The following is a 54,846-nucleotide window of genomic DNA, read 5'->3' as shown; positions in this document are numbered from 1 at the left end:
CATCAGCACCGGGTTGTGACGGCCGCCGCCGGTGACCAGAACCCGCGACGGCGGCACCGGGCAATGCTCGACCCCCTGCACAACACCGGCCGCACACATGCCGGTCAGCGTTGCCACTGCATCGGCATCGCTCAATTCCTGCACCAGATCGATCATCTCGGAAAAATCGTTCCGGTCTAGAGATTTGGGCGGCATCTTTGCAAAGTATGGCTCGGCTAAAAACAACTCCAGCGCGCCGGTTTCCACGGCGCCCTTGCGCGCCAGAGCGCCATCGCGGTCCATTGACAGACCCAGCCGGGCCTGCACCAGATCATCTATCGGCGCGTTGGCCGGACCGGTATCAAAGGCCAGCAGCGCGCCCGGGTCCTCGGGGCGGTCGAAGCCGGGATCGACATATGTCAGGTTGCCAACCCCACCCAGATTGAGAAAACAGAGTGGTTCGCTCAGCCCGGCCCATTTGGCGCAGGCGAAATGGAAAAATGGCGCCAGCGGCGCGCCCTCACCGCCCAATCGCACATCGTCCGAGCGGAAGTCCCAGACCACCGGCGTTTCCAGCGCATGTGCCAGTGCCGCGCCATCACCCACCTGCAAAGTGCCGCGCCCGCGTGGCTCGTGACTCAGCGTCTGGCCGTGGAAACCGATCAGGTCGATCCCTTCATACCCGGCGAGCGCCGCGCGATGCGCTTCGGTCACCAGATCCCCTGCCGCCTCGACCTCTGCCCCGTGCCACTGGCCCAACCCGGCCCGCAACACGGCGCGGTCAGCGTCGGAATAGGCTCGATACCCGGTCTCGCCAAAGCCCGAGATCGTCAGACCGTCGGTTTCGATCACGGCGGTGTCCACCCCGTCCAGCGAGGTTCCCGACATCGCTCCCAGCGCCTTTACCGTGCCTGCCTGCGCAATGGCCCTATTCATGGCCTTTTCCTTCTCATTCCTGCCGCCTATAACCTGCCTCGCAATTCAACCCCGAGGCAAGACATGACCTACCACCCCAAATCGGATTTCATCGCAGTGATGATGGAGCGTGGCTTTCTCGCCGACTGCACCGATTATCAGGGCCTTGATGAGGCCCTGAGCAAAGGGTGCCAGCCCGGCTATATCGGGTTTGACGCAACCGCCAAGTCGCTGCATGTGGGATCGCTGATCCAGATCATGATGCTGCGCTGGCTGCAAAAGACCGGGCACCGACCGATCACGCTGATGGGCGGCGGTACCACCAAGGTGGGCGATCCGTCTTTCCGCGCTGATGAACGTCCGCTGCTCGGTCCCGAACAGATCGACGCCAATATCGCCGGGATCCGAAAGGTCTTCTCGGCCTATATCGACTATGACAGCGGCGCGGAAAACGCGGCGATGATGCTGAACAATGCCGAATGGCTGGACGATTTGAACTATCTCGACTTCCTGCGCGATATCGGGCGGCATTTCTCGGTCAACCGAATGCTCAGTTTCGAGTCGGTGAAATCGCGGCTGGACCGCGAGCAATCGCTCAGCTTCCTCGAATTCAACTACATGATCCTGCAGGCCTATGACTTTCTGGAACTGAACCGCCGCTATGGCTGCGTGTTGCAGATGGGTGGCAGCGATCAGTGGGGCAATATCGTCAACGGTATCGACCTGACCCGCCGGGTGATCGAGGGCGAGGTGTTTGGCCTGACCTCACCGCTGCTGACCACCAGCGACGGCAAGAAGATGGGCAAGTCGCAATCGGGTGCGATCTGGCTGAATGGCGATATGCTGTCGCCTTACGAGTTCTGGCAGTTCTGGCGCAACACCACCGATGCCGATGTGGGGCGGTTCCTGAAGCTCTATACCGAATTGCCGATTGACGAATGCGACCGTCTGGGCGCGTTGGCGGGCTCCGAGATCAATGAGGCCAAGATCCGGCTGGCCAATGAGGTGACTACGCTGCTGCATGGGTCTGAGGCCGCCGCCAAGGCCGAAGCCACTGCCCGCGAGGTGTTCGAAAAGGGCGGCGTGGGTGGCGACCTGCCCACCTTGACGCTGAGTGCGGCTGATCTGGGCGACGGCATGTCCATCGTGCAGTTGATCGTGAAATCGGGTCTGGCCAAATCCGGCAAAGAGGCCAAGCGCCTGATTTCCGAAAACGGCGCCAGGCTGGACGACGCGCCGCTGACCGATGCAGGGCTGATGATCGACGCGGGCGCACTGGCCGCGCCGATCAAGCTGAGCGCGGGCAAGAAACGCCACGCGCTGGTCAAGCTAGACGGCTGAGGCAGGGCAGAATCCATTTCTGTTGATCCATGTCATGGGGCTGGCGGCCTGCCTGCCCCATCATCGTGACATAGATGCAATCGGAGGGAGCCCATGTTTGAGAAAATCGTCGTCGGCCTCGACGGATCGGAACCATCGGATCGCGCCATGCGCGTGGCCTGTGAACTTGCCGGGAAATTCGGCTCAAAGATCATTCTTGTCCACACCCCGCAGCCACAGACCGTTGCCTTCGCCCTCGGGGCGACAATGGCCTATCACGCGGTGACAACCATGCCGACCGAGGTCGAGGTCAAGCAAGCCGCCGACAAAATCGTTAACGCGGGCAAGGCGATTGCCGCAGATAAAGGCATCGAGGTCGCTGAAACCCACATTGATCGCGGTGATCCGGCCGAGCAGATCGTGAAATGCGCCGAAAGCGCGGGCGCGGACCTGATTATCACCGGTCGGCGCGGTCTGGGGAACTTGCAGGCGCTGGTTCAAGGCAGCACCACGCAACGGATCGGAAAGCTGTCCAACTGTTCCTGCCTGTCTGTCGTCTAACGCAGACCTCATCCAGCACTGGACAGGACACCGGCTTCCCGGCTATTTGAACGTATGTTCAAATAATGGGGTTTTGCCATGCAAATGTCCAATACAGCCGCAATCGTGACCGGGGGTGCCTCGGGACTGGGAGAAGCCACCGCGCGCCACTTCGCCAAGCACGGCGCGCAGGTCACTCTGCTGGACCGGGATGCCGAGCGCGGCCCGCGCGTCGCCGAAGAGATCGGCGGGCATTTCGTGCAGACGGATGTGACCGATGAGGGATCGGTTACGGAGGCAATTGCTGTTGCCCTCGACCGAATGGGAAGAATCACCGCTTGCGTAAACTGTGCGGGTATAGCGGTCGGGATGAAAACCGTGGGCAAGGACGGCCCGCATGGTCTGGCGCCGTTCCAGCGGACCATCGACATCAACCTTGTTGGGTCGTTCAATGTCTCGCGCCTTGCCGCCGCTGAAATGGCCCGAAACGACCCCGAGCCCGATGGCGCACGCGGTGTGATCATCAACACCGCCTCGATTGCGGCCTTTGACGGGCAGAAGGGGCAAGCCGCCTATGCGGCGTCAAAAGGCGGGATTGTGGGGATGACCCTGCCGATGGCGCGCGATCTGGCCTCCACGGGTATCCGGGTGATGGCCATCGCGCCCGGTATCTTCATGACGCCAATGCTGGCGAGCCTGCCGGAAGAGGTGCAGCATCAACTTGCGGCGGATGTTCCCAATCCGGCGCGGTTAGGTGATCCGGCGGAGTTCGGACGGATGGCGGGATTCATCGTCGAGATGGGCTATCTCAATGGCGAGGTCATCCGCCTCGACGGCGCATTGCGGATGCGGTAACGCTGAGCCATGTCCCAGAAAGACAAGATGCTGGTAGGCGCGTGGTATAGCTGCCTCGATGATGAGTTGGAGGCGATGCGCCAGCGTGCCCGCAACGCCGTGCATAAACACAACACCATGCCACCCGATGCCAGAGGTGCCATGGCGCCGCAACTGGCGGAGCTATTTGGTCATGTCGGTCGGGATTGCCTGATCGAGGCCCCGTTTCACTGTTCTTACGGCATCAACCTGATGCTGGGCGATCTGTCTTATCTGAACGCGGGCTGCGTCATCCTCGATTCAGCACCCGTGCGCATCGGGTCGGGCACGATGCTGGGGCCTGCCGTGCAGATCTATTGCGCGCAGCATGCCAAGGACCCGGTGGAGCGCGCCAAAGGCATGGAGATCGCCCTGCCCGTCACGCTGGGGGACAATGTCTGGATCGGCGGCGGCGCGATCCTTATGCCCGGCGTGACCATCGGGGAAAACGCCATTGTCGGCGCGGGCAGCGTGGTGACCCGGGATGTCGCGCCCGGCCATACCGTTGTGGGGAATCCGGCACGGACGCGCTAGTTTGAACCATTGTGCACCTTTGGCTCAAAACGGGCGACTATCTTAAACCTGCCCTATCAGGATTATCAGCAAGTCTTGCAACAAACGCATTACATTTCTGGCCCGATGGCGGCTCGGCTGACAAAGTGAGCTTTCGCTGCGGCTACTCCAATGGCAGCTTTAGAAAAGTGGCTCTACAAACGGTTGTCGATTTCGGGCGCTGTACTCGCGCCCTAAATCAAGATTGTGAAACAGTTAGTTTCTTGGTCATCGGCTTGTAGATGAAATCCATACTCACCAAGTCTACTTGACTGAAGTCGTGAAATCGAAGGACTAAAAAAGGGAAAAGGTCAAGGTAACGGTGGTGGCTGGCCAAGTCAGACAGGAAACCCATCTGGAGGCGGTCGCTCAAACGGACCGTCCAGCGGGGGCAAAGGTAAGTAATTCCCTCACGCGTATCCAATGGTTGGTTAGCCGTTATATCTCAAATCGAGAGGCCTATTTGTTCAGAAAACGGGTGGCAGGAGATGACGATGTCGAAGAAAAGCAGCTTTACAGACAAAGAACGTGCAGCATGGCATGACAATCGCCGTCACAAAATTCAGGGCGACGCAGACATCGAAGTTTATTCCATAAGTGGCAATACCTGCATCCATTGCGGCACTCCCCTTAGTCAGGATATTCCTGACGGATACGAAGCCGCGCTATGTGATGCCTGCGATTAAGTTGCGCTCGCCAGGAATCCCTTAGTTTAAGTTCTCCAAAAACCCTCATTTGTGGAACAGTAGCAGAGTCACCGTCACTAGTGCTGCCGCAAACGCCGCTAAGAACTTAACCTATTGACGATGGTTTTTGGCTTTCCGGCGTTAGCGGTCATTTGATTACTGTGCAGCGTCTGTCAAAAAAAGCTCAAAGCGGACCTTCACGACAGGCCCATTGTACTCTTGCCGGGTCAGTTTTGACGTATTGTACCAACGCCTTTGACTTTCCAAAGCTAGCCCTCGGCCTTTTCTTCCAGAAGCAGCCATTGCTCTTCTGCGATAGAGAGCTTCTCCTGACGTTCTACAAGGGCTTGCGTGGCTTTCTGAAACTTGACCGGCTCGCGTGTGTAAAGCTCGGAATCGGCCAACAACCCCTCCAGCTTGCCGATCTCGGCCTCCAACCGCTCGATCTCGGCGGGCAGGTTCTCCAGACGGTGTTTTTCCGCAAAGGACAGGCCCGTTTTGGGTTTCGGTGTCGCTTTGGGCTTGGGTTTCGCGCTTTTGGGTGCGTCACCAGCGCCGGGAGCGTCGGGTGTGCGCTGGGCCTGATAATCGCTCCACCCGCCCGCATAAGCGGTGGCGCGGCCGTCGCCCTCCATCGCGATGGTGGTGGTGGCGACCCGGTCCAGAAAGTCGCGATCATGGCTGACCAGCAGTACGGTGCCGTCATAATCGTCCAAGAGTTCCTGCAGCAGATCCAGCGTTTCCACATCCAGATCGTTGGTCGGTTCATCCAGCACCAGCACATTCGAGCTTTGCGCCATCAGCTTGGCCAGCAACAGCCGCGCCTTTTCGCCGCCCGACAACGAGCGCACCGGTGCGCGGGCCTGGCGGTCGTCAAAGAGAAACTCTTTCAGGTAGCCCACCACGTGTTTCGGGGTGCCGCGCACCATGACCTGATCGGCCTTGCCCGATACGCGCATCGAGGGGTCGCCGGTCAGGCTGTCCCAGAGCGTCATGTCGGGGTCGAGCTGCGCGCGGGCCTGATCGAACACGGCGACCTCCAGATTGGTGCCCAGCTTGACCTGCCCGTCATCGGGTGCGACCTGCCCCAGCAGCATGTTCAGCAAGGTGGTCTTGCCCACACCATTGGGGCCGACAAAAGCCACCCGGTCGCCGCGCTGCACCAGCAGATCGAAATTGCGCAGGATGGTCTGCCCGTCGAAAGCTTTTGAAATGGCCCGCGCCTCGATCACCTTTCGGCCCGATTTCGGCCCCGCCTCCAGCGCCATCGCCGCCGCGCCCTGACGGTTGATCTGCGCGGAACGCTCAGCCCGCAGCGCCTGTAATGCCCGCACCCGGCCCTGATTGCGTGTCCGCCGGGCGCTGATGCCCTCGACTGCCCAGCGGGCCTCGGATTTGATCAACCGGTCCATCTTGTGGCGCGCGCTGTCCTCTTCTTGCCAGACCTTGTCGCGCCAGGTCTCGAACGCCTCGAACCCCTTTTCCTGTCGCCGCACCATTCCCCTGTCAATCCAGAGGGTTGCGCGGGTCAGTGCACGTAGAAACGCGCGGTCATGCGAGATCAGGACAAAGCCCGCACGGGTAGAGGACAGTTCCCGCTCCAGCCAGCCAATGGCCTGAATGTCGAGATGGTTGGTCGGCTCGTCCAGCAGCATAAGATCGGGGGCCTCGGCCATCAGTTTGGCGAGTGCTGCACGACGTCGCTCGCCGCCCGAGGCGGTGTCGACGGGGCGGTCGGGGTCAAACTTCAGCCCCTCACCCGCGCGTTCGACCTTATAAAGCTCGCCCGGTTCCAGACCGCTCGACGCATAATCGCCCAGCGTCGCAAATCCGGCCATGTCGGGGTCCTGCTCCATGTATCCGACGGATTTTCCCGGCGGGATGGTGATCTCGCCCGCATCCGCCTCGACCAGCCCGGCCATCACCTTCATCAGGGTGGATTTGCCAGAGCCGTTGCGCCCGACCAGCGCCACGCGGTCGCCCGGTTGCACCATAAGATCGAGGCCTGAAAACACCGGATCGCCCCCGAAGGTCAGCGAGATACCGGACATCTGCAAAAGAGGAATACGTGCCATGACCTGCCAGCTACCTCTGCGTGCCCTTGGCGTCAACGGCCTGCTGGTTTTGGCGCCGCATAGGTGGTTTCAGCCAACCAGTGCCCGCAGCAACTTCTTTCGCGCGGGCGGGATTGACCGAATTTCGAGCCCGGTGAAGACGTGCAGCGTGTTCATCTGCCGATCCACCACCGCATGGTCGCTAACCCAACCGCCCATCGCCAGATAGGTGCGCAACAAGGGGGGCATCCGCAGCATCGCCTTTTTCGAATCGGGCTTGCGGCGCAGCCGGGCCGCAAAGTGGAATACATCGGGCGCCTTGACCCGTGGCAGCCAGCGTTTGGGGGCCAGATGACGATGCTTCAGCATCGCGAAGGCATCCAGATAGGCCTCGGCCTCGGTCCCTGCAAAAGAGGAGCAGCCGACCAGCATCTCGACCCCGTTTTCATCCACATAGGCCGTCATCGCACCCCAGGCGGTGCGCAGGATATCGGGGTCGCCATAATCCGGATCGATGCAGAAGCGGCCGATCTCGACCATGCGCCCCTCGAACGCGGCCAGCGCGGACAATTCGTAGAACTGCGCCGAATAGCTGCGCCCGATCTCACCCCCGCCCTGCATGTCGAAGAGCCGGAAACAGCAGACCAGATGATTTCCGTTGCGCCGGTCCTCGACCAGCACATGCTGGCAAAACCCGTCAAAGGAATCGCCATCGGTGGTTTCGGTGGAAAAAGCCCGTGAGCGCAACACGCGGGCGGCGGCGATATCCGCCGCGCCACTCGCCAGCCGCGCCCGGTAGCGCCCATTGTTCAGCATTACCGTGTTCGGCAGCTCTTGTTTCAGCATCACCTGCGCCATGATCGCGCCCTCCGCAGTGCTGCACGATATCCTGTTCGGTGGCTCACTAGCATACAGAGTATGACGGCAGTTTGACGGGTGCCAGTTTATTCCCCTGTCGGAAGCACTGTACCCGGATCGAAATTGCCCAGATTGCCCAAGAGCTGACGCAGGAAGGTCTTGTCCTGGAGGCTGGATTCAGTCACCCGGCGCTGCAAGGTAATGACCTGGCCCTTCTCAAGGCCAAAGCGCTCGATGTTGCGCACCACGCCCGAGCGGTCGAAACTGATCGCCACCAGTTCGCGCGAGACGATCTGGGGCGCGCGCGCGCCGTAATGGCGGAATCGGGTCTGCACGTAATAATAGCCGCTGTCTTCCAGCACGCCCGAAGCGGTGGGTGCGCCGATCGCCTCGATCACGCTGTCGCGCGTGTCAACGCCAACAGTCACTTTCGACAGATCTTCGGCGGGCGGGACATAGCCATGATTGCGATAGATCTCGGCACAGGCCGACACGCACAGAACAACAACCCCCATCATAGCGATGCGGGACATCATCTGTCCTGGCAGCTTTGCGGCTTCAATCATCCCGGCCCCCTTGCCTTGGCTGTGCACGCCTTCTATCCCGATTACATAAACCGGCCAAGTGGTTCAACCAACGAAAGTCCTGACATGCCGAATGAGGATGTATTGCGGGTCGCAGACCTGCCTCAAAACAGCCCGACCCGTTTCAAGCTGCGCCCCGCCGCGCCAGTCCTGTCCCAGATCGCCATGGAACTGGACCTGCTGGACCTGCGCAAACTGGAGTTTTCCGGCCAGCTTGCCGCCCAGGGCCGCAAGGACTGGCGCCTCACGGCCAAGCTGGGTGCAACGGTGGTGCAGCCCTGTATTGTCACGCTGGAACCGGTGACCACCCGCATCGACATCCCCGTAAACCGGTTGTTCCTAGCCGACTGGCACGAACCCGAGGCCTCGGAAGTGGAGATGCCCGAAGATGACGAAACCGAGCCATTGCCAACTGAACTGGATATGCAGCGGATCATGCGCGAGGCGCTAGCGCTGGCGCTGCCGCTTTACCCGCGCAGCCAGAGTGCCGAAACCGGCGAAATGGTCTTTACCGAACCCGGCAAGGCGGCGCTGACTGACGAGGATGTCAAACCCTTTGCCGGGCTGGCCGAATTACGCGACGCGCTGAAAAAAGACCAATGACAATGCAGCTTTGACATGTCATAGGAGGCGACCAGAAAAACCGCTTGAACATGACGAGATTCGCAGTATTTTCGCGCGCTCATCGGATTTATGGTTGGACAACGCGGGGGCAACGCCCTAAACGCGCGTCACGCCACGAGACACGTAGACTATAACCGGCCCTCCGGCATTGACCGCGGCCCTTAGCGAGACAAAGGTTGAGACAATGGCTGTCCAACAGAACAAAGTATCCAAATCGCGCCGCAACAATCGCCGCGCGCATGATGCGCTGGTTGCTGCAAACCCGAACGAATGTGGCAATTGCGGTGAATTGCGCCGTCCGCATCACGTGTGCCCGTCCTGCGGCCACTATGACGACCGCGAGGTTGTCGCTCAGACCGACGAGATCGATCTGGACGAAGACGCGGCCTGAATGGTCGCAGACTAAGGCATGGCGGCACAGCCCGATCAAACCGGATCAACCCCTGGATCAGCAACGGGGCGGATCGTCATATCGGTTGATGCGATGGGCGGTGATGCCGGTCCTTCGGTCGTCGTGGCCGGAATCGCCAAGTCGGCAGAAAAGAACCCCGATATCGGGTTCATCCTGCACGGTCCGGAAGACGCTTTGCGCAAGCTAGTTGCGAAACGGCGCGGCCTTGAAGGTCGCGTCGAATTTCGTGATGCCAGCGACGTTGTCACCATGGACGACAAGCCCAGCCAGGTTGTCCGCAGCGGTAAGCAGACCTCGATGTGGTCGGCGCTGGAATCGGTGCGCAACGGCGAGGCTGCCGGGGCGGTGTCCTGCGGCAATACCGGCGCGCTGATGGCGCTCAGCATGATGCGGCTGCGCAAGTTGCCGGGCGTGAACCGGCCTGCCATCGCGATCCTGTTTCCCTCACGCAACCCGCAGCGTTTCAACGTTATGCTGGATGTGGGTGCCGATATACGCGCCGAAGCACGCGATCTGCTGCAATACGCGCTGATGGGTGCCTCTTATGCCCGCAACGGCATGGAACTGCCCCGCCCGCGCATCGGATTGCTGAATGTGGGCACCGAAGAACATAAAGGCCGCGCCGAGTTGAAAGAGGCGCATGCGCTGATTTCCGACTTTGCCGAGCGGTCCAATTTCGATTTTGCGGGCTTTGTCGAAGGCAGCGATATCACTGGCAATGCCGCAGATGTGATCGTGACCGACGGGTTCACCGGCAATGTAGCGATCAAGACCGGCGAAGGCACCGCCAGCATGGTGGGCGGGCTGTTGCGCGAGGCGTTCAAATACTCGATGCTGTCCCGGCTGGCCTCGGTTCTGGCGATCACGTCGCTCAACCGCCTGAAAAAACGCATCGATCCGCGCCGCGTGAATGGCGGCGTGTTCCTCGGACTGAACGGTACGGTCATCAAGTCGCATGGCTCGGCCGATGACACTGGTGTTTCGGCGGCGATCAAACTGGCATTCACGCTTGCGCAGTCCGGGTTTACGGAAAAACTGGCGGCACGGGTTGCATCCACCGGCGAGCTTACCCAAGATGCCGCTCACGCCAACGAGGCGGCAGACCCATAACAAATTGACAGGTGACCCATGACAGGCCGTGCAGTCGTCAAAGGCATCGGACACTATTTGCCCGAACGCATCGTGCCGAATGCCGAATTCGAGGCGACGCTGGAAACCTCAGATGAGTGGATTCGCACACGATCCGGTATCGAGCGGCGGCATTTCGCCGCCGAAGGCGAAACCACTTCGGATCTGGCGGCCAATGCGGCACGCGCAGCGCTGGCGGATGCCGGGCTGGAGGCCGATGACATCGACGCGATCATTGTCGCGACCTCGACGCCGGACCTGACCTTTCCATCGGCGGCCACGATGGTGCAGTCCAAAATCGGAATGACCCGCGGCTTTGCCTTTGACGTGCAGGCGGTCTGCGCCGGGTTTGTCTATGCCTTGTGCAATGCCAACGCTCTGATTCTGGCCGGTCAGGCCAAACGTGTGCTGATCATCGGGGCCGAGACGTTTTCCCGGATCATGGACTGGTCCGACCGCTCGACCTGCGTGTTGTTCGGGGACGGCGCTGGCGCGCTTGTGCTGGAGTATCAGGAGCAATCGGACGACGACGACCGGGGCATTCTGGCGGTGGACCTGAACTCGGACGGTCGTTTCAAGGACCTGCTCTATGTGGATGGCGGGGTGTCGACCCACACCACCGGGCACCTGCGCATGCAGGGCAATCAGGTCTTCCGGCACGCGGTTGAAAAACTGACCCAAGCCGCCGAAACGGCGCTCGAGAAGGCCGGTTTGGAGAACAAGGATGTGGACTGGATCGTGCCGCATCAGGCCAATATCCGCATCATCCAGGGCACAGCCAAGAAGATGGGCCTGCCGATGGAGAACGTGGTCGTCACCGTGCAGGATCACGGCAACACCTCTGCCGCGTCGATTCCGCTGGCCATGTCGGTGGGCAAGGCGCGCGGCCAGATCAAACAGGGCGACTTGATCGTGACCGAAGCCATCGGTGGCGGTCTGGCTTGGGGTGCTGTTGTCCTGCGCTGGTGATCCGGCGCAAACCAGCCAAGCCAAACGATTGAAATTCATTGATATTGACAGGGAAAAACCCTGCGCCCTATGCTCGCGCAATAACAAGGGGATCAGCATGGGCGACAAGACTTTAACCAGAATGGATTTGAGCGAAGCCGTTTTCCGCGAAGTTGGATTATCGCGCAACGAAAGCGCGCAACTGGTGGAAAGCCTTCTCAATCACATGTCGGACGCTCTGGTGCGCGGCGAACAGGTCAAGATCTCGTCCTTCGGCACGTTCAGCGTTCGCGATAAATCAGCCCGGATCGGCCGCAACCCGAAAACCGGCGAAGAGGTTCCTATCCAGCCGCGCCGCGTGCTGACCTTCCGCCCCTCGCATCTGATGAAAGACCGGGTCGCCGACGGCAACCGAAAAACCTAGGACCTTCCCCTCATGGCAAAGTCTCGTGACGCGTTTCGCACCATCAGTGAAGTTGCGGACTGGTTGGGCGTGCAGGCCCATGTGCTGCGATTCTGGGAAAGCAAGTTCACCCATGTCAAACCGGTCAAGCGGGCCGGTGGGCGGCGCTATTACCGGCCCGCCGACATGCTGCTGCTAGGCGGGATCAAGCATCTGCTGCATGACGATGGAATGACCATCAAGGGCGTTCAGAAATTGCTGCGCGAACAAGGCGTTGCGCATGTTCAGGGCTTTTCGCAAGGCCTCGACGAGGCCGCGGCGGATGACGTGAGTGACGGCGCGAATGTGATCCGGTTCCAGAAACCTGCGCCCGAGGAAAAAACCTCGACCCAGATCGACATGGACTTGCCGCCCGCGCCGGAGATGGAACCTGAGGCGCCCCCATCAGAGAGCCGCGAATCTCATCCCGTTGACGCCAACCCTGCCCTCTCGCCACGGACGATCGACCGCCCCGACCCACCCCATGAGGGCGCGCTTTCCTGTGCGCCGGGACCACTGTCGCGCCTTGCGCGCGTTGCCCGGATCGACCCTGATCACCTGCCCGCCGCAACGGCGATTGCGCGGGATTTGCGGGACTGGATTGACCGGCAGGCGTCGCGCTGAGACGGATAAGAAAAAGGCAATGATTTCCTCTTGCCCCTGCCCGCAAAACCTTTATGAACACCTCAAAGTCGGGCTATGGCGCAGCCTGGTAGCGCGTCCGTCTGGGGGACGGAAGGTCGCAGGTTCGAGTCCTGCTAGCCCGACCAATTCATACCCTCGCTGCAAGACTGCACTCCGGCCCCAAAGGGAATGGAGCAGTTTTGCATGACCGGTGTTTGCCCGAACCAACAGATCGAAGCCATGATCGCCGCAGGCGAGATCATCGCACCCGCCCCGATGCCCGAGGGGCAGATCCAACCCGCAAGCCTTGATCTACGTTTGGGAACAGTGGCTTACCGCGTCCGCGCCTCGTTTCTGGCGGGCGAGAGCCGCACTGTGGCCGAGCGTCTGGATGAGTTCGAGATGCACAGGATCGACCTGAGCCAGGGCGCAGTTCTGGAAAAGGGCTGCGTCTATCTGGTGCCGTTGATGGAATCGCTGGCCCTGCCAACCGATATCAGCGCCGTGGCCAATGCCAAAAGCTCGACCGGACGGCTCGACCTGCTGACCCGCACGATCACTGATGGCGGGACCGAGTTCGACCGCGTGCCCGCAGGCTATACCGGCCCGCTTTATGCCGAGATCTGCCCACGTTCTTTTTCGGTACTGGTGCGGCCCGGCATGCGGCTCAATCAGATTCGCTTTCGCACCGGTCAGGCGGTTCTGAGCGATGTGGCACTCCGGGACCTGCACGCCGCCACCCCTTTGGTCGATGGTGATGCGGTGATCCAGGACGGGCTGGGTTTTTCGGTCGATCTGCGCCTGCCCGACACCGATCTGGTGGGTTATCGCGCGAAACCACATACCGGCGTGATCGACCTCGACCGGATCGGCGCTTATGACGCCAGCGAATACTGGGAGGAAGTACGCAGCAGCGATGGCCGCATCATCCTCGATCCCGGGGCGTTCTACATACTGGTGAGTCGCGAGGCGGTGCATATCCCGCCCGACTACGCCGCTGAAATGGCCCCGTATCTGGCCATGGTGGGCGAGTTCCGGGTGCATTATGCCGGGTTCTTCGATCCCGGTTTCGGCCATGCTGCCGCAGGCGGATCAGGCTCGCGCGGGGTGCTTGAGGTGCGCTGTCACGAGGCGCCCTTCGTACTGGAGCACGGGCAGGTCGTCGGTCGACTGGTTTATGAGCGCATGGCTGAGACGCCCTCGCAGCTTTACGGCGCGGGCATCAGCTCGAACTATCAGGGTCAAGGTCTGAAACTGTCGAAACACTTCAAACCAACCTCCTAACTCATTAATAAATCACAATTTTGTGATGCGCGATGCCATGCGCGCCGCGCGCTGTGCCTTGCGGGCGGTTTGTTTTTGCTGCCGCGTGGCTTGTGCGTGGGGCGGCCCGTCCTCCTGCGCGGCGGGGCCATTGCCCTTTTTCGTCACCGCATCGATCCCCGCATCCACGCCCCGGAAAACCACCCGCTGCATCACCCTACGGATGATCATGTTCAGCAATCTCTCAGCATTCATCGTCACTGCCTCCTCGCTTTGCCTTACCCGGATACATAGCCCGGAATTGCGCCGTTTTGAGGACCCGTGCCATCACTCTTCCTCGAACAGCTCGGTTTGATCCTCGTCGGTCTCACTCTCGTCAGTCGCGTCGCCAACCGGCATGGCACCCGGCGGCGGACGGTTCTCCAGCAGGCCGGCGGCGCGCAGTTCTTTCAGACCCGGCAGATCGCGGGCGCTTTCCAGCCCGAAATGATCGAGAAATTCGGGCGTGACCACAAAGGTCACTGGACGGCCCGGTGTCATGCGACGTCGACCCAGACGGATCCACTCCATCTCCAGCAACTGGTCGATGGTCCCGCGCGAGACCGAAACGCCCCGGATTTCCTCGATCTCGGCCCGCGTGCAGGGCTGGTGATAGGCGATGATCGCCAATGTCTCGATCGCGGCGCGGCTCAGCTTGCGGGTTTCGACGGTTTCCTTTTGCATCAGAAAACCCAGATCGGGCGCAGTGCGAATGGCCCAGGCCTCGCCCACCTGCACCACCCGTACGCCGCGCCCTTCATAGCGTTTGCGCAGCAGTTCCAACGCCTGACCCGCGTCGCTGCCATGGGGCATGCGGGTCTCCAGATCGCGCACGCTGACCGGATCGGCACTGGCGAAAAGCACCGCCTCGACCATGCGTTCCTGTTCCGCCATGGGCGGCGCATCGAACAGGCTTTCAGCGGGGGCGTCCCGGGGGTCTTCAGTCACGTGTCTCTGTCCTCTTGCGCAGATGGATCGGCGCGAATGTGTCGGTCTGGCGGATTTCCAGATGGCCTTCCTTCACCAATTCCAGCGAGGCGGCAAAGGTCGATGCAGTGGCCGAGCGGCGCCGCATCGGGTCCATTTCCCAGCCCTCGGGCAAATAGCTGGCCATTTCGGTCCAGCTGCCGGCAAAGCCGATCAGCCCGCGCATCCGGTCCAGCGCCTGTTCCATGGTAAAGACCGACTCGCGGTCCATCACGAAGGGGCGGAATTCGTCGCGGGTGCGGATGCGGGCATAACCCTGCATCAGATCCAGCAGCGTTGCGGAATAGGTCACCGTCCTGAGCCGCGTCACATCCTCGCCCTGCCCGCGGGGAAAGAAATCGCGCCCCAACTGATCGCGCGCCATCAGCCGCGCGGCCACGTCCCGCATGGCCTGCAGACGTTCCAGTTGGAAAGCCAGATGCGCGGCCAGTTCTTCGCCCGATGGCCCCTCATCCTCGGGATCGGGCGGCAGCAGCAGGCGGGATTTAAGAAAGGCCAGCCAGGCGGCCATCACCAGATAATCGGCGGCCAGTTCGATGCGCAATTCCTTGGCGTGCTCGACAAAAGCCAGATATTGATGCGCCAGTTCTAGCACCGAGATTTTCCGCAGGTCGACCTTTTGAGTGCGCGACAGGGTCAGCAGCACATCGAGCGGGCCCTCGAACCCGTCGACATCAACGATCAGCGCCTCGGCAGCCAGCCGTTCGGCAACTGAAATCGGATCTTCGGAACTGAGATTATCTACCATAGCCCTGCCCGCCAATGAGGCGGGAGTGTTCCGCCTCGGCGGCCTCAATGTCAAGCGGCTGCGGGTCGCGGCGCTGCGCAATCGCCCGCTCAGCGCGGGTTTGAGCGGCTGTACTCATTTCACCGGCGGCTTCGGCCACGGCGGCGCGGTCATGAAACGATCCGTTGCAATGCAGAACCACATCACATCCGGCGGCGATGGCGCGGGTGGCCTTGTCACCCACGCTGCCACTGAGCGCCTTCATCGAGATGTCATCGGTCATCAACAGACCGTCAAATCCGATCTGCGAACGGATCAGCGTCACCAAAGGTGCAGAAACGGTGGCCGGGTCCGGCCCGACCCGGTCAAAAACCAGATGTGCGGTCATCCCCATCGGCAGGTCGTTCAGCGCCCGGAACGGCGCAAAATCGCTGCTGTTCAACAGATCGGTTCCAACCGTCACCGTCGGCAGTTCGTGATGGGTGTCAAGCGTGGCGCGGCCATGCCCCGGCATATGCTTCATGACCGGCAATACGCCGCCATCCAGCAAGCCGTCCGCCACCGCACGCCCGATCCGCGCCACCTGCGCCGGGTCGCCATCATAGAGACGGTTGCGCAGAAAGGGATGGGTGTCCGAAAAAGCCAGGTCCAGCGTCGGCGCGCAGTTGCTGTCGATGCCAAGCGCGCGCAATTCCCGTGCAATCAGGCGATAGCGCAGATACATCGCGCGCGCGGCCTGTTCACCAGCCTGCGCCACCTCGTCGAGCGGCGGCAGCCAGTCGCGGGCCAGCGGTGGGCGCAGCCGCTGCACGCGGCCGCCCTCCTGATCGATAGTTATGAGGCAATCGCGCCCCACCGCCTCGCGGAAATCGGCGCAGAGCGCGCGGACCTGATCGGCGCTGTCGATGTTGCGCCCGAACAGGATGAACCCGAACGGGTTCACATCCCGGAACAGCGCCTTTTCCTCCGCCATCAGCCGCAGCCCCTCGGCATCCTGGATGGTGGCGCCAAACCTCACCTGACGGTGACCGGGATGCAATCGACCCGTTCCGCGCCCAGCGTGGCACAGAACCGGCGCGCATCACTCATGTCGCTGAATCCCATGGCGCGCAGACGGTAGAAGGTGCGCCCGTTGCTGGTCGCCTTCTGCACCACCCGCTGCTTGTCCGACATATAGTCCGAGAATTGACCCGACAACCGATCCCATTCCGACCGCGCGATTTCAGCGGTTTCAAAGGCCCCCAACTGCGCCAGCCGCGTTCCGGCGGGAATATCGGCAGGATCAACCTCCAGCCCCGCAGCGCTTTCCACCGCAGCATTGATCGCATCGTTAAGGCTGGCCTTGATCACTTTCCCCGCGGGCACTGCGCGCGCGGGTCGCATGATGGGCCGTGGCGAACGCCGCACGCCCGGCGCCTCAAGCAGGTCCGGATCAGGCAGTTGCGCCACCAGATCGGCGGGGTCTATGGCAGGCAGCGGATCGGGCTGCGTGATAGCCGACAGTTGTTCATCGGGCGCATCGCCGGTCAGAACCGCATTATGCACCATCGGCTGCACATCCTTGGTCAACTCGGCCACCAACGCATCGACGCTGCCATGCTTGAAGGCGGCAACAGCGCCGTCGGTCACCGGCTTGGCTGTCTCGACCTCTTCCTGGCTCGGATTGATTTCGCCCATCGGCCCGTCTTCTTCGGCCAGATCAACCGGGCGCGGCGCCAGCACCAGACGATCGGGCGGCGGCGCGGCCGTGCCAAGCGCAGCCACGTTGTTCACCGCCAGACCCTGATGATCGGCAGGTTGTCCGCCAGGCTTCTCTGGCTGAATGCGCATCGGCCCTTCGAGCGCACGCACCACCGGCACGCCGCTCACGTCGCGCACCACCAGCTTCATGCCCCAGACGCCGATCCCCACGACCAACGCCAGCGAGCCAACCGCCCCCAACATGTTGGCCATCCGGCTTAGCCTGCCGCCCAGCGACGGCCCAGATGCACCCATCTCGGCCTCGGGATAGTCGTCATAGTGGATTTCCTGACCATATTGGTCATACCGGGGGCCTTGCGGGTCATACTGCCCGCCACCATCGTAACTCGCCATTTCCGCCTCACTGCCCGTCACGCAAAGCCTTTTGCGCTCAAGGTTTTCTTGTTTCTGCCTCGGACCGGCGGTTCGGGCGGCTTGAGTTACCGCATCTCCTGCACCGGTGTGACGCCAAGAATACCAAGACCCGCTGAAATCACAACGGAAACAGCGCGGGCCAGCGCGATTTTGGACTGGCTTGTGGCAACATCGCCATCCTGAATGAAACGCAACTCGTGCAGCTCGTTACCACGGTTCCAGAGCGCGTGGAAATCTCCAGCCAATTCATAGAGATAGAAGGCGATCCTGTGTGGTTCATTGGTGCGCGCGGCGATCTCGACCAGGCGTGGCCATTCGGCCAGTTTCTTGGCAACCGTCAGCTCAACCTCATGCGAGATTTTGCTCAGGTCGGCCCCAGACAGAGTTGCATCATCCACAGCCACGCCCGCCTCGGCGGCGCGGCGCAGCACGCTCATCACCCGCGCATGGGCATATTGAACATAAAAGACCGGATTCTCGCGGCTCTGCTCCAGCACCTTGTCGAAATCGAAATCCAGCGGTGCGTCGTTTTTGCGGGTCAGCATGACGAACCGGGTTACATCCGGCCCGACCTGTTCGACCACATCGCGTAGAGTGACAAAATTCCCCGCCCGCTTGGACATCTTGAACGGCTCGCCATTCTTCCACAGCTTCACCAGCTGGCACAGCTTGATATCGAGCGACACCTGCCCCTCGCTCAACGCCGATACTGCGGCCTTCATCCGTTTGACATAGCCGCCATGGTCGGCCCCGAACACGTCGATCAACGCGTCATAGCCGCGGGTCACCTTGTCATAGTGATAAGCGATATCGGGCGCGAAATAGGTCCAGCTGCCATCGGATTTCTTGACTGGCCGGTCCACGTCGTCGCCATGCTCGGTCGATTTGAACAGCGTCTGTTCGCGAGGCTCCCAATCCTCGGGCTTCTTGCCCTTGGGTGGTTCCAGCACACCTTCGTAAATCAAACCCTTGGCGTCGAGACTGGCCAGCGCCTCTTCGATCCGGCCCGTGCCGTACAGAGATTTTTCCGAGAAAAATCTGTCCATTACGACACCAAGCTGCGCCAGATCTTCGCGGATCAGATCCATCATCGCTTCGGTGGCGTATTCGCGGATGTTCGCCAGCCAGAATTGCTCGCCCTTGCCGACATAGGCGTCCCCAACCTTGTCCTTGAGCGCCTGACCCACCTCGACAAGATACTCGCCCGGATAGGTGCCATCGGGGAACTCGACCGCTTCGCCATGGGCTTCGAGGTAGCGCAGGTAGACCGACCGCGCCAGCACATCGACCTGCGCGCCGCCATCGTTGATGTAATATTCCCGGGTGACGTCATAGCCTGCGTAGTCCAGCAAGCCCGCCAGCGCATCCCCGAACACCGCGCCGCGCGTATGACCCACATGCAACGGTCCGGTCGGGTTGGCCGAGACATACTCGACATTGACCTTCTTGCCCTGCCCCATGGCGGATTTGCCATAGTCGACACCGCCCTGCAGCACCTCCGCCAGCACCGTTTGCCAGACGGCGGGTGCAAGGCGCATGTTCAAAAAGCCCGGCCCGGCCACTTCAGCGCTGGTGATCCGGTGGTCCTCCGCCAGTTTCGCAGCCAGTGCCTCGGCAATGTCGCGCGGTTTCATCTTGGCCGGTTTCGCCAGAACCATCGCCGCGTTGGTCGCCATATCGCCATGGGCCGCGTCGCGCGGCGGCTCGACAGCCACGTTGTCAAAGCTCAGATCGCCGGGCAGCACGCCCTCGGCCTGCAATTGCGCCAGCGCCTCCAGCACAAGGCTGCGGATCTCGGAAAATAGGTTCATGACGGGCGTCCTCTTGGTTGCGGGCGGTTTATCACGCAAGCCGCCAAGGTCAATGCGGGCGATCCGCGCTTGGATTCGCACCCCAACCCTGTAGCCTGCCGAAAACAACAGGGAGTTTGCGATGAAACGCATGATCATACTGGCTCTGGCACTTTGCCTGCCCTTGATGGCAAAGGCGCAGGGACCGGTTCTGGTGACGCTGGGCGGCGATCTGGCCACATCCAACCTGCCCTCGCGCGGGGAAAAGGATGGCGGCCTCTTTGGCTATCTTGAGATCACCTACGCCAATGGCATGGGCTTTGACGCCGCCACCCTAGGCGCGTTGCAGCAAAAAGAGCTGACCGTGCCGTTCGGACCGCCCGGTCAAGAAGTCGACCGCGCCATGACCGGCCCGCGTTTGGCCGATGTGATGGCACAGGCCGGAGCATCTGGAAAAACTGCCATCCCCATAGCGCTGGACGGCTACCGCGCTGAAATTTCCTGGGACCAGATCGAAAGGTTCGAGCCGATCCTGGCCACTCATGCGGACCAGAAACCGCTTGCCCTGGGTGGATACGGCCCATCCGTGGTGATCTTTCCCGCCGTCGAAGACCCGGCCTTGGCCGAGGAATTGGGCAACCTGCAGGTCTGGGCCGTGTCCTATATCGGGATCGAGTAAGCCAGCTTTGAGCACGCAATTTCTGCCGAAAGCCGTTTCACGCCTTTCGGATCGCGCTTCAGAGCCGCGCCGGATCAGCCCCGGTCAGACGCGCATGATCCTGCACCGCAAACCGGTCCGTCATGCCCGAAACATAATCCGACACGATCCGCGCCAGCGCGGTTTCGTCCGGGGCGGTGTCGATCTCGGGGTGCCAACCCTTGGGCATCTGATGCGGATCATTCAGGTAGATCGGGAATAGTTCTTCCACGATTTCCGAGACTTCCGCTCGCTTCTTCATAACACTGGGTGCGCGATACATCCGCGTGAAAAGAAAAGCCCTTATCTCTTTCAGATCGCGCCAGAGCGCATCTGAAAAGGCAATCACGGGATGATCCAGCGCGCGAATTTCCTCCACCGAAGCTGCGCCGCTTGCCGCGAGCCGCGCCCGCGACGTCTCGATCACATCCGACACCATCACGCCAAAGACCCGCCGTAGCGCCTCATATCTGCGGCGCTCGGGATCCAGTCCCGGCCAATGCTGGTCCACCTCAGCGTAACAGGTGCCGATGATGGGCAGCGGCGCGATGTCTGCATCGGTGAACAGCCCGGCGCGCAGCCCGTCATGCAGATCGTGGTTGTTGTAAGCGATGTCATCTGAAAGCGCCGCCACCTGCGCCTCTGCGCTGGCATGGGTGTGCAATTCCAGATCGAAGCCCGCATTACATTCGGCCAGCGCCCAGGGCAAATCGCCCAGCACCGGGCCGTTATGTTTGGCAATAGCTTCAAGGGTTTCCCAGGTCAGGTTCAACCCGTCAAATGCCGCATAGTGCCGTTCCAGCCGGGTCACGATCCGGATCGCCTGCGCGTTGTGATCGAACCCGCCATAGGGCGCCATCAGCGCGTGCAGCGCATCCTCGCCGGTATGTCCGAACGGCGTGTGCCCCAGATCATGGGCCAGCGCCACCGCCTCGGTCAGTTCAGGATTCAGCCGCAACGCGCCCGCGATCGTGCGGGCCACCTGCGCCACCTCAATCGAATGGGTCAGCCTTGTGCGGTAATTGTCACCCTCATGTTCGACAAAGACCTGCGTCTTGTGCTTCAACCGCCGAAAGGCGCTTGCATGGATGATCCGGTCGCGATCACGCTGAAAACACGACCGAAAACTGCTTTCCTCTTCTGCAACCAGCCTGCCCCGCGCCTTTGCCGGGTCCGAGGCGAAACCTGCCCGTTCCATACGTCCTGTCCTTGTCGCCTGCGTCAAGGCTTTCTATATTGGTGATCGCCCAAGAAGAAAACCGCTGGAGTTGGCCCGATGAACCTGCCGCCCAAAGTCACTGACCGCGCCTTCGCGCGCCTCGCCGAGATCGGTGCCGCCGATCAGGGCCAAGCGCTGCGCGTCGCGGTTGAAGGCGGCGGATGTTCTGGGTTTCAATACGACATCGCCCTGGACGCGCCAGCAGATGACGATCTGGTTCTGGAAGGACAGGGCGAGAAAGTTGTGGTGGATTCCGTTTCACTGCCGTTTCTGGAAAACGCCGTGATCGATTTCAGCGAAGAACTGATCGGCGCGCGCTTCGTGATCGACAACCCCAATGCCACCGCCTCCTGCGGCTGCGGCACAAGTTTTTCGATGTAACGGATCGCGGCGCTGCCCCGGTCTCCAATTCCCGCAGGTCTTCATCTTGCTCCACCCGGCTATCTGGGCGATAGATCGACACAGGCAGCCGGAGATCCGCCCATGAAAATCGCCACATTCAACATCAATGGCATCAAGGCCCGGGCCGAGGCCCTGCCCCGATGGCTGGATGACGCCCAGCCTGATGTCGTGCTGTTGCAGGAGATCAAGTCGGTCGACGAAAACTTCCCACGCGAGTTATTCGAAGAGCGTGGCTACAATGTCGAAACCCACGGACAGAAAAGCTTCAACGGCGTGGCGATCCTGTCGAAACTGCCGCTTGAGGATGTCAGCCGGGGCCTGCCGGGGGACGACAGTGACGAACAGGCGCGCTGGATCGAGGCGACCGTAGTGGGCAAGCAGGCACTGCGCATCTGTGGGCTCTACCTGCCCAATGGCAACCCGGTGCCGGGACCGAAATACGACTACAAACTGGCCTGGATGGAACGGCTTCATGGACGCGCGCAGGCGTTGCTGGCCGAGGAAATCCCGGCGCTGATGGCGGGCGATTACAACATCATTCCGCAGGCCGAGGATGCCAAGCGCCCAGTCGCCTGGCGTGAGGACGCGCTGTTTCGCCCCGAAAGCCGGGCGGCGTATCGGCGCATCCTGAATCTGGGCTTTACCGAAGCATTCCGTACCCGCACGCGTGGGCCCGAGCATTATTCCTTCTGGGATTATCAGGCCGGGGCCTGGAACCGTAATGATGGTATTCGGATCGACCACTTCCTGCTCAGCCCGCAAGCGGCGGACCTGATGACCGATTGTCAGATTGACGCGGCGGTCCGGGGCCACGAAAAGCCCTCGGATCATGTGCCGGTCTGGGTGACGCTCGACAATTGAGGCCAGTCAGGCGGCGGGCTCTTGCGTTACGTCGTGGCGATAGAGCCAGTCGAACTGCCCCACCATGCGCGCCGGCGCAACGCGACCCGCCAAGCGCAGCGCCAGATGCGCAGCCCCTCGTAGGGGCGGAAAGCGCAGGTGATATTTCCACGCATTGCCACTGGCTGCCGCGATCACCCGCACTGCCCGCGCATGCCGCCGTGCCTGATAGTGCGCTAACCCGCTTTCGAGATTGTCCGCGCCCGCCAGTTCATCCCCCAGAACCCAGGCATCTTCGAGCGCCATGTTGGCACCTTGCGCCAGAAACGGCAGGGTCGGATGCGCCGCGTCGCCTAGAATGGCGGCGTTAGGACCGTGCCAGTGCTCCGCAACCTTGTGACGGAACAGCCCCCAGAGATTAACCTCGGACACCTGTTCGAGCAGCGCGCCGGCCGTACCCCGGAAATCCGCGAAAGCGGCCCTGAGGTTTTCCGGTCGGTCCTGATGGTGCCAGCCTTCGGCGGTCCAGTTCTTGCGCTCCTGCACTGCGACGATGTTGACGAGGCGACCACCGCGCAGGGGATAGCAGACCAGATGCCGCCCCGGGCCCATGTAAAGCTGCGCCTCAGCCGGCAGATCGATGCTGTTGGGAACCGTGGCGCGCCAGGCCACCTGGCCGGTAAAGAACGGCTGATCGAAACGGTTGAGTTGGCTGCGCAGCCGCGAGTGCAGCCCGTCCGCCCCGACCACCAGATCGGCTCGCATGCGGGATCCGTTGCTCATATGCAGGGTCGCGCACCCGTTCAGATCCGCAGAATCGACCTGCTGTAGCAACCGGATGGGCACGCCGCAGGCCCGCACCGCATCGGCCAGCAGCGTGACCAGATCCGCACGGTGCAGGAAACAGTAACTCAGATCAGGCGCATATGCATCGAGGTCCAGCCGCAAAACCTCACCCGGTTTGCGATAATCCCGGAGAGACACCGCGCGCGCCCTGACGGCTGCCGCGTTCAGGGCGTCGGCCAGACCGAGCGCGTTCAGAACCGCTACACCATTGGGTGAGATTTGCAGGCCCGCGCCCACTTCAGAGATTGCGGCAGCCTGTTCCAGCACAGTCACATCACCGCCCCGCTGCCGCAGCGCCAACGCGGCAGCAAGCCCGCCAATCCCAGCGCCCACAACGACGATTTTCTTATCACGAATACTCATGCCGACCGTTTAACGCAAAAACGCCGGGGCAACAGGCCCCGGCGCTTGAATCGTGGTCGTGTCAGGCGCGGTTAGTCGTCGCGGTGCACTTTTTCGCGCCGCTCGTGACGCTCCTGCGCCTCGAGGCTCATCGTGGCGATCGGGCGCGCGTCCAGACGGCGCAGCGAGATCGGATCGCCGGTGACTTCGCAATAACCGTATTCCCCCTCGTCGATTCGGCGCAGCGCCGAATCGATCTTGGCGACCAGCTTGCGCTGCCTGTCACGGGTGCGCAGCTCCAGCGCGCGGTCGGTTTCTTCGCTTGCCCTGTCTGCGACATCGGGGATGTTGCGGGTATTGTCCTGCAGTCCCTCGATAGTGTCGCGGCTGCCCGCCAGCAGTTCACTTTTCCAGTTGTTCAGCTTACGGCGGAAGTACTCGAGCTGACGCTCGTTCATAAATGGTTCATCCTCCGCCGGTCGGTAATCCTCCGGCAGAAACACTTCCTGTTTCATCTTGGCTCCCTCGGTATGGCCAACTATGTCCGTCATATCATTCGATCCAAGACCATTGGCTCCCCTTCTGACGCAGCATTTATCTGACACGCAGAAGATTGTCACTAGTCAAAGCTGCATCAACACCCCCCAAAAATCCGGAACGTGATGCAATTGACAAACTACACTACAAAGCGTTGTTTTTCTGTGAAATTAGTCACAAATCAGCGCAGATGACGTAGGGTCAACGCCAATCTTCGCTACGCGCAGGGGTGACGAGCCAGGGACCGTTCTGTTCAGACCCGATCCTGCGAAAAGAGCGTATGGTAAACAGCGTCGCATTCTTGCTGCCCGGCTTGCAAATCGCGCTGTGCCTCGCTAGTCCCAGTGGGCGTTTTTCTGCGCATGCCCGTTTACCTTTTCTTCCCGGTTTGGAGACCACAGCGATGACCACACGTTTCGAGGGGACAGCCGAGTATGTCGCAACCGACGATCTGACCATTGCGGTGAATGCCGCCGTGACCCTGGAGCGCCCGCTGCTGGTCAAGGGCGAGCCGGGCACCGGCAAGACCGAACTGGCCCGACAGGTGGCGGGTGCGCTAGGGCTCGACATGATCGAGTGGAACGTCAAATCCACCACACGCGCGCAGCAGGGGTTGTACGAATATGACGCGGTCAGCCGGTTGCGCGACAGCCAGCTGGGCGACGAGCGCGTGCATGACGTGGGCAATTACATCAGGAAGGGCAAGCTTTGGCAGGCCTTTGAGTCGGAACAGAAAACCGTTCTGCTGATCGACGAAATCGACAAGGCGGATATCGAGTTTCCAAACGACCTGCTGCAGGAGCTCGACAAGATGGAGTTCCACGTCTACGAGACCGGCGAAACCATCCGCGCGCGTCAGCGCCCGATCGTCATCATCACTTCGAACAATGAAAAGGAACTGCCCGACGCCTTTCTGCGGCGCTGCTTTTTCCATTATATCCGCTTCCCCGACGAAACCACGATGCGCAAGATCGTCGAGGTCCATCATCCCGGCATCAAAGAGGCGCTGCTGACAACTGCCCTAACCCAGTTCTACGAGATCCGCGACACCTCCGGGCTGAAGAAGAAACCGTCCACTTCCGAGGTGCTCGACTGGCTCAAGCTCCTGCTCGCCGAAGATCTGACGCCCGAGGACCTCAAACGCGACGGCGCCAATGCCCTGCCCAAGCTGCACGGGGCACTGCTCAAGAACGAGCAGGATGTGCATCTGTTCGAGCGACTGGCCTTCATGGCCCGCGGGCAGCGATAAATCCTGCGCCAGCGCCCCTATCAGGAAACGAATGCCCGGCGTTTAGGCAATTGTTTCTCAAATTGTCGACAATACTCCCGTCAGGCGCGAATCCCCCCTCGCGGCCATTGACCTGTCCAAAGAATGGGGCTCAACTGGTTCAATCGTTAACTTCTGAGTGGGGGCAGAAGTAACATGGCGTTAAAAACGACGATCCGCGCTTTGCGGTCCGGCGACAGGCCGGAATGGGCTGAACTATGGACAGCCTATCTTGAGTTCTACGAGAGCTCAGTTTCGGCTGAGGTCTATGACGTCACGTTCGCACGTCTGCTGGGTGATGACCCGGTCGATTTTTCCTGCCTTGTTGCCGTGCAGGACGGTCGGCTGGTCGGGCTGACCCATTACCTGTTTCACCGCCATGCCTGGAAGATCGAGGAAGTCTGTTATCTGCAAGATCTCTATGCCCGCCCCGAGACCCGTGGGACCGGGATCGGACGCGCCCTGATCGAGGCGGTTTATGCTTCTGCGGATGCACGCGGCTGCCCGTCGGTCTACTGGCTCACACAAGACTTTAATGAAACCGCAAGAAAGTTGTATGATCGGATTGGCAGCGTTACGCCATTTATCAAGTACCAAAGGTAATTATGTTCAATCGTTTTATGTTTCCTGTTGTTATGGTCTTGGCCGGATGCACCGCATCTTCGGTCCGGGACATGCCGACGCGGGCGCAGCTATCGCAGAGCCCGCTGCCGCCAATGAAATCCTTCGCTGCGACCAGCGCCCGCGCGCCGGTCCGCTCCAACGCCAATATCGCAGGTGATTTTCTTGCGCTGCATTTCGAACTGGAAAGCGGGCGCGAATTGCCCGCCTTCACCCGCTTCGAACAGCCGATCACCCTGCGCGTAACCGGCGCCCCGCCCGAAAGCCTGCAGAGCGACTTGTCGCAGCTGCTGGGGCGGTTGCGCCGCGAGGCCGGGATCAACATCCGCCAGGTCACCGACAGCAGCGCGAATATCACCATCGAGGCGGTCAGCCGCTCCGAGATTCGCCGCGCCCTGCCCCATGCGGCATGTTTCGTGGTGCCCAATGTCTCCAGCCTGGCTGAATTCCGCCGCAAGCGCCGCAAGTCTGAAACCAACTGGGCGTTGCTGAGCGAGCGCCGGGAGCTGGGCATCTTCATCCCCAATGACGTCAGCCCGCAAGAAGTACGCGACTGCCTGCATGAGGAACTGGCGCAGGCCATCGGCCCGCTGAATGACCTCTACCGGCTGCCCGACTCGGTCTTCAACGACGACAATGTGCATACGGTGCTGACCGGGTTCGACATGCTTATCCTGCGCACCAGCTACGATCCGGCACTGCGCAACGGCATGACCCGGGACGAAGTTGCCAATGCCCTGCCCGGCATCCTGGCGCGGCAGAACCCGCGTGGCGTGCGCGTGGCCGCGCGCCCGGTCTCGAAGACGCCGCGCAGCTGGATCAACGCGACTCAGACCGCGCTTGGGCCGGGTGCCACGCAATCGCAACGCCTCAGAGCCGCGAATGAGGCGACCCGCATCGCGCAGCAACAGGGCTGGACCGACCACCGCCGTGCCTTCAGCCATTATATTCTGGGACGCATGTTGCAGGCCGGAGATCCCGAAACCGCCCAGCAACAGTATCGCAGCGCGCTCTTTTACTTGTCGCAAACGCCGGGGACAGACCTGCAAGCTGCCTATGTGGTGACCCAGACGGCGGCCTATGCGCTGGCCAACGGGCAACCGCAGGACGCCCGCCAGCAGATCCGCCCACAATTGGAGGTGGCCCGGCGGGCCGAGAATGCGGCGCTGCTGTCGACCCTGATGTTGCTCGACGCCGAGGCGCTTGACCTGCAGGGCGAGCGTGACAAGGCCGCCGATGTCAGGCTGGACAGTCTGGGTTGGGCGCGCTACGGGTTCGGCTCGGATTGGGCGGTGCGCGCCAGAATGCAAGAGGTTGCGGCGCTGAACCCCCAGCAGGAACTGGGCGGATAAAACGGCATGATCGTAATCGCGATGGCCCTGATCGGGGCTGTTCTGGGCGGCAGGACCGCCAGAAAACGCAACGGCTCAAAAGCTGACGTCGCGCAATACGCCGCGGGCTACGGAATCGCCTTTGCTCTCCTTGGGCTGATCCTTACCATAGTGATCGACCGTACCCTGATCTGAGCCGACATGTTCCTGCCCTTCTTCGAAAACCTGCGCAGCGCTGGCATCCCTGTCTCCTTGCGGGAATATCTGACCTTTCTTGAAGGCATGAAGGTCGGCCTCGCCACCTATGATGTCGAGGCGTTCTATTATCTCGCCCGGGTCTCGATGGTGAAGGACGAGCGCAATATCGACAAGTTCGACCGCGCTTTTGCCGCCAGCTTCGAAGGGCTGGAACAGATCAGCATATCGCAAGTCATGGAGGCCGTGGACATCCCCGGCGACTGGCTTGAGAAGATGGCCGAAAAGCATCTGAGCGCCGAGGAAAAGGCCGAGATCGAGGCGCTGGGTGGTTTCGACAAGCTGATGGAGACGCTGAAAGAGCGCCTCAAGGAACAGGAAGGCCGCCATCAGGGCGGCAACAAGTGGATCGGCACCGCCGGGACGTCTCCGTTCGGCGCTTATGGCTACAACCCCGAAGGCGTGCGCATCGGCCAGAAGGAAAGCCGCCACCAGCGCGCGGTCAAGGTCTGGGACAAGCGCGAGTTCAAGAACCTCGACGACACGGTCGAACTGGGCACCCGCAACATCAAGGTGGCACTCAAACGCCTGCGCCGCTGGGCCCGCGAGGGTGCGGCGGATGAACTCGATCTGGACGGCACCATCCGCGCCACGGCTGAACAAGGCTATCTGGACGTCAAAACCCGCCCCGAACGGCATAACGCGGTCAAGGTGGTGCTGTTTCTGGATGTGGGTGGCTCGATGGACCCGCATGTGCAGGTGGTCGAAGAGCTGTTCTCCGCCGCCCGCACCGAGTTCAAGCATCTGGAATATTACTATTTCCACAACTGCCTTTACGAAGGCGTCTGGCGCGACAATTCCCGCCGCTGGACGGATCAAATCCCCACCCATGAAGTGCTGCGCACCTACGGGTCGGATTACAAATGCATCTTCGTGGGCGATGCCAGCATGTCACCTTATGAGATCGCCTATCCCGGCGGTGCCAATGAGCACTGGAACCAAGAGGCCGGTCAGACCTGGCTCGGGCGCGCCCGCGACCAATGGCCGTCCAACCTCTGGATCAACCCGGTTCCCGAGAAATACTGGGGCTACACGCACTCCATCACCATGGTTCAGGAAATCTTCGAGAACCGCATGGTGCCGATGACGCTGGCCGGACTGGAACAGGGAATGCGCGAGTTGACGCGGTAACGCAGGGCAATGCCCTCCGTTTTAGCCGTTATGCTGCACTCACCTGGCAAGGCGGTGCGCTTGGCAAAAACGGGTGAACCACGACATCATTGCCGTCACTTTCGATCGCTGTATTGGCCGGAATCTCAGTCCAGCTGTCCTGGTTCGCATCAAGCGGTTCAGACGACACTATGATCCCGAATTCGCTGTTTCGGTAGTGAAGACTTGGGGCATAGGAATCCGATGCATAACGCGCAGCAAACAGGCGTTTGCCATCTGACCAGCACGCTGCAAATCGCATGTAGGGAAGCGCCCTCTGCGTTCTGGAGAGCGCCTCAACACGTTCGACGGCCCGCAGCATCGCCCCGATCGGGTCAACCTCCAGCCCCTCGCCATGTGCGATCAGGAAAATGGCTTCACTCTCCGTGGCCCCAAACCGATGCTGATAAAGATGCGGAGGGATCATGCTATCAAGTTTCTGTCGAATGCGTTCATGTCCCCCTGCTTGGCCATTATGCATAAAGCTCCATCGGCCATATCCAAACGGATGGCAGTTGTTGCGCGATGTCGCGGTGCCCGTGGAGGCGCGTACATGCGCCAGAAAAAGCCCGGACTGTGTGTGATGGGCGAGTTGCCTCAAATTGGCGTCTGACCATGCAGGGTTAGTATCTTTATAGAAACAAGGCTCCACCCGGTTTGAGTACCAAGCCAACCCGAAGCCGTCGGCGTTTATTGAGGTCTTCCCAATCAGGGCATTTCGGCTCTGCTCCACCAACGACTGTTCCTGGTTCATCACCAGTTCATCCAGATAACGCTCTGCCCCAACCCATGCCAAAAACCGGCACATAGCATGTCTCCATTTCTTAGATTGTATTTACCAAGAATAACACCGCGAAACGGATTAATGTTTTCGTTCTTCCTCCATCTGCAGAGATATTTTAATCAAATGACAACACAGATCAGATTTTTCAGTTCAAACCAAACTTGAACTTGAGAAACGTCTGGACGGGGTACAGGCTAACGCTGCCAAACGCAAAAAACCTTTCCCTTGTCTCAAAACCAACACGACCACATATCTACCCCATGCTGAAGTTCACCCCGATCCTTCTGGCGATTGCCTATGCGCTGGTAATGTACCGTGTCTCGGTCTGGCGCACGCATCGGGAGTTGGATCAGAAATCCACCGAACTGGCCGATCCCGCGCTCAAGCGGATCACCGACCGCCTAGCGGCAGCGCTGGATTTGCAGCGTATCCCGGTCTTCATCTACGAGATCGACCCGGTGAACGGGCTGGCCGCCCCCGATGGGCGCATCTTCATCACGCGGGGGTTTTACCGCAAGTTCCGCAATGGCGAAGTCAGCGCCGAGGAGATGGCCAGTGTCATCGCCCATGAGCTGGGCCATGTAGCACTGGGCCATGCCAAACGACGCATGATCGATTTTTCGGGGCAGAACGCCCTGCGCACCGCTCTGATCATGGTGCTGAACCGCTTCATCCCCTTCGTGGGCGCGATGATTGCCAATATGCTGACCAGCCTGCTGGCCTCGCACCTGTCGCGTTCGGATGAATATGAGGCCGACGAATATGCCGCCGCGCTGCTGACCAAAGCCGGGATCGGCGTCGCGCCGCAAAAGTCGCTGTTCACCAAGCTCGAGGATCTCACCCAGAAGCGCGCGGGCGTGGCACCGGCCTGGCTGATGAGCCATCCAAAGACCGCCGACCGCATCGCCGCGCTGGAAAAGCTGGAGGCGCGCTGGGGGGCGGACGCCTGAGCCGCGTCAGGTGATGCCCGCAAGCGCTTTGGCCAGCCGTGGCAGGCGCGCCTTTTTCAAGAGCGGCCGCATCTGCCACTCCCCGTCCGACAGCGCCCGCGCCTTATCCAGAACCGCGCGGCCCACGGCCTCGATCCCGTGCGGGTCCGCTAGCCAGAACTGATAAAGCAACCCGTCGGGGTCGATACGGGTCAGCCCTTCTTCGGCCAGAATGTTGCGGGGAAAATCCTTGGCATTGAGCGTGATGATCGTATCCGCCGACCCTGCGATGGCGGTGGCCAGCACATGGATATCTGCCGGATCGGGCAGCCAGAGCCGTGCCTCGGTCCCCGGCGCGGGCGCCACCCGTGCCTTGGACCATGCGGCACTCATCAGGGCGGCCTCGGCGCGGGCCTGCGCCTCGCCCTCCGGCCCCAAACGCATCGCTGCACGGGCCCATTCCTCCAGAATGCGATCCGACCATTGCGGCTGGAAATGCCCCTGTTCCGCCGCGCCCAGCAGCATCTCGCGCATGATCGTGGGAAAGATCACGCAAGTATCGAGAACCGCCCTCACAGCCGGAAAAACAGCGCCTTGAGGTAGCCGCTTTCGGCCAGTTGCGGCATCAGGGGATGGTCCGGCCCGGCAAACCCGGTATGGATCAGCTGCGCCTGCCGCCCGGCCCGACCGATGCCGCGCGCCGAGGCAGTGCGAAAGCGCGACAGGTCCGCTGCATGCGAACAGGAACACAGGCCCAGATAGCCACCGGGTTTGACCAGAGATGCCGCCAGCCGCGCCACCCGTTCATAGGCGCGCAGACCGGCCTCCAGCGCCTGCTTGTTCGGCGCAAAGGCGGGCGGGTCGCAGATCACCACGTCAAAGCGGCCAGTTTCCTCACCCAATGCGGCCAGCACCTCGAACGCATCGCCCTGACGGGTGGTTAGGCGATCGGCAAAGCCCGAAGCCTCGGCCCCCTGCCCGGCCAGCGCCAGTGCCGCAGCGGATCCGTCAACTGCCAGCGCCTCCTCTGCGCCGCCCGCCAGCATGGCATGGGCAAAACCGCCCACATGGGAAAACACGTCCAGCACCTGTGCGCCGGGCTGGACCAGCCGGGCGGCAAAGGCGTGATTGGGGCGCTGATCGTAGAACAGGCCGGTTTTCTGCCCGCCGGTCAGATCCGCCAGATAGGTTGCGCCGTTCATCGGCACCGGCACGGGCGCATCCGGCGCAACGCCGCGCAGCACCGAATTGGCATCATCCAGCCCCTCAAGCGCGCGGGTCCGGCCCGAACCGTTCTTGAGCACTGTCTGCACACCGGTCACGACAACCAGCACCTCGGTCAGCAGCTCAAGATGCGCCTCAGCCCAGGCGGCGTTGGGCTGGATCACACAGATATCGCCGAACCGGTCGATGATCACACCAGGGAACCCGTCCGCCTCGGCATGCACCAGCCGGTAGAAGGGTGCGTCGAAGAGGCGCTCGCGCAGGGCCAGCGCAGAGGTGAGGCGCGTTTCGAACCAGTTCCGATCCAGCGCGGCCTCGGGCGAGGCATCCAACATGCGGCAGATGATCTTGGACGCGGGGTTCACCGAAACCAGCCCCAGCGGCGTACGGCCCTCATCCTCGAGCACCGCCAAGGTGCCGGGTGCGAGTTTCTTGGTGCGGCGGTCGGTCACCAGTTCATTGGCGTAAACCCAGGGAAAGCCATGCCGGATGGCGCGGGCATTGGCCTTGGGTTTCAGGCGGACGCGGGGGCGGTCGGAAAGCAAAGAGGGCGCGGTCATGGCGCCCTCTTACTTGGATCGCTGCGCGAGCGAAAGCCTCAGAGTTTGTTCAGCAGTTGGAAGAATCCCAGTTTCGCATTCTGGTAGCCCTCGGGGCTGGTCAGTTCCTCCCGGATCACCTCGGTCAGATGATCGGAAATCCGCTCCTTCTGCGTAAGGCCAAGCGCCTCGGCATTGATCGCCTGTTGGCCGCCATAGGCCTCCAGATCGGCCCGGATGCGGCGCTGGGGCACCACCATCGCGCCAGTTTCGGGATCCCTGAGCGTCAGATCAAAGGTGATCGCATGCACGCCGCCAGTCGTATAGCGGGCCTTTTCGGTGATCGCATGAAAGCGCACCAGTTCGACCTCAACATCGACTTTTCCTGGACCCTCCAGCGGGGTGACGCCGCGGATCAGGGCTTCCTGCATGATCTTCTGCACTTGCGCATGCCGGTCGCCGATCGGGTCTTCACGCCAGACGATATCGCCAAAAGGTAGATAGCGGTTGCGTTCGGACACTTTCAGCGACCGTGGCACCCGCACCTTCACCGCGTGAACTGTTACCGGAGAGGCGATGGGAACCACCGGTTCGACCTGTTCTTCGGCAGGAGGGAGTTCGACCAATTGTCGGGCCTCCACGGCCTCTGGGGTCGAGATGACGGTGGCCTCGCCTGCGTCAACCTGTGGCAGCACCGAGGTTTCGACCAAAGGCAATTCGTCAATGCCGGTGTGCCGGCTGGGGATGTCGGACGTGCTGCAGGCGGTCACACCTGCGCCCAACCCGATCAACACCACTGCTCGCATGGAATTCATTGTTCCTGCTCCTTATGCGTATTGGGGCCTCTTCACGAAACCCGGGTCACGAGGAGAGTCTTGTCGGCAAATTGGGGCAACTGTGGGACGATTTGCAACCAGAGCGGAAATTGTTGTCCAGGTGTGGCCAATCAGCCGCGCTCGCGCGTGCGCCACCCGCCGCGGCGTTTGGGGGTCTGCGCGGTGTTTAATCCCTGCACCAGCACCTCGGTCATCGGGTGATCTGGATGGGCGGCCCCGACCCTGTCATGCAATGATCGGAGCGCCGTTTTCTGATCGATCTCGGCGGGCAGGCTCAGCGCCCAGTCCAGAAAGATGCTGCGGCATTCCGGCGGGGTTATACCGTCGATGCGATAGGCTTCCCGTATCAGCCCCTTGGGGTCCAGAGGATCATTGCCGCGTGCCATTTGCGCCTTCCGTCACCGCCGCCGAGATGATCCCGGCATTTCGTTCATAGGCCGCCGCAAGCGCGGCCTGCAATGCATCGAGCCGGTCGATCCCGCTGCTGCGACACAGGAATGCCACGCCCCCTTCGCCGATCGTGTCGCTTTCGATCGCCTCGTCGGACAAGAGCAGCCGTGCCGCCGATTGCACCGACAGAAATAGCGCGTAGCTGTCCAGCAATTGCCGCACCTCAGCGACATTCAACCAGCCGGCAGCGACCGCGCCGTCCAGTCCGGCCTCCACATCGCGCTCAGGGCTGCTGGACAGAAGTGCACCGGTCTGCGCCACCAGTTCGATATCCAGCATCCGGCCCGGTCCGGTCTTGGCATCCCAAAGCCCCGACGGCGTCTTGGCCGCGGCCAGCCGCTCGCGCATCTCCGACACTTCGGCAACGACCTTTTGCCGGTCCTGAGGCTGTTGCAGCAGCGCGCGGCGGAAATCCTCAATATCGTCGCCCAACCCCTCATTGCCCGCCACAACCCGCGCCCGGGTCAGCGCAAGATGCTCCCAGACCCAGGCCTCGTTACGCTGGTAGTTGGTGAAGCTGGCCCAGCTTGTGGCGACAGGCCCCTGATTGCCCGAGGGGCGCAGGCGCATATCGACCTCATAAAGCCGCCCCTGCGCCATCGGCGCGCTGAGCGCAGTGATAAGCGCCTGAGTCAGCCGCGCAAAATAAGTCCGCGCGGCCAGAGGCTTCGGCCCATCCGAGAACTCGACCTCCTCCGGATCATAGATCAGAATCATGTCGAGGTCCGAGGCCGCGTTGAGTTGCCCGGCCCCCAACGATCCCATTCCCAGAACCGCCACCCCCCGTCCCGGTGCCGGGCCGTGCTTGATGGCAAAATTCTCCATCACCACAGGCAGTACGGACAGAATCACCGCATCGGCCAGATCGGCATATTGCGCTCCGGCAGTGGCGCCGTCGATCAGCCCACGAAGGTGATGCACGCCGACCCGGAAATGCCATTCCTTCTTCCAGCGCCGGGCCAGATCCAGTTGCCGTTCATAATCGCCCTCGCCTGCGAGTTGCGCCGACAGGTCCGCCTGCAACGCTGCGCGACCGGGCCAGGCATCAAAGAAACTGCCGCCGATCACCGCGTCGAACACGGCGGAATTGCGCGACAGGTAACCTGCCAGTTCCGGCGCGGTGCCGACGATATCGATCAGCAGATCGATCAGGTGCGGATTGGCGTCGAACAGCGAGAACAACTGCACCCCGGCAGGCAGCCCGGCCAGAAACCCGTCAAGCGCCACCAGCGCCTCTTCGGGTTTGGTGGTGCGGGCCAGACGGCTCAGAAGTTCGGGCCGGAGCCGGTCAAAAATTCGTCGCGCCCGCTGCGAGCGCAAGGCTGGATAGGTGGTCCAGCGCGCCAGCACCGAGGCGTCAAAGGCGATCTCGGGGGGCGGCGCGGCGGCAGGGCTGGCATCGGGGGCAAAGAAATCCTCGGTCAACTCATGCACGGCGGCGAGGCGCTGGGCCAGATCGGCGCAGAGAGCCTCTGGCGTGATGCCCATCAGGCAGGCGACACGGGCGATTCCGTCTTCGGTTTTGGGGATTTTGTGGGTCTGGTTGTCATGCACCATCTGGATGCGATGCTCGACCTCGCGATGGGCCCGGTAATGGGTGGTCAAATGATCCGTTACGTCCTGCGGAACCCAGCCCTTGGCGGCGAGCGCCTGCAATCCGTCAACCGTGCCGCGCTGGCGCAGGTCGGGATCACGCCCGCCTGCGATCAACTGCCGGGTCTGGGTGAAGAATTCGATCTCGCGGATGCCGCCGCGCCCCAGTTTCATGTCGTGGCCCGGCACCTGCAGCGCGCCACCGGTGCCCTTGTTCTCGCGGATGCGCAGGCGCATGTCATGGGCGTCCTGGATGGCGGCGAAATCTAGATGCCGACGCCAGACAAACGGCGTGAGCGTTTTCAGGAACCGCTGCCCCGCCTGCAGATCACCGGCACAGGGTCGCGCCTTGATATAGGCCCCCCGCTCCCATGTTCGGCCAAGGCTTTCATAATAGCGCTCCGCCGCCTCCATCGCCATGCAGACCGGCGTGACCGCCGGGTCGGGGCGCAGGCGCAAATCGGTGCGGAACACATAGCCCTCGGCGGTCTTGTCACTGAGTGTGGCGCAAAGGTTGCGCGTGGCTTTCACCATACTCTGCCGCGCCTCAAAAAAATCGTCCGGGTCATAGCGGGTTTCGTCAAACAGCACGATCAGGTCGATATCAGAACTGTAATTCAGCTCATGCGCGCCCATTTTGCCCATGGCCAGAACCACAATCCCGGCGGCCTCGGCGATATCGTCCTCGCTCTGGCCGGGCAGCTTGCCGCGCCGGATCAGCGCGCCGATCTCGGCCCTTGCTGCCAGTCCCACCGCAAGATCAGCGAAATCCGTCAGCACGGCGGTGACCTGTTCCAGAGGCCAGGCCCCGCTCAGATCCCCCAGCGCGGTCAAAAGCGCGATGCGCCGTTTGGCCTGTCGCAATCCGGGTTTGATCTGATCGGGCGACAGAGCATTGCTATCCTGCATTATCGCCCGTATCGCGGCATCGGGCTCGGCCAGCGCTTGTGGCAGCCATGAGGCCTCCTGCGCGATCAACCCGTTCAGATAGGGGCTGCTGCCCCCGGCCCCGGCGATCAGATCCGCATGTTCAGCGCTTAACCCGGGCAGCAGATCACGCGCTTCCTGTCCCAGTTCGGGGTCAAAGGCGCGCGGCAGGCGGGTGATCTTGAGTGCGGGTGCCATGATGCACGTTGCACAGCGATTTGGGTGTTCGTCAACGCGTAATAGCAGGAGAAAACAGGTGAAATCCACCGTTATGTAAAAAACATTCACATCGCCCCTTGCAATCACCCGTACCGTTCCCATCTGGTAGTATGTGAAAGCGATTTACATCCCCTTGATCTGGAGAAACCCAAAAATGACTACGATGACCGAACCCGCCGTTTCCCCCTCGACCCAGGGGTGGTTTCAACGAACCGAAAGCTGGCTGGACCACAAGGGCAAAGGCGCATGGATCGCGCTCATGGTCCTTGGTTTCATCTTCTTCTGGCCTGTCGGCCTCGCCCTTCTTGCATATATGATCTGGAGCAAACGCATGTTCAGCAAATCCTGCCGCCGTAGCAGCGCCTGGCCCCGTCACGGAATGCGCGCGATGACGCCCACCGGCAACAGCGCGTTCGATTCCTATAAGGCCGACACCCTGGCCCGTCTGGAACAGGAACAGCACGATTTCGAAACCTTCCTGGAACGCCTGCGCGAGGCCAAGGACAAATCCGAGTTCGACCAGTTCATGGATGAGCGGACCCGCGCAAATCGCGACAGTGCAGATCGCGACAATGGCGACGACGACAACGCTGCCTGAACCCGGTAAACTCACCACGACACAGCCCCGCCCCTGCGGCGGGGCCCCTTCACGAGCACAGATCAAAGCGCCATGACTCACCTGCCCAACCCGCATTATCAACCGGAATTCTATGCCTCGGTCCCCGCAAAGCGGTTCTTTGCATGGGTGTTCGACAGCCTGCTGATCGTCCTGATCAGCCTGATCGCCATACCCTTTACCGCCTTTATCGGGTTGTTCTTTTTCCCGCTGCTCTACCTGGTGATCGGGTTCGTCTACCGAACCGCTACCATCGCATCGGGCTCAGCAACCTGGGGCATGCGCTTCGTCGGTGTCGAATTACGCGACGATGACGGCACCCGGCTCGACCCCGGCCAGGCGCTGGCCCATACGGCGGGCTACACCATCTCGATGGCGTTTCCGGTCCTGCAGGTGATCTCGATCATCATGATGCTGACCGGCGAACGCGGACGAGGGCTGAGCGACACCATTCTTGGCACGGTCGCCATCAACCGCCGCGCCATCGCCTGAGGGCGCAATCCGTTCTTGGCGGGTCCAGAATCGGTTGCTATCATCCCTGCAAGCCATTGATTAGGGATCATTCATGCGCCACACGCTGCCAATAGCGCCTCAATTCTACGTGACTGCCCCACAACCCTGCCCGTATCTCGACGGGCGGATGGAGCGAAAGCTGTTCACGGCGCTGCAGGGTGAAGGGGCAGACAGTCTGAACAACGCATTGTCGCAGCAGGGATTTCGGCGCTCGCAGAATGTGCTCTACCGACCGTCCTGTTCCGATTGCGCCGCCTGTCTTTCGGCCCGGATCGATGTGCGCGCCTTCGAGGCCAACAAAGGGCAGAATCGCACCATGCGGCGCAACCGGGCACTGGAGCGGCGGGCAACTTCACCCTGGGCCACCGACGACCAGTACGAACTGTTCCGCGCATATCTCGACACCCGCCACGCCGATGGCGGCATGGCCGACATGGATGTGTTCGAATTTGCCGCGATGATCGAGGAAACCCCGATCCGCAGCCGGGTGATCGAATATGTCGATAAGACCAGCGGCACTTTGACAGCGGTCAGCCTGACCGACGTGCTGGAGGACGGGCTGAGCATGGTCTACTCCTTCTATGACCCGAACCAGCCACAAAACTCGTTGGGCACCTACATGATCCTCGACCATATCAAGATCGCTCAAGAGGCAGGTCTGCCTTATGTCTATCTCGGCTATTGGGTGCCCGGCAGCCCCAAGATGGGCTACAAGGCGCGGTTTTCCGGGCTTGAGGTCTTTCATCGCGGCACCTGGCAAAAGATGAAAGATCCCAAGATCTACGAGGCCGACACACATCCGCTTTCGACCGACCCGATCGCCGAACAGGTCGCCAATATCAGTCTGCCCGACCGCTGGCCGACCAGTAAGTGATGAGATGACCCAACAGCTATTTGCGACCACCCTGGTGGTGCCCGACTATGATGCGGCGATTGCATTTTATGTGGGCAGGCTCGGCTTTATTCTTGATCAGGATGTGGACCTGGGCGGCGGCAAGCGCTGGGTGCGGGTCACCCCGCCGGGGGGCAGCGCCGGCTCGCTGCTGCTGGCCAGAGCGGTCGGTCCCGAACAGGAGGCCGCCATCGGCAACCAGACTGGTGGGCGAGTGGGCTTTTTCCTGAGGACTGATGATTTCGCCCGTGACCATGCCGCGATGACCGGCGCTGGCGTGCAGTTCGAGGAGGAACCGCGCCATGAGCCCTATGGGATCGTCGCGGTCTGGCGTGATCCGTTCGGCAACCGTTGGGATTTGATTCAGTTCAAATAGCGCTGGCAGTCCATTGTAAAAAAACGTTATTCTTCACCACCGGCATCTGACGCGTGGTGTCATCGCGCCCATTAACGGAATTTAATGACAAAACGCCGGTTGCCATAAATCCAGGCACTTGAAAGGTGACCTTGCGTCACCAGATAGATCAGGCTTTTGCGACGCCTATCACACATCTGAAGCTTTCTCGCCAGACCCGTCGGACGGGCACTGGCCCTGTCGCCCCGACGCCATACGCTCGCCGGGGTCGCTACGGTTCTTGGAGGGTAAGACCATGGTACACGCTACGCACCGGCTGTTGTCGGCCACATTGACGACGCAGATCCTGATCGCTTTGGCCCTGGGGACGGGCCTTGGGCTGGTTCTGAACTATCTCGACATCCCTGCCCTGCAGGACGGCTTGGTCAACGGGCTTTTTGCCATGATCGGCCAGATGTTCCTCAACGCGTTGCAGATGCTGGTGGTGCCGCTGGTGGTGTTCTCGCTGCTCTGCGGGGTCGTGGGCATCGGCGACATCAAGATACTGGGCCGGGTCGGCGGGCTGACCTTCGTCACCTATCTGGCAACCACAGCGCTGGCCGTGACCACGGCGCTGATCTTCGCCAATCTCATCGGTCCCGGCACGGGCTTCGACAGCATGCATCTGGCCGAAGGCAGCGTTGCCGTGGCGAGCCAGCACAGCACTTGGGACATCCTCGCCAATATCATCCCCAAGAATCCGATCCACGCACTGGCCAATGGCGAGATGCTTCAGATCATCTTCTATGTGATGGTGGTGGGCATTGCGGTTCTGATGCTGGGCACCAGGGCGCAGAAATTCGTCGAGGGCTGCGAGTTCATGAACGAGCTGGCGATGAAAATCGTTGAGATCGTGATGGCCTTTGCCCCGATCGGCGTCTTCTGCCTGATTGCCAAGACTTTCGCACTGGAAGGGTTCAGCCTGTTCGCACCGGTGATCGGCTATCTGACCACGATCGGCCTGACGCTGATCTTCCATCTCTGCGTCACGCTGATGGTACTGCTTTATATGTTCACCGGGCTCAGCCCGCTGACCTTCCTGAAGAAGATGCGCTCGGCGCAGGTCTTTGCCTTTTCGACGTCCAGCTCAAACGCCACCATCCCGGCCAGCATGCAATGCGTCACCCAGCGCATCGGCGTCGACCGCTCGGTAGCCTCGTTCGGCATCCCGCTGGGGGCGACGATCAACATGGACGGCACCGCGATCATGCACGGGGTGGCGACCGTCTTCCTGGCCAATGCCTATGGCATCGATCTGGGGCTGGGCGGCTATCTGACGGTAATCTCGATCTCGGTTCTGGCCTCGATCGGTACGGCGGGCGTGCCCGGTGTGGGCATCGTGATGCTGGCCATGGTGCTGAACCAGCTTGGCATGCCGCTGGAAGGAATAGCCATCATCCTCGCCGTGGACCGGATCGTCGACATGATGCGGACGGTTGTGAACATCACCGGCGATGCGGTTGTGACAACGATCGTCGGGCAGCGAGTCGGCAAACTGGACCACGCGGTGTTCGATGACGCGCAGGCTGGGGTCATCGACCCGTCCCGGCTGGAGATCGACCATGCAGCAGAACGCGCCTTCGAGAGCATCACGCATAAGCACGGCACGGCCTGAGCACAAAAAAAGGAGGCCAATTGCGGCCTCCTTTCACTTTCCTCCGACGCGGATCAGTTCGGGATCAGGTCCGGCACGATCGTCACGATGGATGGGAAGAACCAAAGGATCGCGATCCCCACCACCTGGATGATCACGAAGGGGATGATCCCGCGATAGATATGGCCTGTCGTCACTTCTTTCGGGGCCACCCCGCGCAGATAGAACAGCGCAAACCCGAATGGTGGCGTCAGGAACGAGGTCTGCAGGTTCACCGCGACCATGATCGTCACCCATTTCGGGTCAAAGGATCCGCCATAGATCACCGGCCCCACGATCGGGATCACGATGTAGATGATCTCGAGAAAATCCAGCACGAAGCCCAGCACGAACAGCACCAGCATCACGATCAGGAAGACGGTGAATTCGTTGTCGAAGCTCTTCAGGAATTGCTGGATATAATGTTCGCCCCCGAACGAGATCACCACCAGGTTCAGCAGTTGCGATCCGATCAGAATGGTGAACACCATCGAGGTCACCTTCGCCGTCTCGCGCACCACCGGGGTCAGAACGCCTCCCCGGAACAGGACCCAGCAGCCGAACAACAAACCGAACAGCGCATAGAGATACGCTGCGTAAGCGAAGAAGAACGCGATCCAGCTTTCCAACGTCACCCCACCCTGGTTGATCCGCAGATCGAAATTCACACCTATCAACACGCAGATGATGATCGCGAAAGTGGACCAGATGATCACCTGCCCCGACCGCCCCTCATCCTTGAGCTTGCGATAGGCGGCCAGCATGATCGCACCACCTGCCCCCAGCGCCGCAGCGGGCGTGGGGTTGGTGATGCCACCCAGGATCGAGCCAAGCACCGCAACAATCAGCACCAGCGGCGGGAAGACCACCCGGATCAGATCATTTTCAGCACAGCGCGCGGCCGCGATCCTGCAACCGAATAACGCCAGCAGCAAGGGCAGTAAGATGATCAGAACCGTCGCTCCGGGGGACGTGGTTGGCAGGATCAGCATCGCATCGGCCATCAGCAACAGGATCAGGCCAATCGCCCCTAGTATCAGCGGTTTGGTGTCCCGCGACGGCGAGATGCCCCGCCCCAGAACCAGCGTCAGGCCCAGCAGAACCACGATCACCGTAATCCCGGTACCGATTGGCGGAGCAGCGGCGATCTTGGCGATCCTGGCGGCCTCGATCTCTTCGGGGGTCAGGCGTTGGGCCTGCTGCGCGCCTCCCGCTTCGTCCAGCGTCTCCTGCTCGGCCACGGCCTGATCCCAGGCCGTCTGCCCGTGCAACTCGATCATCGAGGCCTGACAATCGGCTGAGACATTGGTGCGCAGGCTTGCGGTTGCGCCCGCATCGGAAAAGCTTGAGACGTTGACATTCTGGCTGCCGATCAACCCGACGCTGCCCAGCAGGATCGCCCCGCCGATCAGCCCCAGCGGCGCCGCCAGAAACCAGGTCAGCCCCTCGGCGCGGGTGATCGGCTCACCCCCGCCCCCGGACATCGGCACGGCAGGCGCCTTGTCGGGGTTCAGCAGAGCATAGCCGAACGCGTAGAGCGCATAGAGCAGCGCCAGCAATATGCCGGGCAACAGCGCGGCCTGAAACAGCGTTCCGACCGAAACCACGGCCGGTTCTCCAAGATAGGTCAGCGCGTCGGAGCAGCCTGCGTCCTGTGCGCGGGTTTCTTGTGCGGTGGAATAGAGATCGCCCGCCAGTGTTCCCAGCAACACGATCACGATCGAGGGCGGAATGATCTGCCCCAGTGTGCCAGAAGCCGCGATAACACCGGTGGCCAGTTCCGGCGAATAGTTGTTGCGTAGCATGGTGGGCAGCGCCAGCAACCCCATGGTCACCACGGTCGCGCCAACAATACCTGTTGAGGCCGCCAGAAACGCGCCCACAACCACGATGGACACCGCTAGGCCACCGGGCAGCGGGCCAAAGACACGCGCCATGGTGGTCAGCAGATCATTGGCAATCTTCGAGCGTTCCAGCGTGATCCCCATCAGCACGAACATCAGCACGGCCAAGAGCGTCTCGATGGATTGGCCGGCCAGCACCCGCTCGTTGATGCGGTTGACGATAAAGGACACGTTGCGGTCCAGCGCGGTTTCCCAGCCGCTGACAAAGACCGGCTCGGCGATCCGCGGTAAATCTGGGTATCGGAAGACCGATATCACGTCCGGTTTTATCCCCGAGTTAACCAGATCGCGATAGGCCTGCGAGGAACTGTCGATGGCCTGGTGAATCAGCAGCCCGGCACTGTCCAGTGCCGCGATGATTGCAAAGGAAATGATCCCGGCACCGCCGATGGCAAAAGCCACCGGAAAGCCGCTGAGGATACCCCCGAACAGGCAGAAAAAAACGATAATCAGGCCGATTTCGACGCCATCAAGACCGAATAGCATTGTGTTTTGTCCTGTCCCTAATGTGCGCCTTCATAGGCTTCTTCACCTTCGCCAAGGCTGTCCTTGTCGAGGTATTTTCCGGCACTTCCTTCGCCTTCCACAAACTCCAGATAGGAGCGATAGAAGAACGCTACAGCGTGCAAAAAGACCATGCCCGCAAACATCACCAACAGGATCTTGAACAGGAAATAGCCGTTGAATCCGTTCGGGCTGAACCCGATGGTTTCGACATTCCATCGCACCGCGCGCGCCTTCAGGATCAGCTTGTCCAGAGTGTCGCTTGCGGACGGTTTCGGCACGATCAGGTGCCGCCACATGAAGAACCAGCCATACATCCAGACCAGAACGGCGGCGGGCATCATGAAGATCATCGACCCGAACATGTCGATCACCCGCTTGGTGCGGTGGCTGACCCCGGAATAGATCAGATCGACCCGAACATGCCCGCCCTGCACGAATGTATAGGTACAGCAGAGACAGACGACCATCGCGTTATAGAGTTTAAGTTCTTCGGCGAACCAACTGATATCCATCTGCAAAGGGATGCCCAGACCGAGGCTCATATCCGGTCTGGCAAAGACGCGCTGCATGAAGACGATGACGATCTGCTGGATCACCATCAGCAGCCCCGCCCATGCAAAGAAGCGCCCGGTGGTGTTGGCGAAACCTTCCAGCCCCCGCACCATGCCCCACATGAACTGGCGGTAATAGAGCCCAAACCCGGTCAGGATGAGGAAGAGCGTGAACACCACGAAAAAGAACTCGACCGACCCGCCGTAATAGACGAAGCGCATGATCGCTTCCTTGTCCGACCAGTTCAGCCAGAGCTGCGGATGCGTGATCGCGTATCCAAAATTCAAGAAGGCTTCGGCAATGTTCTGAACGAACCAGATCAGCCCGTTCCACAGGGCGCCGAAGAAGGAGATACCGTTATCGTCCTGCATATTGTCCCCGGTTCCTCGGTTGCGGCGCTGTATCGGTGGGGTCGAACGACCCCCGCGCCTGCAACGATGAAAGCCCCCCGCTTGATGCGGGGGACTCGGTTTTCTCTAGTATAGCAGATCAGCCGCGAACGCGGTTGCGCTGAGTAGTGTAGACACCCGACGACAGGTCCAGCCATCCCGCTGACGACGCCGAAGACGTCATTGCGCTGTCGTGGATCTTCTTGAACAGCTCATCGCCCATGTTCTCGTCCAGAACTTCCTGGCTGGCCTGACCGAAGGCATCCCAAACGCTGTCAGGGAATTCCATGACCTTGACGCCACCAGACTGCAGACGCTGCAGTGCCGCGCCGTTGTTAGCCAAGAATTGCGCCAGATTCCACTGGTGCGCCTCGGCGGCTGCGATCTCGATGATCTTTTGCTGACCCGGTGTCAGGCTATCGAACACGTCGCGGTTGGTTGCCAGCGACAGACCCGCATTCGGCTCATGGAAACCAGCGGTATAGTAGACTTTGGTGATTTCCTGGAAACCAGCCTTTTCGTCCGCCCACGGACCAATCCACTCGGTCCCGTCAATCGCGCCTGACGACAGCGCCTGATACACTTCCGAACCCGGAATGTTCTGCACCGATGCGCCCAGTTTACCCAGAGCTTTGCCGCCCAGACCCGGCATACGGAACTTAAGACCGTTGAAATCTTCGGGGCTGTTGATCTCTTTCGAGTACCAGCCACCGGCCTGAGCACCTGTGTTACCGGCCAGGAAGGACTTCAGGCCAAAAATCTGGCCCAACTCGTCATGCAGCTCCATGCCGCCATCCTGATAGTACCAGTTTACCATTTCCTGCGCGGTCATGCCAAAGGGCACAGCGGTGAAGAAGGCGTAACCCGGGTGCTGACCCACGAAGTAGTAGTCGGCGGCGTGATACATGTCGGCCTGACCGGACGACACGGCATCGAACACCTCGAACGCGCCCACCAGCTCGCCGGCGGCCTTGATTTCGACATTCAGGCTGCCATCCGACATCGTGTTGATGCTGTCGGCGCAGCGCTGCGCGCTGTCGAAAACACCTGCCAGACCGCGCCCCCAGGACGTCACCATGGTCAGGGTGCGGTTGCCCTGAGCATATGCCGGTGCGGCCAGAGCGGTTGCCGCGGCAGCCGAGCCACCCAGTGCGGAATTTTTCAGAAATGAACGGCGATCCATAAGGTTCAATCCTCCCCTAAATTTCATGTCCGGGTCTTTTGCCCGGACGGACCGTTTCGAGTGGCGCCAGCCTAATGATCCTCGACCTGATGTGAATACCTATTACTGCGTAGAAAACCCGCAATTCGGAGAGAAAATCCATCACGCACGCACTCAGAAAGTGCGCAACAGGCCCGCACACTGTCAAATTGAGACAAACGCCCCGCCCTGGCAAACCCTTTGCGTCCCACCGCATCATTGCGTAACGATCCCCCCATGCGACAATCTGGTTTTCCCTTTCGGCTCAGCTATGCGCAGAAACTGTCGCTCATTGCGGCGATCCCGCTGGTCATCGCGGTGGCCGCCATCGCCGCGCTGGTAGCCTATGAGGCGCGCGCCGCGACCGAGCGTGAGATCAAGACGCTCGAGGAACAGCTGTTGCAGGCCAAGATGGCCGAGCTGCGCAACTACGTCACCCAGGCGCGCAACGGTTTTGCCCATATCTACGGCCGCGCCGCACCTGACGATGCACAGGCCAAGGACCAGGTCAGCCAGGTTCTGAGTGCGATGATCTACGGGCAGGACGGGTTCTTTTTCGTCTACGACTATGACGGCAACAATCTGGTCAGCCCGCGCCAGACCGAATTCATCAACCGCAACTGGGAAGGCCTGACCGACATCAACGGCACGCCCGTGGTGGACGAGTTCATCCGCCTCGCCCGGCAAGGCGCGGGCTGGCACAGCTTCATGTGGGAAAAGCCCTCGACCGGAGAAGAGGCGATGATGGTCGCCTATGTGGTGGGCCTGCAGGACTGGCAATGGGCGGTCGGAACCGGAATCTTCATCGACGACGTGCTGGCAACCGTCGCCTCTGCCCGCGCCGAGGTCGAGGCGCGCACGCGCCGGGCGTTTCTCTATATCGGGGCGATCGTGCTGATGGCGCTTTTGATGGTCTTCGTCTCGGGCATGGTGCTGAACATCCGCGAGCGCAGGCTGGCGGATGCAAAACTCAAGGGACTCACTCAACGGGTCTTTGACGCGCAAGAGGAAGAGCGCGGGCGCGTGGCGCGCGAGTTGCATGACGGGATCAGCCAGATCCTTGTGGGTGTGCGCTATGCGCTGGACAATGCAAGGCGGCGGCTGATGCGCGGCGATGGCGACGCGGCTGCGGCTCCGCTCGAAAAGGGCCTCGACAATCTGAGCAGCGCCATCACCGAGGTGCGCCGGATCAGCCGCGACCTGCGCCCCGGCGTACTGGATGATCTGGGCCTTGGCCCCGCGCTCAAGACACTGACCGATGATTTCAGCGAACGCACCGGAATCGAGACCGGGTTCTCCACCGTTGTCTTCCGCAACCGGCTGGATCAGGACAGCAAGATCGCGCTCTACCGGATTGCGCAAGAGGCGCTGACCAATATCGAACGCCATTCCGGCGCCACCAGCGTCAGCATAGATCTGCGCGGCCACAAGAAAGGTGCCACCATGCGGATCGCCGACAATGGCCGGGGCCTGCCGCAGGACAAGCGTGGCGCGGGTCTGGGCCTGCGCAACATGCAGGAACGGATCGAACAGCTTGACGGCTCCCTGCGCATCCTGTCTTCACGCGGGCCGCGCAGCGGCACCGTGATCGAGATCGACCTGCCGCTGAGCCACCTGCTACCGCCCGAGGAAGAGGTGCCGCCGAAACAGAAAAGTGTGAACACATGAGCGATACGTCCATCCGCGTTCTGATCGTCGACGATCACCCGATGGTTGCCGAAGGCATCCAGTCCATCCTGGAAAGCTATGACGACATCATCGTGGTCGGCACCCTGAACAACGGTCAGGAGGCCGTCGATCAGGCGCTGGCACTGCAACCGGACGTGATCCTGATGGACCTGAACATGCCCGGCGTGGGCGGTCTGAGCGCCACCGAAATTCTGCTGGAACGCGCGCCAAACATGCGCATCCTGATCCTGTCGATGCATGACAGTTCCGAATACATCTCCTCGGCACTCAGCCATGGCGCGATGGGCTATATCCTCAAGGACGTGCCCACTGATGAGATCAAGCAGGCCATCGACGCGGTGATGCGGGGCGAGCGCTATCTGTGCACCGGGGCCAGCGGATCACTGGAGCCCAAGGACGGCGAGACCCGCGAAACGCTCACGGGGCGCGAACAGACGATCCTGCTGCAATTGGCGCAGGGCAAGTCGAACAAAGAGGTGGCCATCGCGCTGGATATCTCGGTCCGCACGGTCGAAACCCACCGCAAGAACATCAAGCGAAAACTGGGCATATCTTCGACCGCCGGTCTCACACGCTATGCGCTGGAACACGGGGTATTACAGGGCACGGGCGGGCGGTTTTGAGGTCAACAGGGCCTTTCGAACTGAACCCAATGAGGACGTATCGGTGCAGATTCCTTAATTCAAATGTCCATTTCGTAAGCGAAATCTGATTATGTTCTATCTGCTTCCACCGTTCCACAACCTAATCGTCCTGTTACTTCCGATAGTTTGTTTCCGGATTTGGGACTATTGGAGTTTCCATACATCCGAGCAATACGAAGAGGTTCGAAAAAAGCATCGAAACTACTGGATGTACCAAACCGTAGGACCCCGAAACCCAAGCTGGAAAGTGTACCTCCTCCAACTATTCTGGGCTCTTCTTTTCTTAATACCAGTGGGTTAGACTGCAGGGTTGTTGAAACACTTCATTGACAGCCAAAAACATAGCCACTGTTAAATAGGACATTCTAGACCGCGAAGCCGACCTGCTAGGCGCTTCTACACGGCGTGCTACAGGGAACCGGCGGCCGGTTCTGAGCGCTTAATCCCGGTAACGGCGTCTGGTTCAGCCAAATGCCGTAAATGGCTTCAATCAGTAGGCACGTCTGTGTTCAGTAGCTCGAATACCGGAAATTCACGACGGCATCGTTTTGGATCGCGCAATGGGCCTTGATGGTGCTGCGATCATCGCTGCGGTCGCTGGAGCGTGCCACTTCCAGATCAATGAGATCGATCCCGTCCGCATTTGTCTCGTAAGACAGCGTGCGTTCAAAATCCACGGCGTAATATCCCTGATTGGACATCGCGGTCTTGGTGCGATGCATGCAGAGACCGATTGCATTTTCTTCCGGAGAGACGTCGGGGTGCTTCTGGTAGTGTGACCCATGTTTGTGGTGGTGATGCGCGATTGATGCCCCCAACACGCCAAGAGCAACCCCTGCTATAAGCGCGTCGGTGTCCTTGGCCTGAACCGGGAACGCGGTCAGGGTGGAAAGCGTAACTGCGACGCAAACGGCCCCTGTAAAGATGATCTTGGAGTGCATCGATGTCATGTCCTTGTATCGTCCATTCGGGTGAAGAGTGATCAGATGACGATCGAGAAAAGCCTAGCCCAAGGGTCATACGCATTGCCAGCTTTGAGTTCGCTTTGGAAGGTCGAACATTGATCGGCCCCAAGCAGAACCGGATCACGGCGGCGGACCCTCAAAATACAATCTCGCGCGGGCGTCCAATGCCCAACGGGCTTCAGTCCAACAACTGGTCCTCCCGCCGCCCTGCCCGCTCGATATGATGCGGCAGAACACGGCCATAAAGCTGCCGGGTGCGCTCGATCCCACCGCACATGCCTTCGGTTTCGACGAAGGAGAAGATGCCGACATAACGCTTCCGCTCCCCCTCGACCCCGGTCACGCGGTGCAGGGAATGGCGGCCTCGGAAAATCTGCAGATCGCCGGGCTGTAACTCCAATTGCCGCACGTGACGCCGGTCGCCCTCCAGCACCCGCGCGACACCGGCGAAATTCTCGTCCGTTGGGTTGCGCAGGTTGGGGACGTATTCAAACTCGCCGCCGCCCTCGCCATTCTGGATTGCCAGCGTCACGGTGTAAGTGTTGGTGTCGAAATGCCAGGGAAAGCCCTGGCCTTTCTCGACCACGTTCACGATCACATCCGCCAGCGGATCGTCATAGCGATAGAACCTGTCCTTGGGCTCGCCCAGCACTTCGCGGATGAAGGGCAGGAAACCGGGATGCGCATACACCGTCCTGAGCGGGCCGGTCTCGGCAAAGGTATCTGCCGGGACAAAGGCGTTCGACCGTTCGTAGAAACGCCGAACCGGATGGGAGGCTGGCAGTTGCGGGTCGTCCCGGGTGAAATAGGCATTGGTCCGGTTGAACGACCGGTGCGCCGCGGGTGCCGCGCGCTCGGCCTCGCTCACCAGCGCTGCGACGCCCTTGCCATGGGCAAATCCCGGCAGCACCGCGCAGCCATCCTCGGCCAGTTCCTCTTGCAGGTCCGACACCAGGCGCTGCAGCGCCATGCTGCCCGGGCAATCCAGCGGGTATCGGCCCAGATCCACGATCTCATGCAGTTCCATCGCAGGCTCCATCAATGTCCCCGGCCCCAAATTGACACCGCGACTCGCCCCGTTCTGGCCTGTTTCAGACAGCGAAATGACGGTTTTCGGCGAAATCTTTGCCCGTGTCGGCGTGGCCAAACGCCTCTGATTGCACGAAATGTCGCAGACAGAGCGTCGTGCGCAACAAAATGTCGAAAAACCGCGATCTCGCGTATGATTTTCATCTGATTGCCTGTTGACGCCCCCGGGAAGCGCACATAATGTCCGGTCGCAGCTAAAGGAGCCTCGGGATCATGACGACCCTAGTAGTCATCGTAGGACACACGCGCATGGGCCGGTAACGGTAGACCATAATCGAACCCATGCGCCTCCGAACCTTCGGGGGCTTTTTTTATGCTGATGGAGCGAAAGCTGACACGGATGTCGCCAATGGAGCAAAGCAGATGACACGTGAGATGACCGGCGCAAAGATGGTGGTTCAGGCCCTCAAGGATCAGGGCGTGGACACGGTATTCGGATATCCCGGTGGCGCCGTGCTGCCGATCTATGACGAGATTTTCCTGCAGAACGACATCCGCCACATTCTGGTCCGCCACGAGCAAGGCGCGGTCCATGCCGCCGAAGGCTATGCACGTGCCACCGGCAAGCCGGGTGTGGCACTGGTCACCTCGGGCCCGGGTGCGACCAATGCGGTGACCGGGCTGACCGACGCGTTGATGGATTCGATCCCGATCGTGGTGCTGACCGGACAGGTGCCGACTTTTATGATCGGCTCGGACGCGTTTCAGGAGGCCGACACCGTCGGCATCACCCGCCCCTGCACCAAGCACAACTGGCTGGTGAAAGACACCGACACGCTGTCGAAAACCATCCATGAGGCGTTTCACGTCGCCACGGCCGGCCGCCCCGGCCCAGTGCTGATTGACATCCCCAAGGATGTGCAATTCGCCAACGGCACCTATACGCCGCCGAAACCGTCGGACTCGCATTACCAGCCCGCCGTCAAGGGTGACATGGAGGAGATCACCGAACTGGTCGCCGCCATTGAGACCGCCAAGAAGCCGGTCTTCTATACCGGCGGCGGCGTGATCAACTCGGGCAAGGCCGCCAGCCAGTTGTTGCGCGAACTGGTTGATGCCACCGGTTTCCCGATCACTTCGACCCTGATGGGGCTGGGGGCCTACCCGGCTTCGGGCGCGAACTGGATCGGGATGCTGGGCATGCATGGTCTTTATGAGGCCAACATGGCGATGCATGATTGCGACCTGATGATCAATATCGGGGCCCGTTTCGACGACCGGATCACCGGGCGCATCGACGCGTTCAGCCCGAACTCAACAAAAGCGCATATCGATATCGATCCCAGCTCGATCAACAAGGTGATCCGGGTCGATATCCCGATCGTGGGCGATGTGGGGCATGTGCTGGAGGACATCCTTAAGGTCTGGAAGTCGCGCGGACGCAAGACCGCCAAGGCGGATGTGGCGCAGTGGCAAAAACAGATCAGCGATTGGCGCGCGGTCAATTGCCTTGCCTATACGAACAGCGAGACGGCGATCAAACCGCAATACGCGTTGCAGCGGCTTGAGGCGCTGACCAAGGATCACGACCGCTATATCTGTACCGAAGTGGGTCAGCACCAGATGTGGGCGGCGCAGTATCTGGGCTTCGAGGATCCCAATCGTTGGATGACTTCCGGCGGACTGGGCACCATGGGCTATGGCTTCCCGGCCTCGGTGGGCGTGCAGATGGCGCACCCGGATGCGCTGGTGATCAACGTGGCGGGCGAGGCGTCGTGGCTGATGAACATGCAGGAGATGGGCACCGCCGTGCAGTACCGCCTGCCGGTGAAACAGTTCATCCTGAACAACGAACGCCTGGGCATGGTGCGCCAGTGGCAGGAATTACTGCATGGAGAACGCTATTCCCATAGCTGGTCCGAGGCGCTGCCCGATTTCGTCAAGCTCGCCGAAGCCTTTGGCGCCAAGGGCATCATCTGCAAGGATCCTAAGGATCTGGACGACGCGATCATGGAGATGATCAACTACGACGGCCCGGTGATCTTTGACTGTCTGGTGGAAAAGCACGAGAACTGCTTCCCGATGATCCCTTCGGGCAAGGCGCATAACGAGATGCTGCTGGGGGACGCGGAAACCCAAGGTGTGATCGACACCAAAGGGTCGGTTCTGGTGTAGCCAAATTTCTTCAAAGAAATTTGCCAAGATTTTTTTGAAAATTCTTGGTCACGAGATGTAAGAAAGGGACGTAAATGTCTGCCCTACAAATAAAAAAAGGCGCGACGCGCCATTCGGCCTATAATCTACGTCCGAATTTTTCGGATGTGCAGGAACGTCACACCATCGCTGTTCTTGTCGAAAACGAACCCGGTGTGCTGGCCCGCGTGATCGGGTTGTTCTCGGGTCGCGGCTACAACATCGAAAGCCTGACCGTGGCCGAGGTGGACCATGCCGGTCATCTCAGCCGCATCACAATCGTCACCACCGGCACCCCGCAGGTGATCGAGCAGATCAAGGCGCAGCTGGGCCGGATTGTCTCGGTACATGACGTGCATGACCTGACCGTCGAAGGCGCCTCGGTCGAGCGCGAACTGGCCATGCTCAAGGTTGTGGCCAGCGGTGAAAAACGGGTCGAGGCGCTGCGCCTGGCAGATATCTTTCGCGCCAGCGTGGTCGACAGCACCTTAAATTCCTTCGTATTCGAGATCACTGGAGCGCCGGACAAAATTGACGCATTCGCCGACCTGATGCGGCCGCTGGGCCTGTCCGAGATCGCCCGCACAGGCGTTGCGGCGCTGATGCGGGGCGACTGAGTCGCGCAGCTTACGGCAAATGACGGCCCCGCGCCCGGCAGGGAGCGGGTCAAACCGCAGGCTTTCAGTTTGCGCCTAACGTGCATATCATCAAAAATGTGCATCCATAATACCTCAAAATAGTTGATTTTTGACCGATTGCCGCTAGGTTACGCGTCGTTGCGGCGCCTCCACCGGTGCCGTTTCGTGTCATCGTTAGTCATTTCGGTCATCGGTCGGGTCTTGGGCCCGATTTTCTGGTTCTGGCCAAACATTCCTTGCCGCGACCGGATCAGCAATGCCAAGAACACAACGGACCCCGACGCAACTTCGCATGATATTCGGGGACAATCTGCGTCAATTGTCCCGCACCTACCCCTCGATCTCGGAATTGTCGCGCCAATTGGGCATCAACCGGACACAGTTCAACCGCTATCTCTCGGGCGAGAGCTTTCCCCGCCCTGATGTGCTGGACCGGATCTGCAGTTTCTTCGGCACCGATGCGCGTATTCTGCTGCATCCGGTCGGGGCGATCTCCCGGCCCGCACCGTTGCCGGGCAGCGATTTCTTGCAGGGTTATCTGACACCGGAGCCTGGCGCGTTGAGAGAGGGCGCACTGCCCTCAGGGCTCTATCAGGTCACCTGCCGCACCGGTGGCGACCAGGTCAGTTACTTTTCAAGGCTGATCTTGATCTTCCGTCAAGCTGACGGGGTCTTTATCCGGGGCCATGCAGCGCGGGGCGCCCACCGTCGCCGCCATGAGTTTCGCGGCTATGCCACCTGCCAGGAGGGTGGGCTCATGCTGGTGACCTCGCAACGCGGCGCGCAAAGCGCTGCCGCCACTTTCCTGACGCGCTTGCCGCAAACCGAGGCGCCGGTATGGACCGGCCACGTGTTACACCACCCAGAAGCCGCGATTTGCCAACTGGCTCTACCGGTGATTTACGAGCATCTGGGCCGCGATCGGGCACGCATCATGAGAGCCGCGCGGCGTTCTGGCACGATCACCCGCTGCCAGCTTTCGGCATTGCAGTCTAAACATCTGCGCGAGGGTTACTCGCTCTCTTGACTTTCTTTGTCTACCGCGGGCGCGTCATTCGAGATCGCGCTGTAGAGATGCCAGCTGGCATGGCCCAGTACCGGCAGCACCAGGAACAGGCCCAGAAACCACGGGATCATCGCAACAAAGGTCGCCAGGGCGATGAAACCCGCCCAGGGCAGCATCACCTTGGCATTGGCAACCACGTATTTGTAGCTGGCGATCATGGCCGAGACGAAATCCAGTTCCCGGTCCAACAGCATCGGGATGGACAGGACCGTCAGCATGTAGAGCAACAGCGAAATCAGCCCACCGACAACCGTGCCCATCGCCAGCATGATCAGCCCGTTCAGGGTCAGGAACACCTCCATCGAGGACGAGATGTTGGTCATCGTGGTCAGCCCCAGAAACAGGGCAAAGATCATGTGGCCGATAAAAAACCAGAACAAGAATACCACAACGATGATGGCGCAGATCGAGGGCAGCTGACGGCGGCCCTGATCCAGCATGACCGAGAAGATTGCGCCGAATTCCAGCGGCTCGCCGGCCTCGATCCGCCGCGACACTTCATAAAGTTCGACAGCAGCGAATGGCCCGAGCATGGGAAAGCTGATCGCGGCCAGGACCAACCAGAAGGTTGTGCCGGTCTGCAAGGTGATCCAGACGATCAGCCAGCCGCCAAGCACAAAGAGCGCGGAAACGAGAACGCCGAAGAGTGGAGCGTTGCGATAGTCCTGCCACCCAAGCCGCAACGCATTTTGAATCATCTCAAAATCTGCGGTCCGTAAGATCGGCACGCCAAAAAGCCTCTCCACCACTCGTCTTCTCCTTGACCGGTTCAGTGCGGTTTTACGCGTTGAACCCTAATCGCGCCATCTTGGTAAGGGAAGAAGCCTTGCAAAATTTGCACTCTCTCGAGGGCGGTGACGAATGGGCCGAGAATTGAGGAGCATCGGCACGATTGACCCACAAAACAAGTGTTGCCGTATCTGCCGGTCAATGTGGGTTTCTGTTGCGAAGCAAGCGGGGGCCTGCGTCGCTCCATGATGACCTAATCTCGACGAACCGGTCGTTCTGGCGGGACCGTGTTGTCCGGCCCCGTCTGTGGATCACAGGAACAGGAAATCCGCACCGGTCAAAACCAGTCCTGCATCACCCAGCAGGAGGATCGACCCATTATCGTGCTGGATCAGTAAGTCATTGCCGCTATCGGTGATCGTCAGGCCGCCAAAACCACCCGCCTGACCGACGATCTCCAGCCGATCCAAGCCGTCCTCGAACCCGTTAATCGTATCCGCACCCGACATGAGTCCAAATCGGAATGTGTCGGCACCGGGCCCACCATCAAGAAAATCGCCACCTCTGCCGCCCTCGAGACGGTCTGACCAACCACCTCCAAAGAGGCGGTCGTCGCCATCTCCACCGAACAGGCGATCATTTCCAACGCTACCGAACATACGATCGTTTCCGTTTCCGCCGTTCAGCAAATCATTTCCAGCATTCCCGATAAGAGTATCGTTCTGGTTTCCCCCAAAAAGCTTGTCGGCGCCATCGCCGCCAATCAGACGGTCATTGCCGTTGTCGCCGATCAATTTGTCATTACCTTGCAGCCCATTCAAAGTG

General features: G+C 60.8%; 57 protein-coding genes and 1 tRNA gene (2 of these 58 running past the window's edge). 32 read left to right on the top strand and 26 right to left on the bottom strand.

Annotated elements, in window-relative coordinates; all coding sequences use genetic code 11:
* Nucleotides 1-915: the 5' portion of an anhydro-N-acetylmuramic acid kinase gene (locus AB1E33_RS13285; protein WP_372577754.1), read on the bottom strand. Its footprint begins 198 nt before the window's first position; 915 of the gene's 1,113 nt are visible here — the first part of the coding sequence; the start codon lies at nt 913-915; the stop codon falls past the left edge of the window.
* A gap of 63 nt (nt 916-978) precedes the next feature.
* Here AB1E33_RS13285 and tyrS point away from each other — a divergent pair, with 63 nt between their 5' ends.
* The 5 genes from tyrS to AB1E33_RS13260 all read left to right on the top strand — a co-directional run bounded on the left by tyrS (nt 979) and on the right by AB1E33_RS13260 (nt 4,865).
* Nucleotides 979-2,235, top strand: a complete 1,257-nt coding sequence (gene tyrS / locus AB1E33_RS13280; protein ID WP_372577753.1) for a tyrosine--tRNA ligase — start codon at nt 979-981, stop codon at nt 2,233-2,235.
* Nucleotides 2,236-2,328: 93 nt separating this feature from the next.
* Entirely contained in the window at nt 2,329-2,775 is a 447-nt protein-coding gene (locus AB1E33_RS13275) for a universal stress protein (protein ID WP_372577752.1), read from the top strand.
* A 78-nt stretch (nt 2,776-2,853) separates the two neighbouring features.
* Entirely contained in the window at nt 2,854-3,609 is a 756-nt protein-coding gene (locus tag AB1E33_RS13270; protein WP_372577751.1) for a 3-hydroxyacyl-CoA dehydrogenase, read from the top strand.
* A 9-nt stretch (nt 3,610-3,618) separates the two neighbouring features.
* A complete protein-coding gene (locus AB1E33_RS13265) occupies nt 3,619-4,161 on the top strand; it encodes a sugar O-acetyltransferase (RefSeq protein WP_372577750.1) in 543 nt (180 codons plus the stop codon).
* Nucleotides 4,162-4,673: 512 nt separating this feature from the next.
* The gene (locus AB1E33_RS13260) at nt 4,674-4,865 is read left to right on the top strand and encodes a hypothetical protein (protein WP_372577749.1); all 192 of its coding nucleotides are present in this window, start codon (nt 4,674-4,676) and stop codon (nt 4,863-4,865) included.
* 269 nt (nt 4,866-5,134) lie between these two features.
* Here the strand turns inward: AB1E33_RS13260 and AB1E33_RS13255 are convergent, their stop codons facing one another.
* From AB1E33_RS13255 to AB1E33_RS13245, 3 genes are all read right to left on the bottom strand, one after another.
* On the bottom strand, nt 5,135-6,940 hold the full coding sequence (locus AB1E33_RS13255) for an ABC-F family ATP-binding cassette domain-containing protein (RefSeq protein WP_372577748.1): 1,806 nt from the start codon (nt 6,938-6,940) through the stop codon (nt 5,135-5,137).
* Between the two features lie 69 nt (nt 6,941-7,009).
* Nucleotides 7,010-7,777 (bottom strand): GNAT family N-acyltransferase, encoded by a 768-nt coding sequence (locus tag AB1E33_RS13250; protein ID WP_372577747.1) that lies wholly within the window; start codon nt 7,775-7,777, stop codon nt 7,010-7,012.
* Nucleotides 7,778-7,863: 86 nt separating this feature from the next.
* A complete protein-coding gene (locus AB1E33_RS13245) occupies nt 7,864-8,343 on the bottom strand; it encodes an outer membrane protein assembly factor BamE (protein WP_372577746.1) in 480 nt (159 codons plus the stop codon).
* 84 nt (nt 8,344-8,427) lie between these two features.
* Between AB1E33_RS13245 and AB1E33_RS13240 the strand changes: the two genes are divergently transcribed.
* The 8 genes from AB1E33_RS13240 to AB1E33_RS13205 all read left to right on the top strand — a co-directional run bounded on the left by AB1E33_RS13240 (nt 8,428) and on the right by AB1E33_RS13205 (nt 13,823).
* Nucleotides 8,428-8,964 (top strand): YceD family protein, encoded by a 537-nt coding sequence (locus AB1E33_RS13240; protein WP_372577745.1) that lies wholly within the window; start codon nt 8,428-8,430, stop codon nt 8,962-8,964.
* A 205-nt stretch (nt 8,965-9,169) separates the two neighbouring features.
* Nucleotides 9,170-9,376 (top strand): 50S ribosomal protein L32, encoded by a 207-nt coding sequence (gene rpmF, locus AB1E33_RS13235; RefSeq protein ID WP_372577744.1) that lies wholly within the window; start codon nt 9,170-9,172, stop codon nt 9,374-9,376.
* 18 nt (nt 9,377-9,394) lie between these two features.
* Entirely contained in the window at nt 9,395-10,507 is a 1,113-nt protein-coding gene (plsX, locus tag AB1E33_RS13230) for a phosphate acyltransferase PlsX (protein ID WP_372577743.1), read from the top strand.
* 18 nt (nt 10,508-10,525) lie between these two features.
* Nucleotides 10,526-11,494, top strand: a complete 969-nt coding sequence (locus AB1E33_RS13225) for a beta-ketoacyl-ACP synthase III (protein ID WP_372577742.1) — start codon at nt 10,526-10,528, stop codon at nt 11,492-11,494.
* 97 nt (nt 11,495-11,591) lie between these two features.
* The gene (gene ihfA / locus AB1E33_RS13220) at nt 11,592-11,897 is read left to right on the top strand and encodes an integration host factor subunit alpha (RefSeq protein ID WP_306193890.1); all 306 of its coding nucleotides are present in this window, start codon (nt 11,592-11,594) and stop codon (nt 11,895-11,897) included.
* Between the two features lie 12 nt (nt 11,898-11,909).
* Entirely contained in the window at nt 11,910-12,539 is a 630-nt protein-coding gene (locus tag AB1E33_RS13215; RefSeq protein WP_372577741.1) for a MerR family transcriptional regulator, read from the top strand.
* A gap of 69 nt (nt 12,540-12,608) precedes the next feature.
* Nucleotides 12,609-12,685, top strand: a tRNA-Pro gene (locus AB1E33_RS13210).
* Between the two features lie 58 nt (nt 12,686-12,743).
* On the top strand, nt 12,744-13,823 hold the full coding sequence (locus tag AB1E33_RS13205; RefSeq protein ID WP_372577740.1) for a 2'-deoxycytidine 5'-triphosphate deaminase: 1,080 nt from the start codon (nt 12,744-12,746) through the stop codon (nt 13,821-13,823).
* A 12-nt stretch (nt 13,824-13,835) separates the two neighbouring features.
* Here AB1E33_RS13205 and AB1E33_RS13200 read toward each other — a convergent pair whose 3' ends face one another.
* From AB1E33_RS13200 to argS, 6 genes are all read right to left on the bottom strand, one after another.
* The gene (locus tag AB1E33_RS13200; protein WP_372577739.1) at nt 13,836-14,057 is read right to left on the bottom strand and encodes a hypothetical protein; all 222 of its coding nucleotides are present in this window, start codon (nt 14,055-14,057) and stop codon (nt 13,836-13,838) included.
* Between the two features lie 72 nt (nt 14,058-14,129).
* Nucleotides 14,130-14,735, bottom strand: coding sequence for an SMC-Scp complex subunit ScpB (scpB, locus tag AB1E33_RS13195; protein ID WP_372577772.1), 606 nt, complete (start codon nt 14,733-14,735; stop codon nt 14,130-14,132).
* Nucleotides 14,736-14,781: 46 nt separating this feature from the next.
* The gene (locus tag AB1E33_RS13190; RefSeq protein WP_372577738.1) at nt 14,782-15,576 is read right to left on the bottom strand and encodes a segregation and condensation protein A; all 795 of its coding nucleotides are present in this window, start codon (nt 15,574-15,576) and stop codon (nt 14,782-14,784) included.
* On the bottom strand, nt 15,566-16,573 hold the full coding sequence (nagZ, locus tag AB1E33_RS13185) for a beta-N-acetylhexosaminidase (RefSeq protein WP_372577737.1): 1,008 nt from the start codon (nt 16,571-16,573) through the stop codon (nt 15,566-15,568). Before nagZ ends, AB1E33_RS13190 begins: the two co-directional genes overlap by 11 nt.
* Entirely contained in the window at nt 16,570-17,649 is a 1,080-nt protein-coding gene (locus tag AB1E33_RS13180) for an SPOR domain-containing protein (protein WP_372577736.1), read from the bottom strand. Before AB1E33_RS13180 ends, nagZ begins: the two co-directional genes overlap by 4 nt.
* An 86-nt stretch (nt 17,650-17,735) precedes the next feature.
* A complete protein-coding gene (gene argS / locus AB1E33_RS13175; RefSeq protein WP_372577735.1) occupies nt 17,736-19,481 on the bottom strand; it encodes an arginine--tRNA ligase in 1,746 nt (581 codons plus the stop codon).
* 121 nt (nt 19,482-19,602) lie between these two features.
* Here argS and AB1E33_RS13170 point away from each other — a divergent pair, with 121 nt between their 5' ends.
* The gene (locus tag AB1E33_RS13170) at nt 19,603-20,139 is read left to right on the top strand and encodes a hypothetical protein (RefSeq protein ID WP_372577734.1); all 537 of its coding nucleotides are present in this window, start codon (nt 19,603-19,605) and stop codon (nt 20,137-20,139) included.
* Nucleotides 20,140-20,197: 58 nt separating this feature from the next.
* On the opposite strand, the gene AB1E33_RS13165 is transcribed toward AB1E33_RS13170, so the two are convergent.
* Nucleotides 20,198-21,382, bottom strand: a complete 1,185-nt coding sequence (locus tag AB1E33_RS13165) for a deoxyguanosinetriphosphate triphosphohydrolase (protein ID WP_372577733.1) — start codon at nt 21,380-21,382, stop codon at nt 20,198-20,200.
* 51 nt (nt 21,383-21,433) lie between these two features.
* Between AB1E33_RS13165 and AB1E33_RS13160 the strand changes: the two genes are divergently transcribed.
* On the top strand, nt 21,434-21,757 hold the full coding sequence (locus AB1E33_RS13160; protein WP_372577732.1) for a HesB/IscA family protein: 324 nt from the start codon (nt 21,434-21,436) through the stop codon (nt 21,755-21,757).
* A gap of 102 nt (nt 21,758-21,859) precedes the next feature.
* Nucleotides 21,860-22,639 (top strand): exodeoxyribonuclease III, encoded by a 780-nt coding sequence (xth, locus tag AB1E33_RS13155; RefSeq protein WP_372577731.1) that lies wholly within the window; start codon nt 21,860-21,862, stop codon nt 22,637-22,639.
* A gap of 6 nt (nt 22,640-22,645) precedes the next feature.
* Here xth and AB1E33_RS13150 read toward each other — a convergent pair whose 3' ends face one another.
* A complete protein-coding gene (locus AB1E33_RS13150; RefSeq protein WP_372577730.1) occupies nt 22,646-23,827 on the bottom strand; it encodes an FAD-dependent monooxygenase in 1,182 nt (393 codons plus the stop codon).
* Nucleotides 23,828-23,898: 71 nt separating this feature from the next.
* Nucleotides 23,899-24,321: an RNA polymerase-binding protein DksA gene (gene dksA, locus AB1E33_RS13145; RefSeq protein ID WP_372577729.1), complete on the bottom strand. Its 423-nt coding sequence runs from the start codon at nt 24,319-24,321 to the stop codon at nt 23,899-23,901.
* Nucleotides 24,322-24,746: 425 nt separating this feature from the next.
* Here dksA and AB1E33_RS13140 point away from each other — a divergent pair, with 425 nt between their 5' ends.
* The 5 genes from AB1E33_RS13140 to AB1E33_RS13120 all read left to right on the top strand — a co-directional run bounded on the left by AB1E33_RS13140 (nt 24,747) and on the right by AB1E33_RS13120 (nt 28,948).
* Nucleotides 24,747-25,592, top strand: a complete 846-nt coding sequence (locus AB1E33_RS13140) for an AAA family ATPase (RefSeq protein WP_372577728.1) — start codon at nt 24,747-24,749, stop codon at nt 25,590-25,592.
* Between the two features lie 174 nt (nt 25,593-25,766).
* Nucleotides 25,767-26,213, top strand: a complete 447-nt coding sequence (locus AB1E33_RS13135; protein WP_372577727.1) for a GNAT family N-acetyltransferase — start codon at nt 25,767-25,769, stop codon at nt 26,211-26,213.
* Nucleotides 26,214-26,326: 113 nt separating this feature from the next.
* Nucleotides 26,327-27,583 (top strand): DUF2927 domain-containing protein, encoded by a 1,257-nt coding sequence (locus AB1E33_RS13130; RefSeq protein WP_372577726.1) that lies wholly within the window; start codon nt 26,327-26,329, stop codon nt 27,581-27,583.
* A 6-nt stretch (nt 27,584-27,589) separates the two neighbouring features.
* A complete protein-coding gene (locus tag AB1E33_RS13125) occupies nt 27,590-27,757 on the top strand; it encodes an apolipoprotein acyltransferase (RefSeq protein ID WP_372577725.1) in 168 nt (55 codons plus the stop codon).
* A 6-nt stretch (nt 27,758-27,763) separates the two neighbouring features.
* Entirely contained in the window at nt 27,764-28,948 is a 1,185-nt protein-coding gene (locus AB1E33_RS13120) for a vWA domain-containing protein (protein ID WP_372577724.1), read from the top strand.
* Nucleotides 28,949-28,976: 28 nt separating this feature from the next.
* On the opposite strand, the gene AB1E33_RS13115 is transcribed toward AB1E33_RS13120, so the two are convergent.
* Nucleotides 28,977-29,774, bottom strand: coding sequence for a class II glutamine amidotransferase (locus tag AB1E33_RS13115; protein ID WP_372577723.1), 798 nt, complete (start codon nt 29,772-29,774; stop codon nt 28,977-28,979).
* A gap of 236 nt (nt 29,775-30,010) precedes the next feature.
* Here AB1E33_RS13115 and AB1E33_RS13110 point away from each other — a divergent pair, with 236 nt between their 5' ends.
* Nucleotides 30,011-30,700, top strand: coding sequence for a M48 family metallopeptidase (locus tag AB1E33_RS13110; RefSeq protein WP_372577722.1), 690 nt, complete (start codon nt 30,011-30,013; stop codon nt 30,698-30,700).
* A 6-nt stretch (nt 30,701-30,706) separates the two neighbouring features.
* On the opposite strand, the gene AB1E33_RS13105 is transcribed toward AB1E33_RS13110, so the two are convergent.
* The 5 genes from AB1E33_RS13105 to AB1E33_RS13085 all read right to left on the bottom strand — a co-directional run bounded on the left by AB1E33_RS13105 (nt 30,707) and on the right by AB1E33_RS13085 (nt 36,446).
* On the bottom strand, nt 30,707-31,255 hold the full coding sequence (locus tag AB1E33_RS13105) for an RSP_2648 family PIN domain-containing protein (protein WP_372577721.1): 549 nt from the start codon (nt 31,253-31,255) through the stop codon (nt 30,707-30,709).
* The gene (locus AB1E33_RS13100; RefSeq protein ID WP_372577720.1) at nt 31,252-32,463 is read right to left on the bottom strand and encodes an RSP_2647 family RNA methyltransferase; all 1,212 of its coding nucleotides are present in this window, start codon (nt 32,461-32,463) and stop codon (nt 31,252-31,254) included. The genes AB1E33_RS13105 and AB1E33_RS13100 overlap by 4 nt, the downstream gene beginning before the upstream one ends.
* Nucleotides 32,464-32,501: 38 nt before the next feature.
* Nucleotides 32,502-33,257: a DUF6778 family protein gene (locus AB1E33_RS13095; protein WP_372577719.1), complete on the bottom strand. Its 756-nt coding sequence runs from the start codon at nt 33,255-33,257 to the stop codon at nt 32,502-32,504.
* 131 nt (nt 33,258-33,388) lie between these two features.
* On the bottom strand, nt 33,389-33,664 hold the full coding sequence (locus tag AB1E33_RS13090) for a hypothetical protein (RefSeq protein ID WP_372577718.1): 276 nt from the start codon (nt 33,662-33,664) through the stop codon (nt 33,389-33,391).
* Nucleotides 33,648-36,446, bottom strand: coding sequence for a bifunctional [glutamine synthetase] adenylyltransferase/[glutamine synthetase]-adenylyl-L-tyrosine phosphorylase (locus tag AB1E33_RS13085; protein WP_372577717.1), 2,799 nt, complete (start codon nt 36,444-36,446; stop codon nt 33,648-33,650). Before AB1E33_RS13085 ends, AB1E33_RS13090 begins: the two co-directional genes overlap by 17 nt.
* A 175-nt stretch (nt 36,447-36,621) precedes the next feature.
* Here AB1E33_RS13085 and AB1E33_RS13080 point away from each other — a divergent pair, with 175 nt between their 5' ends.
* The 5 genes from AB1E33_RS13080 to AB1E33_RS13060 all read left to right on the top strand — a co-directional run bounded on the left by AB1E33_RS13080 (nt 36,622) and on the right by AB1E33_RS13060 (nt 40,497).
* On the top strand, nt 36,622-37,065 hold the full coding sequence (locus tag AB1E33_RS13080) for a DUF2852 domain-containing protein (protein ID WP_372577716.1): 444 nt from the start codon (nt 36,622-36,624) through the stop codon (nt 37,063-37,065).
* A gap of 72 nt (nt 37,066-37,137) precedes the next feature.
* Complete coding sequence (locus AB1E33_RS13075) at nt 37,138-37,575, top strand: RDD family protein (protein WP_372577715.1); 438 nt, start codon at nt 37,138-37,140, stop codon at nt 37,573-37,575.
* A gap of 73 nt (nt 37,576-37,648) precedes the next feature.
* The gene (locus AB1E33_RS13070; RefSeq protein ID WP_372577714.1) at nt 37,649-38,470 is read left to right on the top strand and encodes an arginyltransferase; all 822 of its coding nucleotides are present in this window, start codon (nt 37,649-37,651) and stop codon (nt 38,468-38,470) included.
* A 4-nt stretch (nt 38,471-38,474) separates the two neighbouring features.
* The gene (locus AB1E33_RS13065) at nt 38,475-38,864 is read left to right on the top strand and encodes a VOC family protein (protein ID WP_372577713.1); all 390 of its coding nucleotides are present in this window, start codon (nt 38,475-38,477) and stop codon (nt 38,862-38,864) included.
* A gap of 274 nt (nt 38,865-39,138) precedes the next feature.
* Nucleotides 39,139-40,497, top strand: a complete 1,359-nt coding sequence (locus AB1E33_RS13060) for a dicarboxylate/amino acid:cation symporter (protein WP_372577712.1) — start codon at nt 39,139-39,141, stop codon at nt 40,495-40,497.
* Between the two features lie 53 nt (nt 40,498-40,550).
* Here the strand turns inward: AB1E33_RS13060 and AB1E33_RS13055 are convergent, their stop codons facing one another.
* The 3 genes from AB1E33_RS13055 to AB1E33_RS13045 form a co-directional block, all read right to left on the bottom strand.
* On the bottom strand, nt 40,551-42,905 hold the full coding sequence (locus tag AB1E33_RS13055; RefSeq protein WP_372577711.1) for a TRAP transporter large permease: 2,355 nt from the start codon (nt 42,903-42,905) through the stop codon (nt 40,551-40,553).
* 17 nt (nt 42,906-42,922) lie between these two features.
* Nucleotides 42,923-43,849 carry a TRAP transporter small permease subunit gene (locus AB1E33_RS13050; protein WP_372577710.1) on the bottom strand — a complete coding sequence of 309 codons (927 nt, stop codon included), beginning with the start codon at nt 43,847-43,849 and terminating at the stop codon, nt 42,923-42,925.
* A gap of 118 nt (nt 43,850-43,967) precedes the next feature.
* Nucleotides 43,968-45,050 carry a TRAP transporter substrate-binding protein gene (locus AB1E33_RS13045; RefSeq protein ID WP_372577709.1) on the bottom strand — a complete coding sequence of 361 codons (1,083 nt, stop codon included), beginning with the start codon at nt 45,048-45,050 and terminating at the stop codon, nt 43,968-43,970.
* Between the two features lie 255 nt (nt 45,051-45,305).
* Between AB1E33_RS13045 and AB1E33_RS13040 the strand changes: the two genes are divergently transcribed.
* Nucleotides 45,306-46,736, top strand: a complete 1,431-nt coding sequence (locus tag AB1E33_RS13040; RefSeq protein WP_372577708.1) for a cache domain-containing protein — start codon at nt 45,306-45,308, stop codon at nt 46,734-46,736.
* Complete coding sequence (locus AB1E33_RS13035) at nt 46,733-47,380, top strand: response regulator transcription factor (protein ID WP_372577707.1); 648 nt, start codon at nt 46,733-46,735, stop codon at nt 47,378-47,380. Before AB1E33_RS13040 ends, AB1E33_RS13035 begins: the two co-directional genes overlap by 4 nt.
* A 530-nt stretch (nt 47,381-47,910) precedes the next feature.
* Here AB1E33_RS13035 and AB1E33_RS13030 read toward each other — a convergent pair.
* Together AB1E33_RS13030 and AB1E33_RS13025 are read right to left on the bottom strand one after the other, a co-directional pair.
* Entirely contained in the window at nt 47,911-48,351 is a 441-nt protein-coding gene (locus AB1E33_RS13030) for a hypothetical protein (RefSeq protein ID WP_372577706.1), read from the bottom strand.
* A 193-nt stretch (nt 48,352-48,544) separates the two neighbouring features.
* Nucleotides 48,545-49,393: a HalD/BesD family halogenase gene (locus AB1E33_RS13025; RefSeq protein WP_372577705.1), complete on the bottom strand. Its 849-nt coding sequence runs from the start codon at nt 49,391-49,393 to the stop codon at nt 48,545-48,547.
* 425 nt (nt 49,394-49,818) lie between these two features.
* Between AB1E33_RS13025 and AB1E33_RS13020 the strand changes: the two genes are divergently transcribed.
* The 3 genes from AB1E33_RS13020 (at nt 49,819) to AB1E33_RS13010 (ending at nt 53,253) form a co-directional block, all read left to right on the top strand.
* Nucleotides 49,819-51,570, top strand: a complete 1,752-nt coding sequence (locus AB1E33_RS13020) for an acetolactate synthase 3 large subunit (protein WP_372577704.1) — start codon at nt 49,819-49,821, stop codon at nt 51,568-51,570.
* 74 nt (nt 51,571-51,644) lie between these two features.
* Nucleotides 51,645-52,205, top strand: a complete 561-nt coding sequence (ilvN, locus tag AB1E33_RS13015) for an acetolactate synthase small subunit (protein ID WP_372577703.1) — start codon at nt 51,645-51,647, stop codon at nt 52,203-52,205.
* Between the two features lie 277 nt (nt 52,206-52,482).
* The gene (locus tag AB1E33_RS13010; RefSeq protein ID WP_372577702.1) at nt 52,483-53,253 is read left to right on the top strand and encodes a helix-turn-helix domain-containing protein; all 771 of its coding nucleotides are present in this window, start codon (nt 52,483-52,485) and stop codon (nt 53,251-53,253) included.
* On the opposite strand, the gene AB1E33_RS13005 is transcribed toward AB1E33_RS13010, so the two are convergent.
* Nucleotides 53,238-54,038 carry a DUF2189 domain-containing protein gene (locus AB1E33_RS13005; RefSeq protein ID WP_372577771.1) on the bottom strand — a complete coding sequence of 267 codons (801 nt, stop codon included), beginning with the start codon at nt 54,036-54,038 and terminating at the stop codon, nt 53,238-53,240. The two genes, AB1E33_RS13010 and AB1E33_RS13005, sit on opposite strands and share 16 nt — an antisense overlap.
* 294 nt (nt 54,039-54,332) lie before the next feature.
* Nucleotides 54,333-54,846: the final stretch of a calcium-binding protein gene (locus AB1E33_RS13000; protein ID WP_372577701.1), read on the bottom strand. It continues 1,538 nt past the right edge of the window; only the last 514 of its 2,052 coding nucleotides appear in the window; its start codon lies off the right edge, out of view; its stop codon occupies nt 54,333-54,335.

It is taken from the genome of Ruegeria hyattellae (assembly GCF_041537925.1).
GTDB lineage: Bacteria > Pseudomonadota > Alphaproteobacteria > Rhodobacterales > Rhodobacteraceae > Ruegeria_C.
Note: the sequence above shows the minus strand (reverse complement) of the source record. Positions and strands in the feature narration are given on the sequence as shown.

Excerpts from the sequence above, each read along its gene's own strand:
- AB1E33_RS13215 (WP_372577741.1), top strand. The coding sequence starts at position 11,910 with ATGGCAAAGTCTCGTGACGCGTTTCGCACCATCAGTGAAGTTGCGGAC.
- AB1E33_RS13190 (WP_372577738.1), bottom strand. The coding sequence starts at position 15,576 with ATGGTAGATAATCTCAGTTCCGAAGATCCGATTTCAGTTGCCGAACGG.
- AB1E33_RS13040 (WP_372577708.1), top strand. The coding sequence starts at position 45,306 with ATGCGACAATCTGGTTTTCCCTTTCGGCTCAGCTATGCGCAGAAACTG.
- AB1E33_RS13010 (WP_372577702.1), top strand. The coding sequence starts at position 52,483 with ATGCCAAGAACACAACGGACCCCGACGCAACTTCGCATGATATTCGGG.
- AB1E33_RS13080 (WP_372577716.1), top strand. The coding sequence starts at position 36,622 with ATGACTACGATGACCGAACCCGCCGTTTCCCCCTCGACCCAGGGGTGG.
- AB1E33_RS13275 (WP_372577752.1), top strand. The coding sequence starts at position 2,329 with ATGTTTGAGAAAATCGTCGTCGGCCTCGACGGATCGGAACCATCGGAT.
- AB1E33_RS13075 (WP_372577715.1), top strand. The coding sequence starts at position 37,138 with ATGACTCACCTGCCCAACCCGCATTATCAACCGGAATTCTATGCCTCG.
- AB1E33_RS13245 (WP_372577746.1), bottom strand. The coding sequence starts at position 8,343 with ATGATTGAAGCCGCAAAGCTGCCAGGACAGATGATGTCCCGCATCGCT.
- AB1E33_RS13095 (WP_372577719.1), bottom strand. The coding sequence starts at position 33,257 with ATGAATTCCATGCGAGCAGTGGTGTTGATCGGGTTGGGCGCAGGTGTG.
- AB1E33_RS13045 (WP_372577709.1), bottom strand. The coding sequence starts at position 45,050 with ATGGATCGCCGTTCATTTCTGAAAAATTCCGCACTGGGTGGCTCGGCT.
- AB1E33_RS13205 (WP_372577740.1), top strand. The coding sequence starts at position 12,744 with ATGACCGGTGTTTGCCCGAACCAACAGATCGAAGCCATGATCGCCGCA.
- AB1E33_RS13100 (WP_372577720.1), bottom strand. The coding sequence starts at position 32,463 with ATGACCGCGCCCTCTTTGCTTTCCGACCGCCCCCGCGTCCGCCTGAAA.
- plsX (WP_372577743.1), top strand. The coding sequence starts at position 9,395 with ATGGCGGCACAGCCCGATCAAACCGGATCAACCCCTGGATCAGCAACG.
- AB1E33_RS13050 (WP_372577710.1), bottom strand. The coding sequence starts at position 43,849 with ATGCAGGACGATAACGGTATCTCCTTCTTCGGCGCCCTGTGGAACGGG.
- dksA (WP_372577729.1), bottom strand. The coding sequence starts at position 24,321 with ATGAAACAGGAAGTGTTTCTGCCGGAGGATTACCGACCGGCGGAGGAT.
- AB1E33_RS13035 (WP_372577707.1), top strand. The coding sequence starts at position 46,733 with ATGAGCGATACGTCCATCCGCGTTCTGATCGTCGACGATCACCCGATG.
- AB1E33_RS13065 (WP_372577713.1), top strand. The coding sequence starts at position 38,475 with ATGACCCAACAGCTATTTGCGACCACCCTGGTGGTGCCCGACTATGAT.
- AB1E33_RS13225 (WP_372577742.1), top strand. The coding sequence starts at position 10,526 with ATGACAGGCCGTGCAGTCGTCAAAGGCATCGGACACTATTTGCCCGAA.
- AB1E33_RS13130 (WP_372577726.1), top strand. The coding sequence starts at position 26,327 with ATGAAATCCTTCGCTGCGACCAGCGCCCGCGCGCCGGTCCGCTCCAAC.
- AB1E33_RS13055 (WP_372577711.1), bottom strand. The coding sequence starts at position 42,905 with ATGCTATTCGGTCTTGATGGCGTCGAAATCGGCCTGATTATCGTTTTT.
- AB1E33_RS13255 (WP_372577748.1), bottom strand. The coding sequence starts at position 6,940 with ATGGCACGTATTCCTCTTTTGCAGATGTCCGGTATCTCGCTGACCTTC.
- AB1E33_RS13250 (WP_372577747.1), bottom strand. The coding sequence starts at position 7,777 with ATGGCGCAGGTGATGCTGAAACAAGAGCTGCCGAACACGGTAATGCTG.
- AB1E33_RS13160 (WP_372577732.1), top strand. The coding sequence starts at position 21,434 with ATGAACCTGCCGCCCAAAGTCACTGACCGCGCCTTCGCGCGCCTCGCC.
- AB1E33_RS13240 (WP_372577745.1), top strand. The coding sequence starts at position 8,428 with ATGCCGAATGAGGATGTATTGCGGGTCGCAGACCTGCCTCAAAACAGC.
- AB1E33_RS13125 (WP_372577725.1), top strand. The coding sequence starts at position 27,590 with ATGATCGTAATCGCGATGGCCCTGATCGGGGCTGTTCTGGGCGGCAGG.
- rpmF (WP_372577744.1), top strand. The coding sequence starts at position 9,170 with ATGGCTGTCCAACAGAACAAAGTATCCAAATCGCGCCGCAACAATCGC.
- AB1E33_RS13270 (WP_372577751.1), top strand. The coding sequence starts at position 2,854 with ATGCAAATGTCCAATACAGCCGCAATCGTGACCGGGGGTGCCTCGGGA.
- xth (WP_372577731.1), top strand. The coding sequence starts at position 21,860 with ATGAAAATCGCCACATTCAACATCAATGGCATCAAGGCCCGGGCCGAG.
- AB1E33_RS13260 (WP_372577749.1), top strand. The coding sequence starts at position 4,674 with ATGTCGAAGAAAAGCAGCTTTACAGACAAAGAACGTGCAGCATGGCAT.
- AB1E33_RS13170 (WP_372577734.1), top strand. The coding sequence starts at position 19,603 with ATGAAACGCATGATCATACTGGCTCTGGCACTTTGCCTGCCCTTGATG.
- AB1E33_RS13265 (WP_372577750.1), top strand. The coding sequence starts at position 3,619 with ATGTCCCAGAAAGACAAGATGCTGGTAGGCGCGTGGTATAGCTGCCTC.
- scpB (WP_372577772.1), bottom strand. The coding sequence starts at position 14,735 with ATGGCGGAACAGGAACGCATGGTCGAGGCGGTGCTTTTCGCCAGTGCC.
- AB1E33_RS13180 (WP_372577736.1), bottom strand. The coding sequence starts at position 17,649 with ATGGCGAGTTACGATGGTGGCGGGCAGTATGACCCGCAAGGCCCCCGG.
- AB1E33_RS13020 (WP_372577704.1), top strand. The coding sequence starts at position 49,819 with ATGACACGTGAGATGACCGGCGCAAAGATGGTGGTTCAGGCCCTCAAG.
- AB1E33_RS13120 (WP_372577724.1), top strand. The coding sequence starts at position 27,764 with ATGTTCCTGCCCTTCTTCGAAAACCTGCGCAGCGCTGGCATCCCTGTC.
- tyrS (WP_372577753.1), top strand. The coding sequence starts at position 979 with ATGACCTACCACCCCAAATCGGATTTCATCGCAGTGATGATGGAGCGT.
- AB1E33_RS13090 (WP_372577718.1), bottom strand. The coding sequence starts at position 33,664 with ATGGCACGCGGCAATGATCCTCTGGACCCCAAGGGGCTGATACGGGAA.
- ilvN (WP_372577703.1), top strand. The coding sequence starts at position 51,645 with ATGTCTGCCCTACAAATAAAAAAAGGCGCGACGCGCCATTCGGCCTAT.
- AB1E33_RS13115 (WP_372577723.1), bottom strand. The coding sequence starts at position 29,774 with ATGTGCCGGTTTTTGGCATGGGTTGGGGCAGAGCGTTATCTGGATGAA.
- AB1E33_RS13025 (WP_372577705.1), bottom strand. The coding sequence starts at position 49,393 with ATGGAACTGCATGAGATCGTGGATCTGGGCCGATACCCGCTGGATTGC.
- AB1E33_RS13140 (WP_372577728.1), top strand. The coding sequence starts at position 24,747 with ATGACCACACGTTTCGAGGGGACAGCCGAGTATGTCGCAACCGACGAT.
- AB1E33_RS13030 (WP_372577706.1), bottom strand. The coding sequence starts at position 48,351 with ATGACATCGATGCACTCCAAGATCATCTTTACAGGGGCCGTTTGCGTC.
- AB1E33_RS13135 (WP_372577727.1), top strand. The coding sequence starts at position 25,767 with ATGGCGTTAAAAACGACGATCCGCGCTTTGCGGTCCGGCGACAGGCCG.
- AB1E33_RS13150 (WP_372577730.1), bottom strand. The coding sequence starts at position 23,827 with ATGAGTATTCGTGATAAGAAAATCGTCGTTGTGGGCGCTGGGATTGGC.
- AB1E33_RS13200 (WP_372577739.1), bottom strand. The coding sequence starts at position 14,057 with ATGAATGCTGAGAGATTGCTGAACATGATCATCCGTAGGGTGATGCAG.
- AB1E33_RS13060 (WP_372577712.1), top strand. The coding sequence starts at position 39,139 with ATGGTACACGCTACGCACCGGCTGTTGTCGGCCACATTGACGACGCAG.
- AB1E33_RS13070 (WP_372577714.1), top strand. The coding sequence starts at position 37,649 with ATGCGCCACACGCTGCCAATAGCGCCTCAATTCTACGTGACTGCCCCA.
- argS (WP_372577735.1), bottom strand. The coding sequence starts at position 19,481 with ATGAACCTATTTTCCGAGATCCGCAGCCTTGTGCTGGAGGCGCTGGCG.
- AB1E33_RS13085 (WP_372577717.1), bottom strand. The coding sequence starts at position 36,446 with ATGGCACCCGCACTCAAGATCACCCGCCTGCCGCGCGCCTTTGACCCC.
- ihfA (WP_306193890.1), top strand. The coding sequence starts at position 11,592 with ATGGGCGACAAGACTTTAACCAGAATGGATTTGAGCGAAGCCGTTTTC.
- AB1E33_RS13110 (WP_372577722.1), top strand. The coding sequence starts at position 30,011 with ATGCTGAAGTTCACCCCGATCCTTCTGGCGATTGCCTATGCGCTGGTA.